A 55,916-nucleotide genomic window follows, 5' to 3' on the forward strand; every position below is an offset into this window, starting at 1 on the left:
ACCGCAAGGTCTGGGCCGCGATCAACCTGCGCAAGGGCCCCAACGTGGTCGGCCCGTTCGGCCTGCTGCAGAGCTTTGCCGACGGTCTCAAGGTGTTCCTGCAGGAAACGATCATTCCTTCGGCGTCCAACAAGGGCATCTTCATCATCGCCCCGATCATCACCTTCACCGTGGCACTCGCCGCGTGGGCGGTGGTGCCGTTCGCCGATGGCTGGGTGCTGGCGGACATCAATGTCGGCCTGCTCTACATCCTCGCGATCAGCTCGCTGTCGGTTTACGGCGTGGTGATGGCGGGCTGGGCGAGTAACTCGAAATACCCGTTCTTCTCCGCCATGCGCGCTGCCGCGCAGATGATTTCCTACGAAGTCTCGATCGGCTTCATCCTGATCTGTGTCGTCCTGTGGGCCGGCACGTTCAACCTGACCGCGATCGTCGAGGCGCAGCGTGGCCACGGCCTGGGTATCGTGAACGGCTTCTACTTCAACCTGCTGCTGTTCCCGATGTGGGTGGTGTTCTTCATCTCCAGTCTCGCCGAAACCCAGCGCGTGCCGTTCGACCTGACCGAGGCGGAGAGCGAGCTGGTCGCCGGCTACCAGACCGAATATTCCAGCATGGCCTTCGCGCTGTTCTGGCTGGGCGAGTACGCCAACATCCTGCTGATGTGCGCGCTGAACACGCTGCTGTTCTTCGGTGGCTGGCTGCCCCCGATCGACTGGGCGCCGCTGTACTACGTGCCCGGTTTCATCTGGTTCTTCCTGAAGACGCTGTTCTTCTTCTTCATGTTCAGCTGGGTGATGGCGACCGTGCCGCGCTACCGTTACGACCAGCTGATGCGGCTTGGCTGGAAGATCTTCCTGCCGATGAGCCTGATCTTCGTGTTCGTGATCAGCGGCTACCTTATGGCGACGGGGCATTACGGATGAGCATTGCCCTTTGTCTTGTCGCGCTGGCGGGCACCACGTTCCAGTGCAGTGCGGACACGGCCACTTTCTCCGTTTTCGCGCCGGACGAGGCGGAAACCGCAAACTACATGGGCAATGTGCTGACGCTGTATAGCGTGACCGGCGATGGCGAGATCTTGTCGTCGTCCGCGCGTATCTCCCAGGTTTTCGATGATATGCCCAACTCGCTCTACATCGAGATGAAGAGCGACGAAGCGACGATCGAATTCGAGATTTCCGAAGTCGACATGGCGGCGGCCACCGCTAGAGCAGCGGTTACCGGCGTGCTGCCTTCGGGCGAGGTGACGGCCGTTCCCGCCTCCTGCACCATCAGCACCATTGCTCGCGAGGATACAGACGCATGAGCATCGCCCAGACCATCAAGGCCTTCACCCTCTACGAGTTCGTGAAGGCCCACGCGCTGACCTTGAAGTATCTCTTCAAGCCGAAGGTCACGATCAACTACCCGTACGAGAAGAACCCGATCTCTCCGCGTTTCCGCGGCGAGCATGCGCTGCGCCGCTATCCCAACGGGGAAGAGCGCTGCATCGCGTGCAAGCTGTGCGAGGCGGTGTGCCCGGCGCAGGCGATCACCATCGAGTCGGAGCCGCGTGCCGACGGTTCGCGCCGCACCACGCGTTACGACATCGACATGACCAAGTGCATCTATTGCGGTTTCTGCCAGGAAGCGTGCCCGGTGGATGCCATCGTCGAGGGGCCGAACTTCGAATATTCGACGGAAACCCGCGAGGAATTGCTGTACGACAAGGCCAAATTGCTCGCCAATGGTGACAAATGGGAACGCGCCATCGCAGCCAACCTTGAAGCCGACGCGCCCTACCGCTAGGCGCGCCACAGACCACGTTCGGGGCATCCTTAAAAAGCCATGATCCAGGCCATCGCCTTCTACCTCTTCGCGTTTCTCGTGATCGCCAGCGCCGTGCTGACGATCATGAGCCGCAATCCTGTGCATTCGGTCCTGTGGCTGATCCTCGCCTTCTTCAACGCGGCGGGGCTGATGGTCCTGCTGGGTGCGGAATTCATCGCGATGCTGCTGGTCGTCGTATACGTCGGCGCGGTCGCGGTGCTGTTCCTGTTCGTCGTGATGATGCTGGACGTGGACATGGCGGAAATGCGCGCGGGCTTCATCAAGAACTTCCCGCTGGGCATCGCGATTGCGCTGGTGCTGCTGGCGGAGCTGGTGCTGGGCATCGGCGCGCTGAATGCAGGCGCGCTGGAGCTGGGTACGGCCAGCGGCGAGAATGCGCCGAGCATGGCCAACAGCAATATCGAGAATGTCGGTGCGCTGCTCTATTCCAAGTACATCTTCGTCTTCGAAGTGGCGGGCCTGATCCTGCTGGTGGCGATGATCGGCGCGATCGTGCTGACCCACCGCGATCTCAAGACCACGCGCGGCCACCAGAACATCACCAAGCAGGTACGCCGCAACCCGAAGGAAGCGACGCAGATGAAGCAGCCCACAGTGGGCGAGGGGGTCGAACTGTGATCGGGATCGAGCATTACATCATCGTCAGCGCGATCCTGTTCGTGCTCGGCGTGCTGGGCATCTTCCTCAACCGCAAGAACGTGATCGTCATCCTGATGGCGATCGAGCTGATCCTGCTGGCGGTGAACATCAACCTCGTCGCGTTCAGCGCCTTCCTCGGCGATCTGACCGGGCAGATCTTCGCAATGTTCGTGCTGGCCGTCGCTGCGGGCGAAGCGGCCGTGGGCCTTGCGATCCTTGTCATATTCTTCCGTGATCGCGGCACCATCGCGGTCGACGACGTGAACCGGATGAAGGGCTGAACCACCCGTGCAGTCTTCCATTCTCCTCATCGTTTTCCTGCCGCTCGCGGCTGCCATCATTGCGGGCCTGTTCGGCGGCGCAATCGGCAAGACGCCGGCCAAGGTGCTCACCACCGGGGCCCTGTTCGTCTCCTGCGCGCTCAGCTGGCCGATCTTTCTCGGCTTCCTGGGCGGCACGGCGGAGGCGCAGGTCGTCACCGTGCTGCAGTGGATCACTTCCGGTGATCTGGCGTTCGACTGGGCTCTGCGGATCGATACGCTGACGGCGGTGATGCTGGTCGTCATCACCAGCGTCTCCGCGCTCGTGCACCTGTACTCGTGGGGGTACATGAACGAAGACCCGGACCAGCAGCGCTTCTTCGCCTATCTCAGCCTGTTCACCTTCGCCATGCTGATGCTGGTGACGGCGGATAACCTGGTACAGATGTTCTTCGGTTGGGAAGGCGTGGGCCTCGCCAGCTACCTGCTGATCGGTTTCTGGTACAAGAAGCCCAGCGCCAACGCCGCCGCGATCAAGGCCTTCGTGGTCAACCGTGTGGGCGACCTCGGCTTCATGCTCGGCATCTTCGGCACCTTCCTGGTGTTCGGCACCGTGTCGATCCCCGAAATCCTCGACATGGCGCCGGCGATGAGCGGCAGCTCCATCACCTTCATGGGCATGCGCCTGATGACGATGGATATCCTGTGTATCCTCCTGTTCATCGGCGCGATGGGCAAATCCGCGCAGCTGGGCCTGCACACCTGGCTGCCCGACGCGATGGAGGGCCCGACGCCCGTCTCCGCGCTGATCCACGCCGCCACGATGGTGACGGCAGGCGTGTTCATGGTCTGCCGCCTGTCGCCCATGTTCGAAACCGCGCCCGTCGCGCTCACGTTCGTGACCGTCATCGGCGGTATGACCGCGCTGTTCGCGGCGACCATCGGCACCACGCAATGGGACATCAAGCGGGTGATCGCCTATTCCACCTGCTCGCAGCTGGGCTACATGTTCTTCGCCGCGGGCGTGGGTGCTTATGGCGTTGCCATGTTCCACCTCTTCACGCATGCGTTCTTCAAGGCGCTGCTGTTCCTTGGTGCCGGCGCGGTCATCCACGCGATGCATCACGAGCAGGACATGCGCTATTACGGTGCGCTGCGGAAGCATATCCCGATCACCTTCTGGGCGATGATGGCGGGTACTCTCGCGATTACCGGCGTGGGCGTGCTGGGCGTGTTCGGCTTCGCAGGCTTCTATTCGAAGGATGCGATCCTGGAGGCCGCCTTCGCGCGCGGTACCAGCGCGGCCACCTTCGCCTTCTGGGCGGGTGCCGTCGCGGCGCTGCTGACGAGCTTCTACAGCTGGCGGCTCATGTTCCTGACCTTCTGGGGCAAGCCGCGCTGGGCGGACAGCGAGCATATCCAACACGCCGTCCATCACGGGCACGACGAGCCGGACGAGCATAACCCGGCCGCGCAGGAGGATTCCGGCGAGGCGGTTGCGCACCACGTGCCTTCCACGCACGAAGACGACGGTACCGCCGGCTATCATCCGCACGAGGCGCCCTGGGTCATGCTGGTGCCGCTGATCGTGCTGAGCATCGGCGCGGTGTTTGCCGGCTTCGTCTACTACGAGCCCTTCGTGGACTCGGAAGAGTTCTGGGGTGGTTCGATCTTCTTCAACTACGATCTGGTCCACGCGATCCACGGCGTGCCGCTGTGGGTGAAGCTGACCGCTACCGGGGCCATGCTGCTTGGCCTGCTGACCGCATGGTACGCCTATATCCGCAATCCGAAGGTCCCGCAGGAGGCGGCGCACCAGCTCGGCCCGATCTACCGTTTCTTCCTCAACAAGTGGTACTTCGACGAGCTGTACAACTTCCTTTTCGTGAAGCCCGCCTTCTGGTTCGGCCGCGTGTTCTGGAAGCAGCTGGACATCGGCGTGATCGATCGCTTCGGGCCTGACGGCGCGGCATGGGTGGTCAAGCAGGGTGCAGCTGGGGCCAAGCGCTTCCAGTCCGGCATGCTGAACACCTATGCGCTGATCATGCTGCTCGGCGTGGTCGCGGCCATTACCTGGGTGCTGCTGTGATGGAGGGCCTTCCCATTCTCTCGCTGATGCTGCTCGTTCCGCTGGTCGGCGCGGTGCTGTGCATGATGTCGAACGCCACGAACGCGCGCTGGATCGCGTTGATCGCCACGCTGATCGACCTGGTGCTGGGTATCGCCCTGTGGATGAACTTCGATATCGGCGGCGCCCAGTGGCAGTTTACCGAGCGTGCGGACCTGTTCGCGGGCTTCCAGTATGCTCTTGGGATCGACGGGATCGCGCTGATGCTCATCATGCTCAGCGTCTTCCTGATGCCGATCTGCATCCTTGCCAGCTGGACCAGCGTGACCAAGCGCGTGGGCGAATACATGGCCGCGTTCCTGGTCATGGAACTGCTGATGATCGGCGTGTTCGCCGCGCAGGATATCCTGCTGTTCTACATCTTCTTCGAAGCCGGCCTGATCCCGATGTATCTGATCATCGGTATCTGGGGCGGCAGCGACCGGATCTACGCCAGCTTCAAGTTCTTCCTCTACACGCTGCTCGGCTCGGTCGTGATGCTGATCGCGATGCTGTGGATGATCGGCGAGGCGGGCACCAGCTCGATCCCCGTGCTGCTGCAGTACGATTTCGCGCCGGAAGCGCAGACATGGCTGTGGCTGGCCTTCTTCGCCAGCTTCGCGGTGAAGATGCCCATGTGGCCGGTCCACACCTGGCTGCCCGCCGCCCACGTGCAGGCGCCGACCGCCGGTTCGGTGATCCTGGCGGGCGTTCTGCTGAAGCTGGGCGGCTATGGCTTCATCCGCTTCAGCCTGCCCATGTTCCCCGAGGCATCTGCCCAGTTCGTCTGGCTGGTCTTCGGCCTCAGCATGGCTGCGGTGGTCATCACCAGCCTGATCGCGCTGGTCCAGCAGGACATGAAGAAGCTGATCGCCTACTCTTCGGTCGCGCATATGGCGATCGTGACGGCCGGCCTGTTCGCCTTCAACTTCCAGGGTCTCGAAGGCGCGATGGTGATGATGCTGAGCCACGGGCTCGTCTCGGGCGCGCTGTTCCTGTGCGTGGGCGTGATCTACGACCGGCTGCACACGCGTGAGATCGCCCGCTACGGCGGCCTGGCCACCAACATGCCGCGCTACGCGCTGTTCTTCCTGCTGTTCACCATGGCGAGCATCGGTCTGCCCGGCACCAGCGGCTTCGTGGCCGAGTTCATCAGCCTTGCAGGCGTGTACCAGATTTCCAGCACCACCACCTTCGTGCTGACCACGGGCATCATTCTGGGCGCGGGTTACATGCTGTACCTTTACCGCCGCGTGGTCTTCGGCGAACAGAAGAACGCGGACGCCGCCGCGATGCCCGATCTGAATGCGCGCGAATGGCTGATGCTGACGCCCGTCGCTGCAGCCGTGCTGTGGATGGGCGTCTATCCCGAAAGCTTCCTTGCCCCCATGCGCAGTGACATCGCCGCAGTAGAGGCGCGTATCGCGCGCGCCGCGCCGCAGGGCGATGCCATGCCGGTTGCGGGCGAGCCGCGCGAGCATGCCGCCAATTACGTCGCGGGCGATCATGGTGGCGGTGAAGGCGAACACGGCGGTTCCGCCGGGACCGAGAGCGAACATTGATGGACTACGCGAATTCCTTTGGCCACATCGTGCCCGAACTGGTGCTGACCGGTGCGGCGCTGGCGCTGCTGCTGGTTTCCGCCTTCGCGGGCGACAAGGCGAGCCGTCTCGTCTCGATCCTGGCGGCGGTCGCGCTGGGCGGGGCTGGCGCATTTGCTGCCTCGACCCTCGCCGAGGGTTCGAGCGGTGCAGCCGCAGTGGCCTTCGGCGGCCTCCTGAGCGCCGATGCCTTCGCGGGCTTTGCCAAGCTGCTGATGTATATCGCGGCGATCGGGTGCCTGATGATCGCACCCGGTTTCTTCGACCATCGCAAGGCGATGAAGCCCGAATACCCCGTGCTGGTCCTGTTCGCGACGGTGGGCATGAGCATCATGGTCTCCGCGACAGACCTGATCACGCTGTATATCGGCCTAGAACTCAACAGCCTCGCCGCGTACGTCCTCGCCAGCTTCTTGCGCAACGACAGCCGTTCGGCCGAAGCAGGCCTCAAGTATTTCGTGCTCGGCGCGCTTGCCAGCGGCATCCTGCTTTACGGGATGAGCCTGACCTACGGCTTCACCGGGACCACCAGCTTCGACGGAATCCGCATCGCGCAGGAAACCGGCCTCTCGACCGGGGCGCTGTTCGGCCTGATCTTCGTGCTGGCAGGCCTTGCCTTCAAGATCAGCGCCGTGCCGTTCCACATGTGGACGCCCGACGTGTACGAGGGTGCGCCCACGCCGGTGACGACCTTCTTCGCCACCGCGCCAAAGGTGGCGGCCATCGTGCTGACCGCGCGCGTCGCGCTCGATGCCTTCGGTTCGCAGCCCGATGCATGGCGGCAGGTGGTGATCTTCGCCGCGCTAGCCTCCATCGTGGTCGGCGCGCTTGGCGCGATCGGTCAGAACAACCTCAAGCGCCTGCTGGCCTATTCGTCGATCAACAATGTCGGCTTCATCCTGGTCGGCCTGGCCGCGGCCAGTGCCGAAGGCGCGAGCGCGATGCTCTTCTACCTCGCGATCTACGTCGTGATGTCGCTCGGCAGCTTTGCCGCGGTGCTGATGCTGCGCAACGGGGACGGCGACAACCTCGAGACTTTCGAGGATATTGCCGGTCTCTCCAGCACGCGTCCGGGCATTGCCTGGTGCCTTGCAGCTCTGATGTTCAGCCTTGCGGGCATCCCGCCGCTGATGGGCTTCTTCGCCAAGCTGGCGGTGTTCTGGGCGGTTGTGAACGCCGGGCTGATCCCCCTGGCGGTGATCGGCATGGCGGCGAGCGTCATCGGCGCGTTCTATTACCTCAAGTTCGTGAAGGTGATGTTCTTCGACGAGCCTGTCGGGCGCGCGACCAAGGCGGGGAGCGCCGCACAATGGGCGATCCTGGTGGTATGCACCGTGCTGATCTCCCCGCTGGGCTGGTTCCTGACCGGCGCGCTGGAGACCATGACCAATACCGCCGCGGCAGGCCTGTTCGCAGGCGTGTGACCCGGGCTGCCACGGCTCGACCTTGATCCGCACAGTCCCCGAGACCGGCTCTACCAATGCCGACCTGCTGCACGCGCTGCGCGCTGGCGAGCCGGTGGCCGAAGGCGACTGGCTGGTGGCCGACCGGCAGAGCGCCGGGCGGGGCAGGCATGGGCGTGGATGGTACGACGGATACGGCAACTTCATGGGTTCGACCATCGTTCGCATCCATCCCGGCCAGCCGCCCGCGCACACGCTGTCCCTGCTTACCGCGGTCGCGCTTTTCGATACGATCCATACGCTGGTGCCCGCGCTGCATCGTCTGGTGCTCAAGTGGCCCAACGATCTGCTGATCGGCGATGCGAAGCTGTCGGGCATCCTGCTGGAAGCCGAGCGCGATGCCGTGGTGGTCGGCGTTGGCGTCAATCTCGTGTCTGCCCCGCAACTGCCCGACCGCAAAAGTGCGGCGCTGACCGAGTTCGGACCTGCGCCCAATCGTGATGCCTTTGCGGAGAGCCTCGCCGCGCATTTCGCAACCGAGCTTGAACGCTGGCGGACCTACGGGCTCGAACCGCTGGTCCGCAGCTGGAACGCGGCCAGCATGCCGAGCGGAACGCCGATCAGCGTGCACGAGCCCGACGGGGGGAGGGTAAGCGGCAAGTTCGACGGGCTCGAGCCCGACGGATCGATGCGACTGCGCTTGGCCGACGGGTCCACGCGTGTCATTCACGCCGGCGACGTAATGCTCGCCTGATTCCGGCGTTAGAGGAACCCAGCAATGCTTCTCGCGATCGATGTAGGAAACACCAATCTCGTCTTCGCACTCTTCGATGGCGAAGAATTGCGCGCGCGCTGGCGCATCTCCACCGATGGGCGCCGTACGGGCGACGAATATGCGGTGTGGCTGTTCCAGCTTCTCGGGATCGAGGGCGTGGCGCGGGAAGACATCACGCACATCATCTTCGGCTCGGTGGTCCCGCGCGCGGATCACAATCTGACCGTACTGTGCGAAAAATACTTCGGCATCACCCCGATCGTCGCGGGCCATGGCGAGGCCGGGTGGGGTTTCGAGATCGACGTCGATCTGCCCAGCACGCTGGGTGCGGACCGCGCGCTCAATTGCATCGCGGCGCACGAGATGATCGGCGGCGACATGATCGTGGTCGATTTCGGCACCGCGACCAAATTCGAGGTGGTCGACTATAATGGCGCCTACAAGGGCGGGATCATCGCGCCGGGCATCAACCTTTCGCTCGATGCGCTGGTCGGCCGGACGGCCAAGCTCCCCCGTATCGCCATCGAAGCGCCTGAAACCAAAAGCGTAATTGGCCGGAACACCGAAGACCAGATGCTGATTGGTGTCTTCTGGGGCTACGTCGCCATGATGGAAGGCCTGATCGCGCGGATGAAGAACGAAATCGGTCGTCCGACCAAGGTTGTCGCCACGGGCGGCCTCTCGGTCTTGTTCGACGACCATACCGGCATATTTGATGTCGTAGACACAGATCTGACGATCCGGGGCCTGCAACTGCTCGCCAGGCGGACGATCAGCAAAGGATAATATGAAAAAGAACTTCAAGCCGGAGAACGAACTCCTCTTCCTGGCGCTCGGCGGATCGGGCGAGATCGGGATGAACGTCAATCTCTACGGCTGCGACGGCAAGTGGCTGATGGTCGATCTCGGCATGACCTTCGGCGCGAACGAATACCCGGGTATCGAACTGGTCTTCGCCGATCTGGAATTCATCGAGGATCGCGCCAAGGATCTGCTCGGCATCGTGCTGACCCACGCGCACGAAGATCATATCGGTGCCATTCCCTATTTCGCAGCCGATCTGGGCGTGCCGCTTTACGCGACGCCCTTCACGGCCGAACTCGTCAGGCGCAAGTTGCAGGAGGCCCAGCTCGAAAAGGAGGTGCCACTGCACATCGTGCGCGAAGGCGACGATGACATGCAGATCGGGCCCTTCGGCATCCGCTACCTGCCGCTCGCCCACTCGATCGCGGAAGGCAATGCGCTGCTGATCGACACGCCCTATGGCAAGGTCTTCCATACCGGCGACTGGAAGCTGGACGAGGACCCTATCATCGGCGAGCCGACCACCGAGGAAGAGCTGCGCGCCATTGGCGACGAGGGCGTGCTGGCGCTGGTGTGCGACAGCACCAACGTCTTCAATCCCGAACCGAGCGGATCGGAAGGCGCCGTCTTCAAGGGCCTGCTGGAGGAAGTGCAGAACTGGCCGGACAGGCGCGTGGTCGTATCGACTTTCGCCTCCAACGTGGCCCGCCTGCACACGCTTGGCGAAATTGCCAGAGAGACGGGCCGCGAAATCGTGATCGCAGGCCGTTCGCTTGAGCGCATGCTCGAGGTCAGCCAGGAAAATGGCTACCTCACCGACTTTCCCGAGCGGGTCGATTGGGACACCGCGATGAACCTGCCGCGCGGCAAGGTGCTGATCATCGCCACCGGCGGGCAGGGCGAACCGCGCGCGGCACTGAGCCGGATGGCGGACAAGAACCACCCGCTCGAACTGTCGCGCGGCGATGTGGTGCTGTTCTCAAGCCGTCAGATTCCCGGCAATGAACTTTCCATCGGCAAGGTGATGAACCAGCTTGCCGAACGCGGGATCGAGATGGTGACGGACCGGCAGAGCATGATTCACGTCTCCGGCCATCCGGGGCGGCCCGAACTCCAGGCGCTCTACGAATGGCTGCAGCCCGAAGTGCTGGTGCCGGTGCATGGCGAGCTGCGCCACATGCAGGAGCAGGCACGCCTCGGGCTGGCGGAGGGCATTCCGCATGCGATCTTCCAGAAGAACGGCGATATCGTGAGCCTGGCCCCGGGCGAGCCCGGCAAGATCGGGCGGGTGCCGACCGGGCGCCTCGTACTGGATGGCGATCTCATCATTCCCGCAGACGGCGGCGCGATTACCGAAAGGCGGCGCCTTGCGCGCGATGGCGTGCTGATCGTGGCGGTGACAGGGCAGGAAGAGGTGACGATCCGCGCGCTCGGCCTGCCGCTGGACGAGGATTTCCCCGATTTCGAGGCCGAGGCCACGCGCGACATCCAGTCTGCCTTGCGCGGCCTGCGCGGGCGCGATGCGAAGGACCCCAAGGCCCGGCACGAAGCTGCACGCCTTGCCGCGCGCCGCGCTGCCAACCGCTGGTCGGGCAAGCGTCCGCAGGTCCAGGTCATCATGCCGGAGGCGTGAGATGAGTGGCTGGTCGATCCTCGCGATCTACATCCTGGTATGGATCTTCGTCGCCTTCGTGCTGCTGCCGTTCGGGGTGCGCACGGACGAGGAAATGGGCGTCGATCTGGTGCCGGGTCAGGCCGAGAGCGCGCCGGCCAATTTCCGGCCGGGCAGGCTGGCTCTGCGCGCTGCGGCGATTGCGGCCGTGCTGACGGCGATCTGGGTGCTCAACTGGGAGAACGGATGGGTCACGCGCGAGACATTCGACTTCCTGCTTCCGCCCGGCCAGCGCGGCTGATCCACCCGAAGGCGCGTCAGCTGGTCCGCAGCCGGTCGAGCGCCTGCGCCATCGCCACGTAGAGCTTTCCGACTTCGGAGCCCAGCAGCGTTACCGCCAGCGCATTGCCGTCTCGCGTGGACAGCAGCGTGCGCAGCATAGCCTCGAAATCGTGGATGTAGCGGTTGACGTGGGCGCGGAAATCATCGTCCTCGTCGTACAGCTCCGCGATCTCGCGCGCCTGCCGATTGTCGAGCAGACGGACCGCGCGACGGGTGAAGATGCCCCGATCCCCGCGCAGGTAGCTGGCCCATGCCGTGTCCGCGACTTCGCTCGACAGCGACTTGGTGATGTCGATGGCGTTGGAATTGAGGCTTTCGGTTATCAGCGCCACGCGCCGCGCGAAATCATGGTCGACCTGCTCTTCCGCCCGCTCGCGCGCGACGGACACGCGCGTCTCGAGGTTGCCGGCGAGTTCGTTCACCAGCGCGAGCTGATCGCGCAGCTGGCGGGCCGCCTCGCGCGCGGCTTCGGCGGATCGCTCGGTCGCCTGGCGCAGTTCGCCCAAGGCTTCGTCGGCCTGCGCCCGCATGGCATCTCCGACGCTCTCCGCGGCGTTCTCGCCGATCTGCGCGCCGAGTTCGCGGCCTTCGCCGCTGGCAAAGCTCTCCAGCAGCGCGTGCGCCTTTTCCGTCGAGCGTTCCAGCTGGCCGATCGCGCCGGTGACGTGCGTGGCAGTGGCCTCGGCAACGGCGCCCGCTTCCTCGTCGAGCAGGGCGAGGGCGGTGCGAAGCGCGGCGATATTCTCGCTCATGGTGTCGCGGGTTCTTGAGAGCCTGTCGTCGATCCGGTCGGCATCGGAGAGTATCTCCTGGCCCTTCTCGCGTGCGTCGATGACGTAGGCAGAGAGATGCTCGCTCTTCTGCGCGCCTTCGTCGATCGTGCGGCGCAGTTTCTCGCCGTTTTCCCGGAGGGTTTCGAGCCGTGCCTCGGCTGCTTCCATCGCCTGGGGCAGGACCTCGCGGCTATGCTTCGCACCTGCCTGGATGATCTCGAGCAGGCGCACACCCGCCTCGGTCGCGTCGTCGAGCGTTTCGCGCAAGGCTGCGAGATCGTCCGTACCGCTTTCCAGCCGTTCCTCGAGGGTTCGGGTCGAATCGAGAAGTGTGTCTCTGGCCCCGGATGCCTGCTGCGCGATTTCTTCGATCCGCGCGCTGGCACTGGCCATGCGATCTGCGGTTTCCTCGGCTGCTTCGGCAATCTCGCGGCTGATCGCCTGATGGCTTTCGCGCCGTTGCGTCACTGCCGCGTCGATTGCGGCGAGCCGGTTTTCGAGCGAGTTCATGGCCCGGCTCTCGACCTCTTCCAGCCGGGCGCGGCGGGCCTCGACCCATCCGACGAAATCCCTGTCGCGTGTGCGCATGGATTCGTCGATCCGCTCGGCTTCGTCGCGCAGACTGGCAAGCCGGTCCTGCGCCGATCCCATCGCCTGTTCGTCGATCGACTGGACGTGTGCGATTGCTTCGGTCAGCTGCTCGCGCAGCGTGTCGATCCGCTGTCGCGCTACCGCCAGCGCCTCATCCTCGCGTTCGTCCATCTCGCTGCGGAAGCTGTCGCTCCGCTCGCGCAGCGCGGCGAAGCGGGCATCGGCCATTGCTTCGAGTTCGGAAACGCGATCGCCCAGCGTGGTCAGCGTGCGGTCTACCTGGCTGTGGAAATGGAGCGCGTGCCGTTCCCCCGCTTCGCCGAATTCGTTGAGCTTCTCCAGCCCTTCGCGCAGGCGATGGAGCGCGCCCTGCGCCTTCTCGCCCGCCGAACCTACCGCATTGGCCGCATCGCGCGATGCGTTGGAGATGACTGGCAGATCGTCGCGCAGCTTGGCCATGTTGGCGAGCGCAGTTTCCGATACGCGGGCGATCCGTTCCACTTCTTCGCCGTTCTCGGCCACCAGCAGCTCGATCCGGTCGGCGTTCTCGGACAGGCGCGAGGCGGCCACGCGTCCATGCGTTTCCAGCTCGCGCGTCTGGCGGGTGAGGAAATCGCGCGCGAGGCCAAGCTCGCGGTTGACGGTGGAAAGCCGCGCTTCGAATTCACCGAGATCGGCTGCGGCGGCGCGTGCGGTCGCACGGAAATGCGCGCTCTGTCTGGCGGCGCGCTGGCTCGCCATATGCCATGCGAACAGGATCAGGAGCGCAGGCACCGCCCATGCGGTGATGGCCTCGCTCCATTCGGCAAGGTCCAGCGCGATGAAGCGCTGCGGCCCGTTCGCCAGCACGAAAAACCCGGTCCAGCCCAGCAGGGCGAGCGCGGCAATGGCCGTCGCAAGGGGGGCGGCAACCAGGGGCATCCGCTCCGGCACGGACGAATCCGCCGATGCTGCCAGCCCGTCCGCCGGCGCGGATTGCGTACCCTGTGCAGGTTGGGGCGAGCCAGCGTCGCGCCCTGCCTCATCAACGGCTCTGATCGAAGTACCCCCGTCCATGAACACGATCTATCACGTTTCCCCTGGCGTTAAACCCCGCGTTAACTGCCCGGCGCCTAGAAAAACGCTTATGGCTTTCGAAAATGCTGCCTTCACTGCGACGCTCGCCGCTGCCGCCGGCGACGACCCTGCGCTGCTCAGCGAGCTGCGCGGCGCATTTCGCGAAAGTCTTGCCTATCAGGTGGACCTGCTCAAGCGCGCGCGTTGCGACGGCAACTGGCTTGTCGCGGCGCAGCGGATCAAGGGCCTTGCTGCGAGCTTCCACGCCGACGAGCTGATCACGCTTGCCCAGCAGGCGGTAGAAGCTGCGCCGGGCGATCCCGTCGCCCTGCGTGGGCTGGACGGGTTTCTGGCCGACTTCGACAGCGTCCCGACCGACTGACCGCCACATCCCGCCGCAAATCAGCGCGCCAAACTGGCGCGCTCCATGCGCGATTCACATTTCTCATGCGATACACAGCCTGTCCCTGTCAGGGACTGCACGCGCCATGCTGCTGTGCTAAGCAGATATGCGGCAATCGATCAGGGATAATCGCCCCTTAACGATAGCGGGCTAAGCAAGGACGGTGACTGACAGCCAGATGACCAGCGTGCCGGAATCACTGCCGGAAACGATGCACGCCGACCAAGCGGTCGACGCGGCTCTGCGCGCCGAGCTGGCGCGCGGGGATATGGCGCTGTCCACGCTCACGCCGGTCCTCACCCATTTTCTCAACACGCAGGATCGCTCGCTGTTCAGCGATTCGATCATTGCGCGGGTGCGCGGCATGCTGCGCAGCGCGTCTTACAGATTGTTGCGCGTCGAAGCGGACGAGATCGGCGCGAACGATGTGTTCGCCTATGCCGAGGCGCGGGCCGATGCCCTGGGGGAAGAGCTTGCGCGGCACGCGGCATTCCTGGGCCATTGCCACGCGCTGGCGATCGAATGGCAGCTGGCGGACCGCCTGCGCGGACGCAACGGGATCGATCCTATTCTCTCCCCGCTGCTGCAATCGCTGATCGTGTCCGAGGATGCGGAACTGGCGGACGCTGCGATGGGTACGCTGGCGGCCCAGGCGCGCTTCATCGAACAGCAGAAGCGCATGGAAATGCCGCTTGCCGAACTGCCCGAAGACCAGTTCGCGAATTTCATCTCGGTCTGGCGCCGCCAGCGCGACGACCTGAGCGAAGACTTGGCCACCACGGTCGAAACGCGCATCCGCCAGATGCGTGCGGAAAACGAGGCGCGGCTTTCTCTGCTCGATCGCACGGTCGCCAGGCTGGACAAGCGCGCCGATGTCGCGCTGTCGCTGACCCATGCGGGGGCGGCGGTGTTTCTCACGGCGCTGGCGCACGGGGCAGGGCAGGAACGCGATATCGTGGTCGTGTCCACCAATGATCGCCAGCTGGTGCGTTTCGGCCTGTCGCTGCGCGCGGCGGGACTGAACCCGGCTGAGACGCGCGCGCAGCTGCGGTGCCTCCACCCCGATGCCACCATGCCCGCGATGATCGAGAAGGTAGCCACTTCCGACGCGCGGGCTCTCCTTGAATCCTCGCCTTTCGGGCATGCCGAGTAAGGGCAGATGGAAGCAGAACAGACATATATCGCGCGCGCGCGCACCGATGCGAAAGATCGCCTTGTTGCGGCGGACGAGCCTCTGGCGGCACTGCAACGCCGTTGTGGCGGCGAGATTCCCGGCACCATCGCGATTCCCGAACTGCGCGAACAGGTGCGCAAGGCGCGTCGCACCAACCTGCGGCTCGGGCGTACGATCCATGCTTATGACGGGACGGACCGGATCAAGGCATGGATGGAGATCGTGCCGGCGGACGAGGGTGAGGGCCCGGGGGGCGGAGATTCTGGCTGCACCATCGGTATCGTCACCTGGCAGGCGAGCCCGCCGCCCGTAGAGCGCGACGACGATGCCGCCGCGCGCCGCGATGCAATCGACGATGCGCTGGCCGAACTTCACGCACGGCTCGATCCCGATCAGAAGGTCCTCACCGTGCATACAGAGGCGGAGGATTTGCAGCCCCTGCTCAAGCGGATGAGCGAGAACCTGGGCCAGGTGTGGACCGATTTCGTCTCCATCGAGGGCAGCCAGCACGCGCAGCCTTTGCACTGGCGGCTGCTCGACCAGGCGCGCGTTTCCATCGAGGGGAGCCCGCGCAACTGGACCGCGCGGCTCATTCCGCTGGGCGCGCCCAATCCGGGATCGCAGGGCTTCGAACTCTACCTGGTCGCAAACCGGGCATGGGTGCGGCGCGAAAAGCGGCGCGACCGCCGGGCCGAGGACAATGGCGCTTCCATCGGGCGCGATCTTACACCGATCCTGCGCCAGCCGATTGCGCGGATCGTGGCCAATGCGGAAACGATCCGCTCTCGCCTCGCCGGGCCCTTGGGCGACGAATACAGCGATTATGCGCGCGACATCGTGAATGCCGGGCAGCACCTGCTATCGCTGGTGGACGATCTGACCGATCTGGAAGTGGTCGAGGCCGACGGCTTCCGCGCCGCGCCGGACGAGATCGACCTTGCCGACGTGGCGCAGCGCGCGGCGGGCATCCTAGCGGTGCGGGCGCAGGAAAAGAGCATCGACATCGCAGTTCCGCCCGCGGGTGCGAGCCAGCCCGCCACGGCCGAATTCCGCCGTGTGCTGCAGGTGCTGCTCAATCTGGTGGGCAACGCGATCCGCTATTCACCCGAAGGTTCGACCATCACGATCTGGCTCTCGCAGAGCAATGGTCGCGCAAGCGTTGCGGTTAGCGATGAAGGTCCCGGGCTCGATGCCCAGTCGCAGCGCATGGTGTTCGACAAGTTCGAACGCCTCGGCCGCAGCGGTGGCGGCGGCTCCGGCCTCGGGCTCTATATTTCGAAGCGGCTCGCGCAGGCGATGGGCGGCGACCTGAGCGTGGAGAGCACGCCGGGCCATGGCGCCACCTTCACGCTTACGGTGCCGAGTGGCGAAGCCGCGACCCAGCGCGACTTCGCCTGATTCTCGGTGCTGAGTTAGCCGATCAACGCTGGCCGACGGGCACGTAGTCGCGCTGCGACGGGCCGGTGTAGAGCTGGCGCGGACGGCCAATGACCTGAGCGGGATCGGAGATCATCTCGTTCCACTGCGCAACCCAGCCCACGGTGCGGGCGAGGGCGAACAGCGCGGTGAACATGGTGGTCGGGAAGCCGATCGCCGAAAGGATGATGCCCGAGTAGAAATCGACGTTCGGGAACAGCTTCTTCTCGATGAAATAGGGATCGTTCAGCGCCATTTCCTCGAGCCGGAGCGCGGTTTCGAAAACCGGATCGTCGACCTTGAGCGCGTTGAACACCTCGCGCACGGTTTCCTGCATCACGGTCGCGCGCGGGTCGTAGTTCTTGTACACGCGGTGGCCGAAACCCATCAGGCGGAACGGATCGTCCTTGTCCTTCGCGCGCTCGATATAGTGCGGAATCTTGTCCGGCGTGCCGATCTCGCGCAGCATGTTCAGCGCGGCTTCGTTGGCGCCGCCGTGGGCCGGACCCCACAGGCAGGCGATGCCCGCCGCGATGCAGGCGAAGGGGTTTGCGCCCGACGAACCGGCGAGGCGCACGGTGCTGGTCGAGGCATTCTGTTCGTGGTCGGCGTGGAGGATGAAGATGCGGTCCATCGCCTTTTCGACCTCGGGGATCACCTCGTATTCCTCGGCCGGAACGCCGAAGGTCATGCGCAGGAAATTGCCCGTGTAGCTGAGCGAGTTGTCAGGCTGCAGGAAGGGCTGGCCGAGCGAGTACTTGTAGGCCCAGGCCGCGATGGTCGGCATCTTGGCGATCAGGCGATGGCTCGAAATCTTCCGGTGTTCGGGATCCGAGATGTCGGTGCTGTCGTGGTAGAAGGCCGACAGGGCGCCCACCACGCCGCACATGATCGCCATCGGGTGCGCGTCGCGACGGAAGCCCTGATAGAACTGGCGCAGCTGATCGTGCAGCATGGTGTGCCGCGTGATCGTGTAGGTGAATTCGTCCAGTTCGCCCTGAGAGGGAAGCTCGTTGTTGAGCAGCAGGTAGGAGACTTCCATGAAGCTGGACTGTTCGGCGAGCTGACCGATGGGGTAGCCGCGGTGCAGCAGCACGCCTTCCTCGCCGTCGATGAAGGTCAGCGCGCTTTCGCAGCTGGCCGTCGACTTGAAGCCAGGGTCGTAGGTGAACTTGCCGGTCGTTCCGTAGAACTTGCGGATATCCATGACCTCGGGCCCGCACGTCCCCTCAAGGATCGGGAAGTCCTGCGTATTTCCGCCAATATCCAGCTTCGCTGTCGTATCCGACATGGGGGTCTCCTTAGTCTTGAGTATCTGTTGCCGGAGCTGCCTGCGCATCGATCCGCGCAAGCGACTCCTCTTTGCCGAGAAGGGCAAGAACGTCGAAAATCCCGGGACTTTGCGTAGACCCGGTGAGGGCTGCCCGAAGGGGCTGGGCAATCTTCCCGAGGCCTAGCTCGAGCCGTTCTGCAAGGGCCTTGGTAGTGGCTTCCAGTGCCTCGGTTGTCCAGTCGTTTTCGGCAGCCAGAGCCTTGTGAACCTCGGCCAGGCGCGCCCTTGCTTCATCATCCAGCAGGGCCGCCGCCTTTTCCGTCAGGTCGAGCGGGCGCTGCATGAACAAAAAGCGCGCATTGTCGGCGAGTTCGTTGGTGTCCTTCGCGCGGGTCTTGAGCACGGGCATGGCGCGCGTGAGCAGATCGCGGTCGATCTGAGCGTCGACACTGCCTGCCAGTTCTTCCGCAACCAGACCGGCCAGACGCGCATCGTCCGCCTCCCGGATGTAGTGGCCGTTGAGGTTCTGCAGCTTCTTGATGTCGAAGCGGGCGGGGCTGCGGCCCACACCATCCAGATCGAACAGCTCGATCGCTTCTGCCTGCGTGATTTCCTCGCGGTCGCCGTGGCCCCAGCCAAGGCGAAGCAGGTAGTTGAACAGGGCTTCGGGGAGGATCCCCAGTTCTTCGCGATAGGCTTCCACGCCCACCGCGCCGTGGCGCTTGGAAAGCTTGGCCCCGTCGCTTCCGTGGATCAGCGGCACGTGGGCATAGACCGGATCGGGCCAGTTGCCCTCGATCTGATGCATCGCGCGATAGATCGGCAGCTGGCGGAAGGCATTGTTGAGATGATCGTCGCCACGGATCACATGGGTCACGCCCATGTCGTGGTCGTCCACCACCACTGCCAGCATGTACGTCGGCGTGCCGTCCGCGCGCAGCAGGATGTAATCGTCGATCTCTTCGTTCTTCACCGTAACGCGGCCCTGCACGGCGTCTTCGATGATGGTCTCGCCATCCTTGGGCACCTTCAGGCGAACGGTGAAGGGCTTGCCTTCCTGGTCCGGACCGGGCTCGCGGTCGCGCCAGCGGCCATCATATCGCATCGGCTGCTTGTTGGCGCGCTGTTCGGCCCGCATCGCCTCGAGATCTTCGGGGGTGGCGTAGCAGCGATAGGCGTGGCCGTTTTCGAGCAGGATATTCGCGACTTGCGCGTGTCGCTCTGCCTGCTGCGTCTGGAAAACCGTCTCGCCATCGAAATCGAGACCCAGCCAGTCCAGCCCTTCGATGATCTTGTCGATCGCGTCCTGCGTGGAGCGCTTCTTGTCCGTATCCTCGATCCGCAGCAGCACCTTGCCGCCGTGGTGGCGCGCATAAAGCCAGTTGAACAGCGCGGTGCGCGCTCCGCCCAGATGCAGGTAGCCGGTCGGAGATGGAGCGAAGCGGGTAATGATCGTGCCGGTTTCGCTTGCCATCTAAGCGCGCTTCCTTTCCATTTCAGAGCATGGCCCCGCAGCCCATGTCCCACGATCCGTCAGCTGACGTAACGACCGGCCGCGGCAGTCGATCCGAGGTGACGGACAGCCGGGCGGCGCGCATGGGGCATGGTGCAGCGCAGCAGCGGCTTTGGCAGGTGGCCGGGCGCGTGTCCACCCCGGTTGAGAGGCTGACGCACCTCCTCGATGCGCAGCTTGGCAGAGCGGGACTGGAGCGGGGGCCCTGGGTGGTCGTTGCGGTGATCGCCGGGGTCGCGGCATGGTTCACCCTGCCGACGATGGTCACATGGCTGGCAGCCGCAGGTGTCGCGCTCGCGCTGGGGCTGTTCGGGCTGCTGCTCCTGCGGAGGGGGCGCGCACCCGATCTCGCGCTCGCGCTGCTGGCCATCGGGCTTGGCATCGCCTTCGGCATCGCCCTGATCTGGGCGCGTTCGGCCACGGTTGGGGCTCCGGCGATCGAGTACCCGCAGGTGCGCGCGATGCAGGCGCGGATCCTCGAGCGCGAGGAACAGCCCGCGCGCGAACGCGTCCGGCTTGTGCTCGCTGCGCGCGATGCAGAAGGTGCAGAGGCGATCAGGCTGCGCGTGAACGTACCGCTGGATAAGGCCACGCCGGCAATGCAGAGGGGCGCGGTCATCCGTCTGACCGCACGACTGATGCCGCCCGCTCCGCCGCTGGTGCCTGGTGGCTACGATTTCGCGCGCACCGCCTGGTTTCAGGGGCTGGCCGCGACTGGATCGGCCATGGGCGAGATAGAAGTCGTTGAGCCCGCGCCGCCGGGCTGGGGCGGGATCGCGAAGGTCCAGCGCGACCTCTCCGGGCACGTGCGCAGCCAGCTTGCCGGATCGGCCGGCAGCATCGCCGCAGCTTTCGCCAGCGGGGACCGTGGCGCCATTGCCGAGGCGGACGAAGACGCGATGCGCGACGCTGGGCTCACGCACCTGCTTTCGATCAGCGGCCTGCACGTGAGCGCGGTGATCGCTGCTGCGTACTTCCTTGCGCTCAAGCTGCTTGCCCTGTGGCCATGGCTCGCCCTCCGGGTGCGCCTGCCGGTGTTAGCGGCGGCGGTAGGTGCTCTGGCGGGGGTGGGATACACATTGCTGACCGGCGCCGAGGTGCCCACGGTACGCAGCTGTGCGGCCGCCGTACTGGTGCTGGTCGCGCTGGCTCTGGGCCGAGAGCCGCTTACCTTCCGCCTGCTGGCGGTGGCGGCGGGCTTCGTCCTGCTGTTGTGGCCCGAGAGTGTCGCCGGGCCGAGCTTCCAGATGAGCTTTGCCGCCGTCCTGGCCATCGTCGCCCTGCATAACAGCGCCCCGGTGCGCGCCTTCCTCGCCCCGCGAGAGGAGGGCTGGTGGATGCGCCCGCTGCGCGGTGGTGCGATGCTGCTGGTGACGGGCCTCGTCATCGAGATTGCGCTGATGCCGATCGTGCTGTTCCACTTCCACCGGGCCGGGTTCTACGGGGCGCTGGCCAACATGGTCGGCATACCGCTCGTCACCTTTGTCTCCATGCCGTTGATCGCGCTGGCACTCGCACTGGACCTGGTTGGTGCAGGAGCGCCCGTTTGGTGGCTGGTGGGCAAGTCGCTCGACCTGCTGCTGGGCATTGCGCACTTCACCGCGAGCAGGCCGGGGGCCGTAAAGCTGGCGCCGCACATGGGCAGCCTGCCTTTCTTCCTCTTCGTTGGCGGCGGGCTGTGGCTGGCGCTGTGGAGTGGGCGGGGCCGGATGCTGGGCCTGGCACCTGCGGTAATTGCCACCATCATAACGCTGGCAACACCGCGCCCCGACGTGCTGGTTTCGCGCGACGGGCGTCATGTCGGCATCATCGAGGATGGCGAGCTGCTGACCCTGCGCGACAGCCGGTCATCCTATGCCAGCGACACGCTGGCGGAACTCGGCGCACTCGACGGGCCACCGGTTCCGCTTGACCAGTGGCCTGGCGCGCGATGCAGCGCCGAGTTCTGCGTCGCCACGATCCACAGAGGCGGGGTGCCCTACCACCTCCTGCTGGCCCGGGGGCACGACTACGTGACCGAGCGCGATCTGGCGGCAGCCTGCGCCCGGGCAGACATCGTGGTCGCCGACCGATGGTTTCCCTATAGTTGCCGGCCCCGCTGGCTCAAGGCCGACAGGCGGATGCTGTCACAGACCGGCGGGCTGGCGATCCGCCTGGAGAGCCGCGACGTCCGGACGGTCGCGCAGGGGCAGGGCGCGCATGGCTGGTGGCACGGGGCCGGAGGTGTCGAACGCGCCGGCCGCGAACCTTAGTGATAGCGGCGCAACAGCCCCGCCAGCTTGCCCTGAACCTGCACGGCGCGGCTTTCGTAGATCTGCGGCTCGTAACTTGCATTCGCGGGATCGAGCCGGATGCGCCCGCCATCGCGCCACAGATATTTGAGCGTCGCTTCCTCGTTCTCTACCAGCGCGACCACGATATCGCCGTCGCGCGCGGTGTCGGAACGCCGGATGAGCGCGTAATCCCCATCGAAAATGCCCGCCTCGATCATCGAGTCGCCGGAGACTTCGAGCGCGAAATGCTCGCCCGGGCCGAGCAGGGCGGCAGGCACCGGGAGGCTCTGATGATCTTCCAGCGCTTCGATCGGCGCACCCGCCGCGATCCGCCCGTGCAGCGGAATGTCGATCACGTCGTTCGCCGCTTCGGGCATCTGCGCGGGAACGTTGGTCGTCCGGGCACCCAGATCGTTCGCGGGCTTCGGCATCGAACCGGCAATGGAACTTTCGGGCATCTTGAGCACTTCGAGTGCGCGCGCGCGATTGGGAAGACGACGGATGAAGCCGCGCTCTTCCAGAGCCGAAATCAGCCGGTGGACACCCGACTTGCTCTTGAGATCGAGCGCTTCCTTCATTTCCTCGAAAGAAGGCGAGATGCCGGTTTCTTCCAAACGCTCATGAATGAACCGGAGCAATTCATGCTGCTTCGCGGTCAACATCGGCCAGTCTCCGTATTTACCTGTTCGCGTGCGATGCGAACGAATGCGGAACAATTAGGCAACCCAAAATTGCAAGTCAAGCATATCCGCCATTTGCGAGCGGATAACATGGAACAAACGCACCCGGTTCGGATGCAACGGCATTCGCCGGACGGTCGATCAATACTTGGGCATCGGCGAGTGGACGCAGCGCCGAGCTATCCTGCACGGTCGCAGGCGTCACGCCCTGCGCGGTCCAGGATGCCCGCAGAAACTCGCGCCTTTTGCCGCCAGGGGGCAGGGCGGTGGCGAGCGGCATCGGGATCGGGCGCGTGAAGGACCGGGAGGCGCCTGCCAGCTTGCGAATGGCCGGAGCCATGAAGAGGAACCCGGTCACGAAGCTCGATACCGGATTGCCGGGGAGCCCCAGAACCACGCTGTGCCCGCGCCGTGCGACCAGCAGCGGCTTGCCCGGCTTGATCGCCACACGCCAGAAATCGAGCGAGAAGCCCGCCGCCTCCAACGCAGGCTTCACGAGATCATGCGGGCCGACCGAAGCGCCACCCGAGATCACGATCAGCGATGCGTGTGCAGCATCTTCGATGGCCCGGACCAGCGCGTCGGCATCATCGGGCACCGGGCCGGTTGCCGTGGCCTCGCCGCCGGCTTCGCGGGCCATCTGCGCCAGCATGGCGCCGTTTACCGCCGGTATCTTCGGGGCAGGGCAATCCTGCGGATCGGCGCAAAGCTCATCCCCGGATTCGATGATGGCCACGTGCGGCCTTTCATACACGACGATCTCGGGCAGGCCGCCCGCTCGGGCGAGCGCGATCTGCGCCGGGCCCATCCAGGTGCCCACCGTCAGCAGCGTGTCGCTTGCCTCGAGATCGAGACCGGCGCGGCGGATGAACCGGGCGGTTGGCGGTGCGCTGGAGGTCAGGCGGGATCCATCGACCTCCGCGTCTTCCTGCACCAGCACCGCATCCGCCCCCAGCGGCATCTGCGCACCGGTGGAAATGCGCACGGCGTCTCCCTTGCCAAGAACCTTGTCGTGCGGAGTACCTGCGCGCGATTCCCCCTTGATCCGCCACGGCCCTTCGCCGCAGGTCGCGTAGCCATCCATGGCGGACAGATCGACCGGGGGCTGGCTGCGCCGCGCGATGGCCGGTTCGGCGAGGAAGCGCCCGGCGCTGCCGTTGACCGGAATGGTGGTCGAATTGCCGGGGCCGAGCATGGCCAGCAGCCGCGCCTGCGCTTCTTCGAGGTCCAGCGGTGCGCTCATCCCGTCCGCTCGCTCGCATGCCAGTCGCCGGACTTGCCACCCGTCTTGGACAGCAGTCGCACTTCTTCGACGACCATGCCCTTATCCAGCGCCTTCGCCATGTCGTAGATGGTCAGCAGCGCGATGTTGCAGGCGACCATGGCTTCCATCTCCACGCCGGTCTTGCCGGTCAGCGAAGCGGTGGCGGTGACACGCACGCCCTGTTCCTCGACCGTGCACTCCACGCTCACGCTGTCGAGCGCGAGCGGGTGGCACAGCGGGATCAGCGCGCCCGTCTGTTTTGCGGCCATGATCCCGGCAATGCGGGCTGCGGCGAGCACATCGCCCTTGGGAACGGTGCCATCGCGGATGGCGGATAGCGCTTCCGGCTTCATCGCAATGCGCCCCGTGGCGGTGGCCGAACGCGCGGTTTGCGCCTTGGACCCCACATCGACCATGCGGGCCGCGCCCTGTTCGTCCAGGTGCGTGAGACCGCTCATCGGCTCGCTCCTGCAGAACGGCTGACACACCTGACACACTGTCCAGGGGCAAAAAAGCCGCCTGCCTGCATGGTGCGCAAAGGCGGGGCGAGATCATTCGGGGTGCACAGGGGGCGGGCCATGCGCCGACCATGCCATGCAAGGCGCTTGTAGGACAGACTCAGCGCTTCAGAAGATCGCGGGTCGCCGCCTCGATGTCCGTCTGCCGCATCAGGCTTTCCCCGACGAGGAACCCATGCGCGCCTGCCGCTTCCAGCCGGGCGCAGTCGGCCGCGCTGCCGATACCGCTTTCGGATATGATGAAGGCGCCCTCGGGCGCGAGCGGGATCAGCGCTTCGGTAGTGGCGATGTCGGTTTCGAAGCTGCGCAGGTCGCGGTTGTTGATGCCGATCAGGCGCGACTTGAGCTTGTGTGCCCGCTCCATCTCCGCCGCATCGTGGACTTCGACCAGTACGTCCATGTCGAGTTCGAGCGCCGCGGCTTCGATCTCTGCTGCCTGCTGGTCGGTAAGTGCGGCGACAATGACGAGGACGGCATCCGCTCCCATCGCGCGGGCTTCGCCGCACTGCCACGGATCGACCATGAAATCCTTGCGCAGGGCAGGGAGGGTGCAGGCCTCTCGCGCAGCAATCAGATAGTCTGCATGGCCCTGAAAATAGGGCGCGTCGGTGAGGACGGAAAGACAGCTAGCCCCGGCAGCGGCGTAGGCCTTCGCATGTTCGGCGGGCTGAAAATCCTCGCGGATCAATCCCTTGGAGGGCGAAGCTTTCTTGATTTCCGCGATCAGCGCGCGGCGCCCATCCGCGTGCGTCTTGCGCAGCGCAGCCTCGAACCCGCGCGGCGGGGCCTGCGCGGTGATCCGGGGGATCAGCGCGCCAACCTCGGTTTGAGCCTGGCGCTCGGCGACCTCGTCGCGCTTGGTGGCGCAGATTTCTTCGAGTTTGTTCAACAGTCTAACCTCAATGTCCGTCCACCCTGAGCCTGTCGAAGGGGCGCACTTTTCCTTTTCACGCCACACAAGAAGAAGGACGGTCCTTCGACAGGCTCAGGACGAGCGGTGCTTGTCGAAAATCACCTCGCCATCGCAATCCAGCGCTCGAGCAGCTGCTGTGCCCCGCCGCTGTCGATGGCCTCTGCGGCGCGCGCGGCTCCGTCTTTCCAGTCCTCGGTCTCCCCCGCCGCGATCAGCGCGGCGGCGGAGTTGAACAGCACTGCATCGCGGTAGGGGCCGGGCGTGCCCTGCAGCAGCGCGCTCAAGGCCTTGGCATTATGGGCCGGATCGCCGCCCCGGATCGCCTCGACCGGCGCGTGTTCGAGCCCCGCCATGCCTGCATCGACGCGCCGCATGACGAAGTTGTCACCGGTCACGTCCGCCATCTCGTTGCCCGCAGCGAGGCTCAATTCGTCGAGCCCTTCATCACCCGAAACGATCAGCGTCCGCTCGGACCCCAGACGCGAAGCGGCCTCGCCGTAGATCGGCACGTAGCCGGGGCGCGCGATGCCGATCAGCTGGCGCTTCACGCCGACCGGGTTCGACAGCGGGCCCATCAGGTTGAAGATCGTCCGGCGGCCCAGCTGCTTGCGGATCGGCTGGATGCGCCGCATCGCGGGGTGGTGATTGGGCGCGAAGAGGAAGCAGATGCCGATCTCGTTCAGCGTCTTTTCCGCCGTGCGTCCGGCAGCTTCCATGTCAAGGCCCAGCACCTCCAGCGTGTCCGCCACGCCCGAGAGCGAGGAGATCGCCCGGTTGCCATGCCGCGCCACGGGCACCCCGCAGGCCGCGACCACCAGGCCCACGGCGGTCGAGACGTTGAGCGTATGGTGTCCGTCGCCGCCCGTGCCGCACACGTCGATCGCATTGTCGGGCCCGTCGACCGGGATGTAGCGCGCCCTGAGCGCCCGCGCCGCGCCCGCAATCTCGTCGGCGGTTTCGCTGCGTTCGGTCATCGCGAGCAGGAAGCGGGCGATCTCCTGATCGGTGGCTTCCCCGTCGAGAATCCAGCCAAAGACCTCTTCGGCCTCGGCCTCGTTCATGTGCGGAACGGCGAGCGGGAGCGATTTCATGCCGCCTGCCTTTCGCGCGCTTCGATCCCGCAGATTTCGAGGAAATTGGCGAGCAGATCGTGCCCGTGCTGGGTCGCGATGCTTTCCGGATGGAACTGGACGCCGTGGATCGGCAGTTCGGCGTGGCGGAAGCCCATCACGCTGGTGCCGTCGAGCCCGGGCGTCTCGCTGGTCGCATTGACCACCAGCACCTCGGGAATGTCCTCGACCACCAGCGAGTGATAGCGGGTGGCATCGAAGGGGCTGGGGAGCCCGGCGAATACGCCGCTGCCGTCATGCGTTACCGCGCTGGTCTTGCCGTGCATCAGCCCGCCCTGCACGACGCGCCCGCCGAAATGCTGCCCGATCGCCTGATGGCCAAGGCACACGCCCAGCAGCGGCAGCTGCGCATCGGCGCAGGCGGCCACGGTGTCGAGCGTAATCCCTGCCTCGTTGGGCGTGCGCGGGCCGGGCGACAGGAGAATACCCTTCGCCCCGCTCGCCACCGCCTCGCGCGCGGTCAGCGCGTCGTTGCGCTCCACGCGCACCTCGGCCCCCAGCTCCATCAGGTAATGGACCAGGTTGAAGGTGAAGCTGTCGTAATTGTCGATGACGAGGATCATGTCCGGTCCCTAAACCTTCTTCACACCCGCACCGTCCAACTGGCTTCTTAACGCGTCGATTTGCTCGCGACTTACCTGGGATTTCGGTACAAAGTGGGCGTAAGTGCTTGTCCGGTAGAGTAATATGAAACGCTCGTTCTCTGCCCACTTAACCCATCGGTTCCATGCGAGTGCCAACGTCGACGTGCAATCAGCAATTTTCAATTCGGTGTCGTCAAATGAGAACTCGACGCTTTCTCCGTCGAGCATGAGCTGGGCGTACGCCTTTCGGACGCTCCGAGGCACACACCAGAGCCAGTAAAGGGAGGTCAGGAAAAGGCATCCGACTGCAATCGCGATTCCGACCAATGCGGAGGTAACGAAAGAGAAAATCGAGTGCTCATCGACGCCAAATTCTATGATGGCGGTCATGAGGATCGCCACCAAGGCAATGTACCGAATTGCCCCCTTCCACATCCATCGCTTGCGAACAGTGAACCAGCTCGCAGCTAGCATCTCGGCGTAGTTGTATTGGAACGTGAACTTGCGCTCGCTCATGCGCCCGCCAACTTGTCCGTAGCCCTCACCAGACCGTCGATAATGCCGGTCTCGCTGGCGGAGTGGCCCGCATCGTGGACGATCCACAGCTCGACCTCGGGCCAGGCCTTCTTCAGCTCCCATGCGGAGGTCGGCGGGGTGCAGATGTCGTGGCGGCCCTGCACGATGATGCCGGGGATGCCCTGCAATTTGCCGACGTCGCGCAGCAGCTGGTTCTCTTCCAGCCAGAATTTCTCGCGGAAAAAGCGGGCGGAGATGCGGGCCATGGGCAGGGCCTTCGCCGCATCGGCGTAATCCTCGACCAGTTCGGGCTTGGGCAGCAGCGTGGCGACCTGGCCTTCCCACACGGACCATGCGCGCGCCGCCTCCAGCCGCGTTGCGTCGTCGTCGGCGGTGAGCTTGCGATAGAACGCATCGATCAGCTCATCACGCTCGTTCTCGGGAATGACCGAGACGAAATCGTCCCACGCCTCGGCCATGATCTCGCTCGCGCCGTAGCTGTACAGCCAGTCGAGCTCCTTCTGGCGGGCGAGGAACACGCCGCGCAGCACCAGCTCGGTGGTCCGCTCGGGGTAGGCCTGCGCGTAGGCGAGCGAGAGCGTGGCGCCCCAGCTGCCGCCGAATACCTGCCATGCCTCGTGCCCGCACATCTGGCGCAGCCGCTCGATATCCTCGACGATCCGCCAGGTGTCGTTGTATTCCAGCTCCGCGAAAGGCGTGGACTTGCCGCAGCCACGCTGGTCGAACAGCAGGACGTCGTACTTTTCCGGGTTCCACTGGCGGCGATGCGCCGGACCCATGCCGCCGCCCGGCCCCCCGTGCAGGAACACCGCAGGCTTCGCGCCCGGCGTGCCGACCCGCTCGTAATAGAGCGAGTGCCCTTCGCCGACATCGAACATGCCGGTCTCGTAAGGTTCGATTTCGGGGTAGAGGGTGCGTTCGTATTCCATGTTCATTCCTTGGCTTCGACGACCACCAGCGGGCCGAGGTCGGCGCGTGTGTCCATCCGTCCGCGTGCAGGGTCCCACAGGCTGGATACGCTGCCGTCGAGATAGAGCGCGTTGGGCGTTCCCGCCACGTCGCGGAAGAAGCGCGCGAACTGGCCGAAGCTGACCGGGCGGGCGGTGATCGCGAAATGCGCCTTGCCGTCCTTGTCCACGCCCACCCCGTTGCGGATGCGCTTCGACGGGCCGTCTTCCGAAATCCTGGGATGGATCGAACCGTCGATCACCAGCATCGGGCCGCTCTGCGTGCCGAAATCGGGCCGGTCGCCCACGGTGCTGTAGAAGTCTTCGGTCGTCTTGATCCGCCACGTGCCGCCGGTGCCGTAGAACACGCCGTTGGGCTTGAGATGGAAATTTCCCGAGCCTTCGTTGCGGTTGAGTTCCTGCAGACGCTCGCGGTCCTCGACGTAATAGCCGATCGGCTTGCCTTCGCCATCGTACATTCCGGCATTCATCGCAAAGGCCACACGCGGGGCATCCTCGCCCCTTGCGGCGGATAGCTTCGCCAGGCTGCGATAAGGCGGGGAGCCGAGCACCATGCGCACGCGATGCTCCGCCGGGTCGGCGACGCAATGGGTGAACACCACGTCTTCGAACCGGACGGGCTCGCACGCCGAATCCTCGGGGTTGGCGGTTTCGCTGGGCGTTGGGGTCGGGCTGGGGGAGGGCGCGGCCTTTTTCTCCCCCGCACTTGCGATCTCGACGCCCTTTTCGCCGCTTATATCGGTGCGGATCACCGGTTCGCCGGGCTGCGACTGGTCGCAGGCCGCCAGCGAGACGAGGCAGAGCGCGAGGAGAGAGGCAGAACGAAAGCTCATTGGCCGAACCCCGCTTCGCCTGCCACCCGCACGGCTTCGCGCGCGGCGGCCAGCAGAGCGCCCGCCTTGGCCTCGCACTCGCGTTGTTCGGAGGCCGGATCGCTGTCCGCGACGATGCCGGCCCCGGCGGTAACGTGCAGCGTGCCGTCCTTCACCAGGCCGGTGCGCAACACGATGCACGAATCGAAGCTGCCATCGGGCGCGAAATAGCCCACGCCGCCAGCGTAGGGGCCGCGCTTCTCGCTCTCCAGTTCGGCGATGATCTCGCACGCGCGCAGTTTGGGCGCGCCGCTGACCGTGCCTGCGGGAAAACCTGCGAACAGCGCGTCGAGCGCGTCCTTGCCCTTGGCGAGCCTGCCGGTGACGTTGCTGACGATGTGCATGACGTGGCTATAGCGCTCCACCATGAAGCTGTCCGTCACTTCCACGCTTCCTGCCTGCGCAACCCGCCCCACATCGTTGCGCCCCAGATCGAGCAGCATCAGATGCTCGGCACGCTCCTTGGGATCGGCTAGCAGTTCGCGCTCGGCAGCGCGGTCGGCTTCGGGGGTGGCCCCGCGTGGCCGCGTGCCTGCGATGGGGCGGACGGTGACTTCCTCGTTCCGCAGCCGCACCAGGATCTCCGGGCTCGATCCCACGATCCCGACATCGGGCAGATCGAGGAGGTAGAGGAAGGGCGAGGGGTTCACTCTGCGCAGCGCGCGATAGAGCGCCATCGCGGAATGCGGGAAGGGTGTGGTGAACCGTTGGGCGAGGACGACCTGAAAGATGTCGCCTGCCACGATGTAGTCCTGCGCTCGCGCCACGCGCGCGGCGTAATCCTCGGGCGCCACGGTGGGCTGCAGATCCATGTCGTCAGGGTCGGGCGCGGGCGCTGCCTCGTCGTCCCGGCCGTGCGGCAAGGGCTGCGAGAGGCGGCGCAGCGCTTCTTCGATACGCTCGCCCGCAGTGTCGATCGCCTGCTCGGGCTGCGTCTCGGAAGGCCAGACCGGCGCGATGAGGAAGACCTCGTCGGTCAGCGCGTCGAATACCAGCAGCAGGCCGGGGCGGGTGAACACCATGTCCGGCAGGTCGAGCGGGTCCTCGCTTGCGCGGGGCAGCCGTTCGACCAGCGCGATGGTCTCGTAGCCGAAATAGCCGACCAGCAGGGCAAGGGCGGGCGGCAACCCTTCGGGCGTGGGCATCGCGCTTTCGGCAAGCACCGCGCGCAGCGCGGAAAGAGCGTCACCATCGGTTTGCACGAAGGCTTGCCGATCCGTGCGCCAGTCGCGGTTGATCTGCGCGCCATCGCCTTCGGCGCGGAGCACCAGATCGGGGTCCAGGCCCAGCAGGCTGTAACGCGCGCGCGCTTCCCCGCCCTCGACCGATTCGAGCAGGAAGTCGCCGCGCTTGTCTTCCATCAGCGCGAGGGCCGCGCCCACCGGGGTCAGCGTATCGGCGATGGCCCGTTGCCAGACCAGCGCGGGAAGCCCCTGCGACAGCCGTTCGCGTGCTGCGTCGCGATTGCGCAGCACGCCTAGTTCGTCGCGCCGGTCATCTCGCGCCGCAGCGATGCGACCGCATCGTCGTTGCGCTCGACCTTCACGTCGCTGCGGATCGCGACGCGCAGCTGGTCGCCATATTCGCGGCTGAGAACTTCGCCATAGCCCGAGCGGGCCTCTGCGATCAGGGGATCGTCATTCTCGATATCGCCCTGGGTGATCTCGTCCAGCGAGACGATGAAGAAACCGCCATCGTTGGGCACGGCAAGGCGCTTGGCAGTGCCTTCGGTCATGGCGAAGAACAGGGCGAGCGGCGGGTTGGGGCGCTGCTGCTGCATCAGTTCCTCGCGCGTGATCGAGAGCGGTTGGGGCGGCGGCAGGCGCGTTTCCTCCGCGCGGACGGCGGCGGCCAGTGTGCTGCCTTCGTCGACGCGCTTCAGAATGCGTTCGGCCGCGGCCTTTGCCGCCTTCGCACCCTCGGCAAGCTTCCAGCGGGCCACGGCGTCCTCGCGGATTTCAGACAGCGGGGGCGCGGCCGAGCGCGTGATCGATGCCGCTTCGAACAGGACGAAGGTCTCGCCCGTCTCGACCTCGGCGATCTGGGGCTGGCCTTCTTCCATCTGGAACGCGGTGGCCACCAGCGGCTGAACAAGCTCCGGTGCGGTTTCGCCCTGTTCGCCGAAAACGGCGCCGGACGCGGTAAGCGGACGGGTCGTTTCGACCTCCAGATCGAGCGCCTCGGCCACTTCGCGGAAGGATTCGCCGCTGCTCACCCGCTGCTCGATTTCGGACGCGAGTTCGTTCAGCGCACGGCGCTGCTTCTCGTTGCGCAGGGCCTCCGCGATCTCGGGCCGTGCTTCCTGCAGCGAACGCGCGGGAATTGCTGTGACATCGTCGATCCGCACGACGTGGAAGCCCAGCGGGCTGCGCGCGATCTCGGCCACATCGCCCTCGTCCGCACCGAATACGGCATTTGCGACGGCGGCATTCGCGCTCTGGGCGTAATCTTCCTTCACGATCGGGCCGATCTCGCTGGCTTCGAGCCCGGCTTCGGACGCCACCGCGTCGATCGAGGCGCCGCCCTGGATGCGCTCCCGGAAGCTCTCCGCCGCCTGGCGCGTCGGTACGATCACCTGGGTGAAGGTGCGTTCTTCGCTCGCACGGTAGAGTTCGGCGTTCTGTTCGTAGCGCTGGCGGATTTCGGCGTCGGTTGGCTGGGTCCGTTCGTCCAGCGCATCGGCGCCGAACGTGGCGTAACGGATGCGGCGGCGTTCGGGCCGGATGAAATCCGAACGGTTTTCGCGGTAGAATGTCTCCAGCTGTTCGTCGCTCGGCTCGTTCTCCGGCACGAACAGTTCGGAGGGCAGGATCGCGACCGAACCATCACGGCTCTCACGCAGCTGCGCGGCGTAGCGGCGCACGATGCTGTCGGGGAACTTGGCGCCGAAAACAGCGGGAATCAGAACCTGCCGCGCAATCAGCCCATCGCTGAGGTCCTCGCGCACGATCTGGTCGGTCAGTCCCTGGCTGCGCAGCGCCTGCTGGTACAGGTCCTGGCTGAAATTGCCGTCCGCGCCCCGGAATGCGGGCAGCTGCATGATCTCGCTGTTGATAAGGTTCTCGCCCGCGCGCAGGCCCACCAGGCGCCCGAATTCGGAGACCGCGACGCGGTCCAGCAGCGTGTCGAGCACCTGGGTCAGACCGCCATCCTCGATGAACTGTTCCATCGACAGCGTCGGCTCGTTCGCCTGCACCTGGCGCAGCGCATTGTCGGTCGACTGGCGCAGATCCGCGGTGGTGACTTCCTCGTCGCCCACGACTGCCACGTTGTTGGTGCCCGAAAGGCCGCCGAAGGTGCCGGTGGTGGAAACGTCGGCACTGGCGAAGGCGAGCGCGATCAGGACCAGAAAGCCGATCGTCAGCGCGAGGCCCAGCTTCGACTGGAAGAAGGAACGAAAGAAGTTTATCATCAGCGGGCTAGCCTTGGCCTGGGGGGCATTACTTAGGGCAGGGGTGGCGCACGCAAGGGCGCAATCCCATGCGTCTCAGCGGCGATCCTTAGTTCGCTCGGCGGATCGCCGCAAGGCGTACCACGAGGGGACGGCAAAGGGGTCACAAGGGGTTTTGACTGTGCCTCGGACCTCGGCTACCGCCCCCGGTCTGCGCTCGGGCGACAGGCCCGTGCGATCAATCATTTCTACAATAGCAGGACACTCAGGGAAATGGCGCAACGCCCTTTCATCGTAGGCAACTGGAAGATGCACGGCACGCGTGCAATGCTCTCCGAAGCGCGCGCGATCGACCGCGCGGCGCAGCGGCTCATGCAGGTCGAAATCGCTCTGGCTCCGCCGTTCACGCTGATCCACCCCGTGCGGCGCGAGGCCGAGCAGATCGGCGTGGGCGCGCAGGATTGCCATCCGGCGGATGGCGGCGCCTTCACGGGTGACATTTCCGCCGCGATGGTCGCCGATGCGGGCGCGGGCTTCGTGATTCTCGGCCACAGCGAACGGCGCGAGACCCATGGCGAGAAGGACAAGCTGATCGCGGAGAAGGGCAAGGCTGCCCTGGATGCCGGGCTCAAGCTGATCCTGTGCTGCGGCGAGAATCAGGAAAAGCGCGATTCGGGCAAGGCGACCGACCATGTGCTCAGGCAGATCAAGGCCTCGCTCCCCGCGGACATCGAAGATCCGGTCGAGCGGCTGACGATCGCCTATGAACCCATCTGGGCCATCGGAAGCGGCAAGGCGGCGAGCGTGGAAGACATCGTCGAGATGCACACCGCGATTCGCGCCTTCCTGGTGAAGACCTTCGGCGAAGAAGACGGCGCGGGCATCCGGATCATCTACGGCGGTTCGGTCAATGCCGAGAACGCGGCGGAGATCATCGCGGGCGACGAGGTCGGCGGTGCGCTGGTCGGCGGGGCAAGCCTGTCTGCCGAAAGCTTCATGAATATCGTTCTGGCGGTGCAGGAAGTCATCGCCAACAGGGACTGACCACCGGCGTCCCTGCTTGCGCAGGGGCCCGCCAGTTACTAGCTCTCCCCCCGATCCGTACTTGCGAAAGCCGTTTTGCCGATGTTTCTATTTCTCACCGTTCTCCAGGCCCTGGTCGCAGCAGCGCTGGTCGGAGTGATCCTCATGCAGCGCTCCGAAGGCGGTGGGCTGGGCATTGGCGGCGGCGGTTCGCCGGGCGGCATGATGAGCGCGCGCGGCGCGGCCGATTTCCTGACCCGGGCCACGCGCTGGCTCGCGGTCGCCTTCGTCGTCCTGTCGATCATCCTCGCCGCGATGGCGGTGGATATCTCGGGCGGTTCGGCCATCGAATCGACGCTCGACCGGAATGTGACGAGTTCGCCCGCTCCTGCCGATCCGCTGGCGGAAAACGGGCCGCTCGACAGCGAGGGGCTGGACGGTGATCCGCCGGTCGAATCGGTGCCTGACGCCGATGCCGATCCGCTCGAAGGCGCGACCGAGTAAAATTCGACCCAGATTTCGGGGATTGAGGCGAGCCGCGCTTCGCAGCGGCTTGCCTTTGCCCATCAACGCGACGTAAGGGCCAAATCCCATGGCGCGGTATATTTTCATCACCGGCGGCGTGGTCTCCTCGCTCGGCAAAGGTCTCATGGCGGCATCGCTTGGCGCGTTGCTGCAGGCGCGTGGCTACAAGGTCCGCATCCGCAAGTTCGATCCGTATCTGAACGTCGATCCGGGAACCATGAGCCCGTATCAGCACGGCGAGGTCTTCGTGACCGACGACGGGGCGGAGACCGACCTCGATCTGGGCCATTATGAGCGCTTTACCGGCGTTTCCGCGCACCAGGGCGACAACATCACCTCTGGCCGGGTCTATCAGGACATCATCGCCAAGGAGCGCCGCGGCGATTACCTGGGCGCGACGGTGCAGGTCGTCCCGCACGTCACCGACGCTATCAAGCAGTTCGCGCTGGCCGACCAGGGCGATCATGATTTCATCCTGTGCGAAATCGGCGGCACGGTGGGCGACATCGAATCGCTGCCCTTCATGGAAGCGATTCGCCAGCTCAGGAACGAGCTGGAGCCGATGCAGACGCTCAGCGTGCATGTGACGCTGGTGCCCTACATCGCTGCCGCCGGAGAGCTGAAGACCAAGCCCACGCAGCACTCGGTCCGCGAACTCGCCGCGCTGGGCATCAAGCCCGACGTCCTGCTGTGCCGGTCCGAGCATTTCCTGCCCGAGGCCGAGCGGCGCAAGATCGCCAATTTCTGCAACGTGCGTCCCGAGGCCGTGATTCCCGCTCTCGATGCGGCATCGATCTACGCGGTGCCGCTGCAGTACCACGAGGAAGGGCTGGACCGCGAAGTGCTGCGCGGCTTCGGCATTACCGACGCGCCCGAGCCCAATCTGGCCCCGTGGCGCGAAGTGACCGACCGCTTCTTCCACCCCGAAGGCGAAGTCACCATCGGCGTGGTCGGCAAGTATGTCGGCCTGAAGGACGCCTACAAGTCGCTCAACGAAGCGCTGGTGCATGGCGGCATGGCGAACCGCGCGCGGGTCCATCTCAAGTGGATCGACGCGGAAATCTTCGAACGCGATCCGTCCGAAATCGTCGGCGAACTGGAGCCGCTGCACGGCATCCTCGTACCCGGCGGTTTCGGGGAGCGGGGCAGCGAGGGCAAGATCGCCAGCGTACGCTTCGCGCGTGAGCGCAAGGTGCCGTTCTTCGGCATCTGCCTTGGCATGCAGATGGCCTGCATCGAAAGCGCGCGGGCAGCCGGGGTCGAAACTGCCTCTTCAACCGAATTCGGCGAAACGGACGAGCCGGTGGTGGGCATCATCACCGAATGGATGACCAAGGAAGGTCTGGAAACCCGCGCCGCCGACGGAGATCTGGGCGGCACTATGCGGCTCGGCGCTTACGAGGCGAAGCTGGCCGAAGGCAGCCGGATCAGCGCGATCTACGGCAACGCGAGCGAGATTTCGGAACGCCACCGCCATCGTTACGAAGTGAACGGTGCCTACCGCGAAAGGCTGGAGAATGACGGGCTGGTGTTTTCCGGCATGTCGCCAGACGGCCTGCTGCCCGAAATCGTGGAACGGCCCGATCACCCCTGGTTCGTCGGCGTGCAGTTCCACCCGGAATTGAAATCGCGGCCGTTCGATCCCCATCCGCTATTCGCGGATTTCGTGGCCGCAGCCCTCAGGCAATCACGCCTCGTCTAAAGCATTGGGGTGTAATCCCAATCTGCATTAGGCGCGTGCCAAGTCAAACCCCCTTTATCTTTATCGTGATTTACGCCATAGCCTCGCCCTCGCGTTGTTGGGGGCAGCGTGTGTTTTTTGGGGGATCCCAATTTACCAGCTTGTCCCGGGTTTGATCGTCTTCTGCGACCCGGACGGGCAGACCCGGCCAAGGCGGCCTATGCCGTGGGGCGGCTCCTGTGGGGTCGCCCCAAACTCAAGTAAAACCTGCCGAAAATAAGAAATGCCCGCCCCCACGAATGGTGAGGACGGGCATCGTTTCAGCTGCGTGCCTTGGGGGGCAATGTCGCTCGCGCTCAGGCGGCGTCGCGATCCGAATCTTCGCTCTCGGATGAATCCACGATGCTGAGCGAGGACTGCTGGCCGTTGATGGCGATCTTCTTCGGTTTCATCGCCTCGGGCACTTCGCGCAACAGGTCGATCACCAGCAGGCCGTCGGCAAGGTTCGCGTTCGAAACGCGCACGTGATCGGCCAGTTCGAAGCGACGTTCGAACCCGCGATTGGCGATACCGACATGCAGCATCTCGCCCTGTTCGGCGTTCTCTTCCTGCTTGCGGCCGGTGACCGTCAGCAGGTTCTGCTGCGCGGTGATGTCGATATCGGCCGGGCGGAAGCCTGCCAGCGCCAGCGTGATGCGAAATTCATCGTCGCCGCGCTTCTCGATATTGAAAGGGGGGTAGTTGTCGCCGGAGTTGCGGACCGAGCTTTCCAGCAGGTCGAACAGGTGGTCGAAACCGACCGTGCTGCGGCGATAGGGAGTGAAATCGATACGTTCCATTGAAACAAATCCTCCATTGAGCGATTCTGTCAGTTACATGGTGTCCGGATCGACCCGTTATGGCATCGCCGGACAGATCGAATGTAGGGTGCGCCAGAAGCGGTGCAAGAGCCTGCATGCAGCACGAAAAAAAGGAATGAGCAGTGGCAGCCAAGGTCGATATCTACACGAAGTTCGGTTGCGGATACTGCTTCCGTGCCAAATCGCTGCTCGACGAGAAGGGCGTGGACTACAACGAGTACGACATCACGATGGGCGGGGAGAAGCGTGACGAGATGCAGGAACGTGCACCCAATGCGCGTACCGTGCCGCAGATATTCATCGGCGAAACGCATGTCGGCGGATCGGATGAGCTTGCCGCGCTGGAACGTGCGGGCAAGCTTGATGCAATGCTCGAAGGCTGACGCGCGCGGTTCATGACGAAAATTGCCGTCTTCCAGATGACTTCGGGCATCGACCCGGAGGTCAACGCCAACGCCTTGATCGCGGCGATGGCCGACGCGCGCGCGGGCGGGGCGGACATGCTGTTCGCGCCCGAGATGGCGCTACTGCTGGATCGCGACCGCAAGCGTGCGGGAAACACTATCGAAAGTGCGGATTATTCCGCGCTGGTAGAGAGGATTTGCGCGGCTGCGAAAGAACACGCGGTCTGGGTGACGTTCGGCCTGCCGGTAAGGCTGGATGGCGGCAAGCTTGCCAATCGCTCGCTCCTGATCGCGCCGTCGGGCGAAATCGCAGGCCAGTACGACAAGCTACACATGTTCGATGTCGACCTCGACAGTGGCGAGAGCTGGCGCGAATCGAATGCCTACCAGCCGGGTGATGCGCTGTCCGTCACCGACGACACGCCTGCCGGACGGCTCGGCCTGACGATCTGCTACGACATCCGCTTTCCTGCGCTGTTCGATGCGCTGGGCCGGGCGAAATGCGACATGATCGCGATTCCCGCCGCCTTCACCGTGCCCACCGGAACGGCGCACTGGCACACGCTGGTGCGCGCCCGCGCGATCGAGGCGAGCGCCTTCGTGGTCGCCGCGGCGCAGGTGGGTGAGCATGCGGATGGGCGCAAGACCTATGGCCACTCGCTGGTGGTGGACCCGTGGGGCGAAGTGCTGCTCGACATGGGCAGCGACGAGGCGGGCGTCGGCTTTGCCGATATCGAGGCGGAACGCATCGCACAGGTGCGCAAGCAGGTGCCCAGCCTTGCCAATCGCCGCGCGATTCCCGATCTGGACGCGCGATGATCGTATTCGACCTTTCCTGCGAGGATGGCCACCGCTTCGAGGCCTGGTTCCGCTCGTCCTCGGCTTTCGAGGATCAGAGCGCGAAGGGGCTGCTGATGTGCCCGCACTGCGGATCGGGCGCGGTCACCAAGGCGCCCATGGCGCCCGCCGTGCCCGCCAAGGGCAATGCACGCCCCGCTGTCCCGGCGAAGACGGAGCCGGAGCCGGAGGCGACCAGCCAGGGCGGAGCGCTACCCCCCGCGGTGCGCGAAGCGATGCAGAAGCTCGCCAGGCTTCAGGCCGATACGATCAAGCAGAGCACCTGGGTCGGCAGCCGGTTCGCCGAGGAAAGCCGCGCGATGCATTATGGCGAGAAGGACGCGGCGCTGATCCACGGGAAGGCCGATGCGAAAGAAGCGCGCGAACTGCTTGAAGAAGGCATCACCGTCGCGCCGCTGCTGATCCCCTTCACGCCGCCCGACGAGACGAACTAGACCGCCTTTTGACAGATCGAACCTTTTGGCTAGGTTGCCGCACGGGTCAGGTTATCGAGGGGATATCTATGAAATTCGGGCTTCTTGTCGCTTCCGTGGCTGCGATCGCCAGCATGTCCATCATCACACCTGCCAGGGCTTCCGCCGATCCTCTGATCGGCGAGATCATGATGGTCGGCTATCAATGGTGCCCGCGCGGATGGGAGGAAGCGAACGGTCAACTTCTCCCGATTAGTGAGAACGGCGCGCTCTTCTCGCTGTACGGGACCACTTACGGCGGCGATGGGCGGAGCACATTCGCATTGCCCGACCTGCGAGGGCGCGCACCGGTTCACGTCGGCCCGGGCAATCGCCTGGGGGAAGAGGGCTCGGTCGGCGGCGATGGCAGCGAACTCGGCACCCGAACCCTGCGTTTCTGCGTAGCGACGCGAGGCATCTACCCCTCGCGCAATTGAGCGGGATTGCGGGCGCGCGTGGGGGTGGCTAATGCTCCAGCCCGGCGCGCCCGTAGCTCAGGTGGATAGAGCATCGGATTCCTAATCCGGGGGCCACAGGTTCGAGTCCTGTCGGGCGCACCACGCAATTTTCGAGGGGGGACGGGCCGATGACTCACAAGTGGACGAGGGCGCTCTCCTGGCTCGCCCTGCTGCTGGCGCTGGGCGCGACGATCGTCGCGTTTACCGGGATGACGCTCGCGCGGGTCGATCGGATCGGCAAGCTGGAGGGCTTCGGCTATCTCGCCAGCTCCGCCCCATTCGCCGCCGCTGCGCTGGTAATCGGCCTGATTGCGATCATTCTGAACTGGCGCAAGGGATGGCCCGCGCGGCGTGCCGCACTGCTCGGCTTCCTGATTGCGCTGGGTTTCGTCGGATCGCTTGCGGTGCGCGTCCTGATGAGTTCGGACGCGCCGATGATCCACGATGCAACCACCGATCTGGCGGATGTGCCGCAATTCGAGGCGATCACGCTGCCGGACGACAATCTGCGGGGGCTCGATAACGAGGCGAAGTGGGTCGCGCTGCACGAGGAAGGCTACCCCGATCTGCGCAGCGTGGTGCTAGATCGGCCGGTCGCGCAGACAATCCTGGATGCCGAGACGCTGGCAGAAGAGCGCGGGTGGACAATCCGCGCGGTCGAACCAGAGGAAGGGCGGCTCGAGGCGACAGCCTATGCCTCTTACATCAGGTTCGAGGACGAGGTGGTGATCCGCGTTCGTCCGGACGGGGCGGGGCGCAGTCTGGTCGACATGCGCTCCACCAGCCGGGTCGGCATCGGCGACCTTGGCGTGAATGCGCAGCGGATCCACGATTTCCTCGAGGATCTCGCCGCGGTCAGATAAGCGCCTAGCCTTCCACGCTTTCGCCCGGGTCGCGGCCCATGGGCACGCGTTCCTTGAAGGTGTGGGTGATGTAGGGGAAGGGGATTTCGATCCCGGCTTCGTCCAGCCCGCGCTTGATTGCGCGCACGACCTTGTCCGTGCTCTCCCACCCGTTGCGGGGTGTGGAGCCCGCATGCCAGCGGACGAGGAAATCGACCGAGCTGGAATTGAAGGTGGTCGCAAACACATCGATCCCCTTGTCGATCTCTATGCCTTCCACGCCTTCGACCGCCTTGCGGATGATCTGCGCCGCGTGGTCCAGATCGGTGTCGTAGGATACGCCGGCGACCACTTCATGGCGGCGAAGGTTCTCGTCGGTCAGGATTTCAACCGGGTTCTTGAAGATCATGGAGTTGGGGACGATCGTCAGCTCGCCCGACAGCTTGCGCACATGGGTTTCGCGCAAGGTGATGTGCTCGACCTTGCCCTTGATGCCTTCGCACTCGATCACGTCGCCGATGCGCATCTTCTCGCGCAGCATGATCAGCACGCCCGCCATGAAGTTCTCGAAGATGTCCTGAAAGGCGAAGCCGATGGCGACCGCGCCGATGCCGAGCCCGGCGATCAGGCTGGCGGGCGTCATCCCGGGCATGACCACGATCAGTGCGATCATCAGCCCGATGATCCAGATGCCCAGCTTCACGACGGTATCGATCAGATTCAGCAAGGAAGGGCGCATGTCGGTCTTGCCGATGGCGCGGCTGACCCCGCGCACCGCGAGGCGGGCCACAATCCACGTAACCAGCAGGATGACGATGGCGATGGCGAAATTGGGGAGGGCACGGATGAAGCCCTCCGCCATGTCGACCAGCTGGTCCTGCAAGGTGCCCAGCGTATTGACGGTTTGGTCGTAGGTTTCGCCCGCAGGCGTGGTATTCGGTACGCTCATGAAACTCCCCGTTTTGCGCCATTAACGGCGCAAAAGTGCTGGGGGTTCCGGACTGCCCGAAAGGCGGTAGCCGAAAAGGCGGCTTATTCGCCTTTGGCCTTTGCGTGCTCTTCTCGCGCGATTTCGTGCAGCCATGCGGCGTGCTGCGGAGCCTTTTTGGTCTCGCTCCATTCGTCGAGCATCGGCATGGCAACGCGCTTCAGTTCCGCATATTGCTCATCCGTGCCGATATCGGCGGCGAGCTCCACGCGGTGGCCATTGGGGTCGAAAAAGTAGATCGACTTGAAGATGCCGTGGTGCGTGGGGCCGAGCACATCGATGCCGAGGCCTTCGATATGTTCTTTCGCTGCCACCAGCGCATCCTCGTCCGCGACCTTGAACGCCAGGTGCTGGACCCATTGCGGCGTATTCTCGTCGCGGCCCATGTCCTTCTGGTTGGGCAGTTCGAAGAAGGCGAGGATGTTGCCGTTACCTGCGTCGAGGAAGACGTGCATGTACGGATCGTACTCGCCCGTGGAGGGTACGTGATCCTCCGAAAAGGCGCTGGTATATTCCATGCCCAGCACCTTCTCGTACCACTCGACGGTCTCTTTCGCATCCTTGCAGCGATAGGCGGCGTGGTGGACGCCGCCCAGCTTCACCGGGTGGGTCGCATCGTTCATTCGGCCGGCTCCGACACGGTCTTCGCGTCTTCAACGTTCAGAACGCCGCGGCGCACCTGATCGCGCTCCATGCTTTCGAACAGCGCCTTGAAGTTGCCTTCGCCAAAGCCTTCGTCACCCTTGCGCTGGATGAATTCGAAGAACACCGGGCCGACCTGCGCTTCCGCGAAAATCTGCAGCAGCAGACGCGGCTGGCCGCCTTCGGTCGTCCCGTCGAGCAGGATGCCGCGCGCCTTGAGTTCGTCGACCGGCTGGCCGTGATCGGGCAGGCGTTCGGGCAGCATTTCGTAATAGGTTTCGGGCGGCGCCGTCATGAACGGCACGCCGAATTCCTTGAGCTTGTCCCACGCGGTGATCAGATCGTCGCAGATCAGGGCGATGTGCTGGATGCCTTCACCGTTGAATTCGCGCAGGAACTCCTCGATCTGGCCGCCGCCGCCCTTGGCTTCCTCGTTCAGCGGAATGCGGATCTTGCCGTCGGGCGCGGTCAGCGCCTTGGAGGTGAGGCCGGTATATTCGCCCTTGATGTCGAAGAAGCGGATTTCCTGGAAGTTGAACAGCTTCTCGTACCAGTCGGCCCAGTAGGCCATGCGCCCGCCGTAGACGTTGTGCGTGAGGTGGTCGATCCGCTGGAAGCCCGCGCCCTCGGGGTACTTTTCCACGCCATCGAGATATTCGAAGTCGATGTCGTAGATCGAAAGATCGTCCGCGCCTTCATCGGCATAGCGGTCGATGATGTAGATCAGCGCGCCGCCAATGCCCTTGATGGCAGGGATGGAGAGTTCCATCGGTCCGGTCTGCGTGTCGACGGGTTCGGCGCCGGCGTCCATCAGCCTTGCCCACGCCTCGGCCGCATCCTTCACGCGGAAGCCCATGCCGCAGGCGCTGGGGCCATGTTCGCGCGCGAAGTACCACGCCGCGCTCATCGGTTCGTAATTGGTGACGAGGTTGATGTTGCCCTGCCGCCAGAGCTGCACGTCCTTGGAACGGTGGTTTGCGACATGCGTGAAGCCCATGGCCTGGAACACCGGTTCCAGGGTGCCCTTTTCCGGGGCGCAGAATTCGACGAACTCGAACCCGTCGAGACCAATCGGATTTTCGAAAAGGTCGGCCATGGCGGCATCCTCCATATCAGTGCGATGTTACGTGACGGGCCGCGGCAGCTGCTGGTTGGGGGAAGCGCGCCCGGGTTGGGGCCGAGCTAGGTCTGCCGCGCCAGCCTGTCAATCTTGGTAACGGGTGCGCGGGGCGGCAGGTTCCGTAACGGCAAGCCGTGAGCAAAAAACTGCGGCGACACCATGCAATGGGGCTTGTTTCGCGGACTCTCTTGTGATTCAAGGGAGTTATGAACCTGCCCAGGCAAGCAATCGCGAAACAACATCGCGCAGCGCGGCGCGAAAGGCTGACGCAGGGGCTCGCTCTTGCCGCATTGCTGTTGATGGGTGGCCTCGCGATTGCCGGGCCGAGTGGTGTTTTCGCCTGGAGCGATGCGTCCAAGGCTCTGGCCCAGCGCGAGGCGCGGATCGCGCAGCTGCAGGAGCAGCGCGAGGACCTGCGCCAGCGTGTCGATGCGCTCGATCCGGACAATGCCGATCCGGACATGGTGGTGGAGATGATGCGGCGTAACCTCAACGTCGTGCACCCCGACGAAGTCATTCTTCCCAAGCCCCAGCCACAGCCACGCTAGACCCGCCTGGTTCCGGCCTGGTCCCGGGTGGCCCGTCGGCGGTGTTGACTGGCCTCCTAACCATTGCAAGCTGGCTGACGTTACGTCATGGGCGGGGGCGAAACTGATCGCCACCCCGCGAAGGAGCAAGACTTGGCCAAGAAACCCGCCGCGAAGAAGGCCCCGAAAGCCGATAATCCGGCTGCAATCGACGATCCCGATTTCGACCTGAACTCGCTTCAGGAGGCGTTCGAGAAGAACAAGACCTTCGATGCCAGCGAAGAGCAGATGCTCAAGTTCTACGAGCAGATGCTGCTGATCCGCCGCTTCGAAGAGCGCGCAGGCCAGCTCTACGGCCTCGGCCTCATCGGTGGGTTCTGCCACCTCTATATCGGGCAGGAAGCGGTCGCCATCGGCCTGCAGACCGCGCTGGACGGTGACAGGGACTCCGTCATTACCGGCTACCGCGACCATGGCCACATGCTGGCCTACGGGCTCGATCCCAAGGTGATCATGGCCGAACTGACCGGGCGCCAGGCCGGCATTTCCAAGGGCAAGGGCGGCTCGATGCACATGTTCAGCACAGAGCATAAGTTCTACGGCGGACACGGCATCGTCGGGGCGCAGGTGCCGCTGGGTGCGGGCCTCGCCTTCGCGCACAAGTACAACGAGGACGGCGGCATGACGCTCGCCTATTTCGGCGACGGTGCGGCGAACCAGGGCCAGGTGTACGAAGCGTTCAACATGGCCGCATTGTGGAACCTGCCGATCTGCTTCGTGGTGGAAGACAACCAGTACGCGATGGGCACCGCGACAAAGCGCTCGAGCGCGGAAACCCGTTTCTATCGCCGTGGGACCAGCTTCCGCATCCCCGGCATGGAAGTGAACGGGATGGATGTGCTCGAAGTGCGCCAGGCTGCCGAAGTGGCGTTCAAGCACGTGCGCGAAGGCAACGGCCCGGTGCTGATGGAGTGCAACACCTATCGCTATCGCGGGCACTCGATGTCCGACCCCGCGAAGTACCGCACCCGCGAGGAAGTGCAGGACCAGAAGGACCACCACGACCCGATCGAGCGGATCAAGAAACAGCTGATCGAGAAGGGCAAGAGCGAGGACGAGTTGAAGGATATCGACAAGGGCATCCGCGCGCAGGTTTCGGACGCCGCCGACTTTGCGGAGAATTCGCCCGAGCCCGACGCCAGCGAACTCTACACCGATGTTCTGGTGGAGGAGTATTGAGCGATGGCGACCGAACTGAAGATGCCCGCCCTCTCCCCCACGATGGAAGAGGGCACGCTGGCCAAGTGGCTCAAGTCCGAAGGTGAGAAGATCGAAATCGGCGATATCATCGCCGAGATCGAGACCGACAAGGCGACGATGGAATTCGAAGCGGTCGACGAAGGCACGCTGGCGAAGATCCTGGTCGAAGAAGGCACCGAAGGCGTGGCTGTCGGCGCGGTTATCGCGATGATGGCCGACGAAGGCGAGGATGTGGGCGATGTCGAAGCGCCCGCGGACGCCGGGTCCGGAGACGTCGATGACGTGCCGGGCGAGGGCAAGGACGTCGGGCGCGAGCCGTCCGAAGCCGAAGTCACCGACGATACGCCCGAGAAACCGACCCGCTCGCCCGCCAGCGATCCGTCGATCCCCGAAGGCACCGCAATGGTCTCGACTAGCGTGCGCGAAGCCTTGCGCGATGCCATGGCCGAGGAAATGCGGCGCGACGAACGGGTGTTCGTGATGGGTGAGGAAGTCGCCGAATATCAGGGCGCCTACAAGGTCACCCAGGGCCTGCTGGACGAATTCGGCGCGAAGCGCGTGGTCGATACGCCTATCACCGAATACGGCTTTGCCGGGCTGGGCACGGGCGCGGCGATGGGCGGCCTGCGCCCGATCGTGGAGTTCATGACGTTCAACTTTGCGATGCAGGCGATCGACCACATCGTGAACTCGGCGGCCAAGACCAATTACATGAGCGGTGGCCAGATGCGCTGCCCGGTGGTGTTCCGCGGACCCAACGGCGCGGCCAGCCGCGTAGCCGCACAGCACAGCCAGAACTACGGCCCGTGGTACGCTAGCGTCCCCGGCCTGATCGTGATCGCGCCCTATGATGCGGCGGACGCCAAGGGCCTGATGAAGGCCGCGATCCGCAGCGAGGACCCCGTCGTCTTCCTGGAGAACGAACTTGTCTACGGCCGCAGCTTCGACGTGCCCGATATGGATGATTATGTCCTTCCCATCGGCAAGGCGCGGATCGTGCGCGAGGGCAGCGATGTCACCATCGTCAGCTACTCGATCGCGGTCGGCCTGGCGCTGGAAGCGGCAGAAGAGCTGGCCGGGCAGGGTATCGAGGCCGAGGTGATCGACCTGCGCACACTGCGTCCTCTCGACCGCGAGACCGTGCTCGAAAGCCTGAAGAAGACCAACCGCATGGTGGTTGCCGAAGAGGGTTGGGCGACCTGCTCCATCTCCAGCGAGATCGTGGCGATCTGCATGGAGGAAGGCTTCGACTATCTCGATGCGCCGGTCACGCGCGTGACCAATGCCGATGTTCCGCTGCCCTATGCGGCGAACCTCGAGGCGATGGCGCTGATCGACACGCCTTCCATCGTGAAGGCGGTGAAGAAGGTCTGCTACGTCGAAGACTAGACCTTTGCCCGGGGGACGCTGGCAATGCGTTCCCCGGCCTTCCATCGGTTACATGTGCCCCTCGGGGCTGCATCAGTGGCAGTGATAGCCATCCCAATGCGTCGTATGGCAGACGCCGGGCGCAGCGTTGTCCCGATAGGGATTGGTCGGCGTCGGACTTGGTGTCGGTGATGGTGCGGGGGCCGTGCATTCGGCGGGGGTTACGCCGCTGACGGGGAAGAGCCCGTTGTTCGCGCCGCTGGTATCGCGCCGTTCGCGGACCATCATCGATGCGGTTTCGGTGATCTCGATACCAGGCACCAGCGATGCCGAAACCAGCGGCTCGTACTGGTAGTAAACCTGCACGAACATGGTCACGCCATCGGGCTGGACCTGTGCCTGCCGGCCTGTGGGGCCCATTCCGTCCAGGTTTTCGGTCTGGTCATCATAGGGCGAATCGTAGGGAATATCGCCCTGGCAGCGTTGCCAGCGAATGCGCGCCTTGTTGTTGGGGTTGGCGCCCGCCATCGGCTCCAGACTGGAGACGATCACATAGCCTCTTTCATAGAGATCCAGCTCGCCAGCCTGCAGCTGTGCGCCGTCCATCAGGTCGTAGATGTCCGATTCGTAGACCTTCTTCGCCTCTCGCGGCCCACCGACCCCGACGCGTGCGGCGTTATCCGCCAGATGCAGTGCCAGCTGGCTGATGCGCATGCGCACGGTGATGTAGTTGGTCAGTTCCGCACCGGTCAGCGCCAGCGTGAGCACCAGCGGCAGCGACAGTGCGAATTCGACCAGCGCGAGCCCGGTCCGGTCATGGGCGATCTGGCGCAAAACCGCCGTCCTGCGGGCAATCGCGGCGATCATGTGCAGTTCCTCCACACCGGCGCGTCGTAACTGTCCTGTCCGTTGTAGGGCTGGTTGCGCAGAATGGTCGACGCGGTGACCGTATTCTTCTCGCTGCCGCCGATCATCGACCAGAAGGGGAAGAGGGCATCATATTTGATGATGACGGTATAATAGACTGCGTCCTTGGCGCCGCCTTGGCCTTCATTGCCGCCATCCTCGTCCCACTGGTTGTTGCCGTTGGCATCCTCGTAGGCTTCGCCGCCATTGCAGCGACCGTTGGAATCGGTGTCGTTGAAGGTTTCCGGCTTGGCGGCCTTGGCTTCGGCGAAGCTGCGGTAGAAGCGCCGTTTGGTATCGACTTGGGCATCATTGACCAGATCGCGTACCTGGGCCTTCACCTCGGCATCCAGCGCATCCTGCACACTCTCGACCGAACTGGTCTCCAGCGAGGAATCGCGCCCGGCCTTCTGCATGATGCCCTCGGTAACGGTACGCAGGTAAAGCGAATGCGCCACGTCGAACGCGCCCATCAGCATCAGGCACATGACCGGCGCGACGATGGCGAACTCGATCAGCGTTGCGCCGTCCCGGTCCTTGCGCAGACGAGAGAGGAGAGCGGGCAGCCTCAACGCGTCAGCCTCAATTGCGAGATATCGTCGGCGATTTGCTTGAAGGTCTGCTGCAGCTGTGCCGAATCGGCGGCGTGGAAATAGTATGTGTTGCCCGTTGCGCAGCCCTGCAGGCGGTTCTTGGTGTCGCCGTTCGTGCCGTCGCCGAAAGAGACCACCCACAATGTGATGCCCCGCGGGGTCATGTTCTTGATCTCGTTGCACAGCGCATTGAAGCGCGCGTTGACCTGGTTGTCGTATGCATCCCGGCCGTTGCTGGTGGTGGTACGCTGATCGTACCAGCCAATTCCGTAGGCCGTGTAGTCGTAATTGTTCGCAACCGTATCGCCGTCGGTCATGAAGATCAGGTGGCGATCGATTTCGCCACCCCTGGGCGTCAGCTCGTTCTCCGACTGGAAGATGCCGCTCGAGGACAGCAGTCGCGCACCCCACAGCAGACCAATATCGTGATAGGTGTTTCCGTTGGGCGTAAGGCTGTCGACGTAGGACTCGAAACTGCTCGCGGAGGTCCATTCCTGCAGCTTCGTCGCCTCGGTCGGGCAGTAGTCCGACGGCTGGCCGTAATCCTCGTTTGTGTTGCTGATGGGTGACCGGCTGAAATAGCGGGTATCCGTCGCGCTTCTTGAACCGCGTGTATAGATCAGGTCCGGCAGGGCAGGGGCCCAGCGCGTGGCATCGCTGGTCGGCATCAGATCGATCTGGAGATCGTACGCGTCCGAGGGGATCGGCCAGTAGTTGTTGCGGCTCACGGTCTGCCGTTCCTCGATGCAGCCGGGCCAGTCGACCGTGCGGGTGTAGCTGCCGTTGATCGTCACCTCGGCACTGGTGCGGGTACCTGTCTTGAACCCGCTGACATCCACGGGAAAACGATCGTAGGAATAGGTGACCGGCGAGCCGGTCAGCTCGCGGCGGTTATATTTGCACCAGTTGCCGAAGAACCAGGTTCGATCGATTTCCACATTCTGGACCGTGGCCGAGTTGCCCTGACCACAGCTTTCCCAGCCGGTGGTGTACCACGCACCCCAGCTGTTGCCCCCGCCGCTTTGTATGCGGGTCTGGTAATACTGCGTATCCTTGAAAAAGGACGCGGGCAGCAGGCGGCCAACATTCACATTCGTGTTGTAGGGCACGAAGCCGAAGCGGATCTGCACATCGCTGCTGGTGCCGCCGCTGGGAACGCCGGTCGCGCAATTGGCGGTCGTATCGCGCCGGGCGACGATTTCGTAGAAGCATTTGACCGAGGTTTTCAGGCCGTCGATCTTGCGCGTCGAGTCACCCGGAATGTTCGAATTCATCGATCCGGTGACGTCCAGCACGAACATGATGTCCGTATTCGGCAGCCGCATTTCCGCATCGCAGGTGACCGAAAGCGTGTCCCGCGAAAAGCCGAAGATGCGCATCAGGCTCATGGGCACGACGGCGGATGCCGTGCCGGTCACCCTGCCGGCGTTTTCCGTGAAAGTGCGGCTGATGTCCTCCGACCCGTAGGCCTGGGGTGCAATATTTGCATCGAAGAAGCGCTCTGCGGCGACGCGCGGGGCGAAGCTTGCCTGGCTCCACTGGCCGCTGCCCATCGCCTTGCGACCTGCCAGAGCGCCCGCATCGCAAGCATGCTGCAGGCGGGTCTTCACGATATACATGCGGCTGATGTCCACCGCGCCGCCGATAATCCCGATCAGCGGGATCATCGCCGCAGCGGCCATCGCGAGCGTGTTGCCGCGAACGTCGCGGCGCAGGCGGGTCAGAAAGTTCATGTTCGCCCTTCGCTCTTCATCGGTAGCCTGAATTCTTGTCCGTCTCCCGCCTCGGTTAACCATGGAGCGGGCCCATATCGGCGCATCCCATAGACGGGTGGCGGTAAGCAGTGTTTGACCGATCAGGGTTGAAGCGAGGTTAAGACGCGCGCATCTGACGCAGCGTGGCAGCATCGCACCCTTCCGACTTGGCGCCGGGTTCGCACGATCCCGCGCTGGCTCTCGCGCTGGCTTACGCCCCGCGCGATGCGCGCCCGGTATTCCAGGATCTGTTCGCACTGGACCGGCGGCTGGCCGACGCGGTGCGTCAGGCGAGCGAGCCGATCATTGCGCAACTCAAGCTGGCGTGGTGGCGCGATCGCTTTGCGCAGTCCCCGGCAGAATGGCCCAAGGGCGAGCCGCTGCTGGCGCGGCTGGCGGCTTGGGATGCCGATATTTCGCGGCTGGGCGGGCTGGTCGACGGGTGGGAGCAGCTCGCTGCGGCTGAGGAACTGACGCGCGATGTCGCCATCGCTTTCGCAGGTGAGCGCGCGCGCAGCTGGGCCGTCGCAGCATCGGCGCTGCATGTTGCGGAGGCCGATGCGGTCGTTGCCGCCGGGATGCGCTGGGCGCTCGCAGACCTGGCACAGCATTGTGCGAGCGAGGCCGAGAGCGCGCTGGTTCGTGCGGTTGCAGCCGATCTGGGTCACGCGAGTGCAGAAAGTCCAAGCCTGCCGAGAAATCTCAGGCCTTTCGCGATCCTGGGTGTCCTCGGTGGTCGCGCCCTCGCACGGGAGCGCCCCATGCTCTCGAAAGGTGGCGACTTCCTCGCCGCCGTGCGGACGGGTATGCTAGGGCGCTGAACGGGTTTCCGGGGGGACGCGCGGATGAAGGGGCAGGGGCTGGATCGTCTGGTGCTGGGCGCGGTGCTAGGCCTCGCGCTGGCCGGGGTCGGCATTTTCTGGTGGCAGGGCAGGGCACAGGTGGAAGAAGCCGCGCCGCCCCCGCTTCCCGAACCGACCGAAACCACCGCCGAAGACGAATTGCCCCAGGCCGACCCTGCCGATCTGACGGGCCCGGCGCCGCCGCAGGCCACGGAACTCACCCGGGAACAGCGGCGCTTCTTCCGCTACGACCGGAACCGCGACCTCAAGATCACCCGTAACGAGATGCTCTCGACCCGAACCAGGGCGTTCCGCAAGCTCGACAAGGATGGCAACAACCTGCTCACGTTCGAGGAATGGGCGGTGACGACGGTCGACAAGTTCGAAGGCGCCGATGCGGATGGCGACCGCACGCTGACGCAGGCGGAATTCGCCACCACCGCACCCAAGCGCAAGAAAAAGCCGCGCTGCGCCTGCTAGGCGGGCACACGCTCCCGGCTGGCGAGCCATTCGCCCAGATCCGCCTTGGCGCGGGAGGTATAGGCCTCCTTGCGCTGTTTCTTCTTCACCTCGTGCAGCGGCGGGAACAGCCCGAAATTGACGTTCATGGGCTGGAAGGTCTCGGCCTCGGCATCGCCGGTCACGTGGCTCAGCAGCGCGCCCAGCGCAGTGGTGCGGGGGGGAGGGGACCAGTCCTCGCCGCGATGTTCGGCCGCCACCATCAACCCGGCCATGAGGCCGACGGCCGAGCTTTCGACATAGCCCTCGCACCCGGTGATCTGCCCGGCGAAGCGGACATGCGGCGCGCTCTTCAGGCGTAGCTGCCGATCGAGCACCAGCGGCGAGTTGATGAAGGTGTTGCGGTGCAGACCGCCCAGCCGCGCGAATTCGGCGTTTTCGAGCCCCGGAATGGTCCGGAACAGGTCCACCTGCGCCCCGTATTTCAGCTTCGTCTGGAAGCCGACCATGTTCCACAGCGTGCCCAGCTTGTTGTCCTGCCGCAACTGCACCACGGCGTAGGGCCAGCGGCCCTGCGGGTGTTCCTCGGTCGTGTCGTAAGGGTTGTCGAGCCCGACGCCCTTCATCGGGCCGTAGCGCAAGGTTTCCACCCCGCGTTCCGCCATGACCTCGATCGGCATGCAGCCGTCGAAATAGGGGGTGTCCGCCTCCCATTCCTTGAACTCGGTCTTCTCGCCGTCGACCAGCGCCTGGACGAATGTTTCGTACTGCTCCTTCGTCATGGGGCAGTTGATGTAGTCGCCATCCTCGTTGCTGGCCTCGGTCCGCTTGTTCCAGCGGCTCTGAATCCAGCACTTGCTCATGTCGATGCTGTCGCGGTGCACGATGGGGGCGATGGCATCGAAGAAGGCCAGCCGATCCTCGCCGGTGGCCTGCACGATACTCTCGGCCAGGGTCCGCGCGGTCAGCGGGCCTGTGGCGACGATGGTGAGCCCGGCGTCGGGCAGCGTGTCGACCCGTTCGCGCACGATCTCGACATTGGGATGATTGGAGAGCGTGCGCTCCACCTCGGCCGAGAATACGTCCCTGTCCACCGCCATCGCACTGCCGGCGGGGACGCGGGCCTTCTCGCCCGCCCGCATCACGATGGAATCGAGCCGCCGCATTTCGTCGTGCAGCAGGCCGACCGCGTTCTTGTCGCTATCGTCTGAGCGGAAGGAATTGGAGCAGACGAGTTCGGCGAGGCCGTCGGTCTGGTGCGCGGGGGTCATCTCGCCACCCTTGTCTTCGGATGCGCCGCGCATCTCGGACAGGCGCACCTTCAGCCCGGCCTGCGCCAGCTGCCATGCGGCCTCGCTCCCGGCGAGCCCGCCGCCGATGATATGAACGTCATGTGCCATGCTCGCGCACCTAGGCGCTGGGGCGCCTCTCCGCAATCGGCACCGGCGTGGGGCAGGACAGGCAAGCCTGCTTCGGCAGCATCTCTTGCACCGGGCCGCGGGAACGAGATCGCGTTCCGGGGCATCTATCGGAACATGCAGCGAAAAATGGTGGCAAACCACCGCTTTACACCGCATCGCTGTTGCGCGAAAATCAACCATAACGCGAACCCGAGAGGAGTCCTACGATCCCCCGCCGCGCTCTCGTCCAGCATCGCCCGTGGCTCGTCTTGAGCATAGCGTGCGCCGTTGCACTTCCTTTCCTGGAAGGCACCGCGTGGGAAGGGCTTGCGTCCATCCTCGTCAAGACGGGCGCGGTCGGCTTTCTCGCGCTCTATGCAGCGCAGCGCACCCGGGGCTTGCGCGCGGGACTGTTCGTCGTGGCGCTTGCGCTGGGCGCTACTGGCGATGCCCTGATAGAACTTTCCTTCGTGGCGGGCGGCGCCGCCTTCGCCGCGAGCCATGTCGCCGCGATCCTCTTCTACCGCAGATATCTTCGTCCGGAGATGAGCACCGTCACGTCCTGGGCGGCGGTCCTCCTGTTCCTGACGGTCCCGATCGCAAGCTGGCTGCTGAGCCGGGATTGGGCCGTCGCGTTATACGCCATTACGCTTGGCGGCATGGCGGTGGCCGCGTGGGTCAGCCTCTTCCCCCGCTGGAGGGTGGGGCTGGGCGCGCTGCTCTTCGTTCTGTCGGACTGGCTGATCTTCAGCCGGCTGGGTCCGGTCGATCTGGCGCCGCTTCCCGATCTTCTGATCTGGCCGACCTACTATGTCGGCCAGATGCTCATCGCGACCGGCGTGGTGCAGACGTTGCGCCGGTTCAGGCGGTAGCTCCGCTTCTTTCGGGTCGATCCGACGACTTGGTCAGATATCGGTCGGCGGCGGATCGTCCCGGTCGAGCGTGGTGTGCGGCGTGGTTGTCTGGTCCTCGCGCGCCATGCGTTCGTCCATGATCGCAGCTTCGGCATCGTTTTCCGGATCTGCGTCCTCGTCGATCCGCGCGGCGCCCACGATCTGTTCGCCCTTGGCGACATCGAACACCTTCACGCCCGAAGATCCGCGGCCGTAGATCGACCAGCCCTTGTGGTTCTCGAACCCGTCGGGGATCAGATGGCGGAAATCGATCGGCAGGCGGATCAGCTTGGCCTGATCCGTCACCAGCATCAGCTGCATGCCGTGGCGCACCGGGAAGCTGGCGACCACCGGCCCGTTACGGCTGGCATTGCTAGGCTCGCCGATATTGGTGATGCCCTGGCCGCCGCGCCCGATGGTGCGGTATTCGTAGGCCGAGGAGATCTTGCCGTAGCCATTGGCGGTAAGGGTCAGGATGAACTCCTCGTTCTCCTCCATCGCCGCTGCAATATCCGGGTCGAGCGTGTGGGCGGTGTCGTTGTTCTTCCACACTGCGCCGCGCAGATATGCCTCGCGCGTTTCCATGTCGTGGCTGAGCGGGTGGAGCACGGCGAGGCTGACGACCTTGTCGCCTTCCTTCAGCTTCATGCCGCGCACGCCGATGCCGGTGCGGCTCTTGGTCTCGCGTGCGTCGGTGGCGGCGAAGCGGATCGCCTTGCCCGCGTCGGAGGCGAGGAAGATTTCCTGGTCCTCGTTCAGCAGGCGCACGCCGATCAGCCGGTCGCCGCTGCCTTCGACGAAGCCCATCGCATACTTCCCGTTCGACGGGATGTTGGTGAAGGAATCCATCGAGTTGCGGCGGACCATGCCCTGTTCGGTCGCGAAGACGATGTTGAGCTTGCTCCACTCGTCCTCGTCCTGCGGCAGGGGCAGCACGTTGGTCACGCGCTCGTCCTCGCCCAGCGGCAGCAGATTGACCATCGGGCGACCCTTGGTGGTCGGGCTGCCTTCGGGCAGTTTCCATACCTTCAGGCGATAGACGCGGCCCGTATTGGTGAAGAACAGCACAGGATTGTGGGTGCTGGTGACGAACATCTCGACCACCGCATCCTCGTCCTTGGTGGCCATCGAGCTGCGGCCTTTGCCGCCGCGCGCCTGCGCACGGAAGGCCTGCAGGGGCGTGCGCTTGATGTAACCGCCGTGGGTGACGGTGACGACCATGTCCTCCTGCTCGATCAGGTCTTCGTCTTCGAGACCATCCCATGCAGGCGCGATTTCGGAGATGCGCGGCGTCGCATATTGCTCGCGGATTGCCTCCAGCTCTTCGCGCATGACCTGGTAGAGCTTGCGCCGGTCGGCCAGGATCGAGAGATATTCCTCGATCTTGAGCGACAGTTCCTTCAGTTCGTCGCCGATTTCGTCGCGGCCGAGCGCGGTCAGGCGATGGAGCCGCAGGTCGAGGATCGCTTTTACCTGCCGTTCGGACAGGCGATAGGTGCCGCCTTCCTGTTCGGAAGACAGGTCGATCGCTTCGACCAGTTCGATATACTGCGCGATGTCGCCGATCGGCCATTCCTTGCGGAGCAGCTTGGCACGGGCTTCGGCGGGGTTGGGCGATCCGCGGATGATCGCCACCACCTCGTCGAGGTTGGAGACGGCGACCACCAGGCCGAGCAAGATGTGCGCCCGGTCGCGTGCCTTGTTCAGTTCGAACTTGGTGCGCCGCGTGATGACCTGTTCACGGAACTGGATGAAGGCCTGGATGATGTCGCGCAAGGACAGGACTTCGGGCCGTCCGCCACGGATCGCGAGCATGTTGGCGGGGAAGCTCGCCTGCGCCGGACTATAGCGCCACAGCTGATTGAGCACGACCTCGGGCGAGGCGTCGCGCTTGAGGTCCACGACCACGCGCACGCCTTCGCGGCTCGATTCATCGCGGATATCGGAAATGCCTTCGATCCGCTTGTCCTTGGCGGCCTCGGCGATCTTCTCGACCAGCATGTTCTTGCCGACCTGGAAGGGAATCGAGGTGAGCACGATGCTCTGCCGATCGTTGCGTCCGGTTTCGATCTCGTGCCGCGCACGCATCATGATCGACCCGCGCCCGGTCAGGTAGGCGGAACGAGCGCCCGACTGGCCGAGGATTAGCGGCGCGGTGGGGAAATCGGGGCCCGGAATGTACTCGATCAGTTCTTCCGACGTGATGCCGGGATTGGCCATGTAAGCCATGCAGCCGTCGATCACTTCGCCCAGGTTATGCGGCGGAACATTGGTGGCCATGCCCACCGCGATCCCGCCTGCACCGTTAACCAGCAGGTTGGGGAAGCCGGCGGGCAGGACGGTCGGCTCTTCGCGCGAACCGTCGTAGTTCTCCGCGAAGTCGACGGTATCCTTGTCGAGATCGTCGAGCAGCGCGTTGGCGACCTTTTCCAGCCGCGCCTCGGTATAACGCATCGAGGCGGGCGGATCGGGGTCCATCGAGCCGAAATTGCCCTGGCCGTCGATCAGCGGCACCCGCATCGACCAGCTCTGGGTCATGCGCGCGAGCGCGTCGTAGATCGCGCTGTCGCCGTGCGGGTGGTAGTTACCCATCACGTCGCCGACGATCTTGGCGCTCTTGCGGTAAGGCCGCCCGGCGACGAAGCCGCCTTCCTGGCTGGCGAAGAGAATCCGGCGATGAACGGGCTTCAGGCCGTCGCGCACATCGGGCAGCGCGCGGCTGACGATCACGCTCATCGCGTAATCGAGGTAGCTCGTCTTCATCTCATCGACGATGTCGATGCGGTCATACTCGCCCATGGGGCTGGGCGGGGGCAGGGTGTCGGTTTCGTCGCTCAAGGAATATCCGCTCGGTTAGCTATTTCGGCTGCGTCTTCCGCGCAATGAAGGCAGGTTAGGGGAAAGCTGTGGGGGGTGCCAGCAAGACCAACCTCCCATCCTTCCCCATGTGCCGTTTGTCCACATTTTTGGCCGCGAGAGCCGCGATTTAGGCTTGATGAGTCATTCAAGCACCATTCAACCGGGTCCCTGCACGATCTGGACGTTCACGCGGCACTTCATCATAGGCCGCGCGTTATTCAGATAAGTTGGAATATCCGGTCGCGTCCCCCGACGCGATTCAGAATAGGAGAGATTAATGCCGTTGTTCACAAACCGCCCCCGCAAGGCTTCGAGGCTCGCAATCGCGGCCGCGCTGATGAGCGTGGGTGCGCTTGGTGTTACCGCCTACGAGACGCCCGCATTTGCGCAGAAGGCGCCGAAGTACTCCAAGGACTTCATCAAAGCCTTTGCGCCCATCAACGAAGATCTCGGCAAGGAAAATCCGGATTACGCGTCGCTGCGCGATCGCATGACCGCCC

Annotated in this window: 54 protein-coding genes and 1 tRNA gene (2 of these 55 running past the window's edge); 32 read left to right on the forward strand and 23 right to left on the reverse strand. The window is 64.6% G+C overall.

The window, feature by feature from the left end:
• The 12 genes in view from nuoH to ADAD_RS0110115 are tightly spaced (at most 39 nt apart) and all read left to right on the forward strand, a layout consistent with a single transcriptional unit that may run on beyond the window.
• On the forward strand, positions 1-923 hold the 3' portion of the coding sequence (nuoH, locus tag ADAD_RS0110060; protein ID WP_010413357.1) for an NADH-quinone oxidoreductase subunit NuoH. It extends 124 nt beyond the left edge of the window; only the last 923 of its 1,047 coding nucleotides appear in the window; its start codon lies beyond the left edge, outside the window; the stop codon is at positions 921-923.
• Entirely contained in the window at positions 920-1,306 is a 387-nt protein-coding gene (locus ADAD_RS0110065; protein ID WP_010413360.1) for a hypothetical protein, read from the forward strand. Before nuoH ends, ADAD_RS0110065 begins: the two co-directional genes overlap by 4 nt.
• A complete protein-coding gene (gene nuoI, locus ADAD_RS0110070; RefSeq protein ID WP_010237569.1) occupies positions 1,303-1,788 on the forward strand; it encodes an NADH-quinone oxidoreductase subunit NuoI in 486 nt (161 codons plus the stop codon). Before ADAD_RS0110065 ends, nuoI begins: the two co-directional genes overlap by 4 nt.
• Positions 1,789-1,827: 39 nt before the next feature.
• Entirely contained in the window at positions 1,828-2,448 is a 621-nt protein-coding gene (locus tag ADAD_RS0110075) for an NADH-quinone oxidoreductase subunit J (protein WP_010413361.1), read from the forward strand.
• Entirely contained in the window at positions 2,445-2,750 is a 306-nt protein-coding gene (nuoK, locus tag ADAD_RS0110080; RefSeq protein WP_010413363.1) for an NADH-quinone oxidoreductase subunit NuoK, read from the forward strand. Before ADAD_RS0110075 ends, nuoK begins: the two co-directional genes overlap by 4 nt.
• A gap of 7 nt (positions 2,751-2,757) precedes the next feature.
• Complete coding sequence (gene nuoL, locus ADAD_RS0110085) at positions 2,758-4,818, forward strand: NADH-quinone oxidoreductase subunit L (RefSeq protein ID WP_010413365.1); 2,061 nt, start codon at positions 2,758-2,760, stop codon at positions 4,816-4,818.
• Positions 4,818-6,398 carry an NADH-quinone oxidoreductase subunit M gene (locus tag ADAD_RS0110090; RefSeq protein WP_010413367.1) on the forward strand — a complete coding sequence of 527 codons (1,581 nt, stop codon included), beginning with the start codon at positions 4,818-4,820 and terminating at the stop codon, positions 6,396-6,398. Before nuoL ends, ADAD_RS0110090 begins: the two co-directional genes overlap by 1 nt.
• Entirely contained in the window at positions 6,398-7,861 is a 1,464-nt protein-coding gene (gene nuoN, locus ADAD_RS0110095) for an NADH-quinone oxidoreductase subunit NuoN (protein ID WP_010413369.1), read from the forward strand. The genes ADAD_RS0110090 and nuoN overlap by 1 nt, the downstream gene beginning before the upstream one ends.
• A gap of 22 nt (positions 7,862-7,883) precedes the next feature.
• Positions 7,884-8,594: a biotin--[acetyl-CoA-carboxylase] ligase gene (locus tag ADAD_RS0110100; RefSeq protein WP_010413370.1), complete on the forward strand. Its 711-nt coding sequence runs from the start codon at positions 7,884-7,886 to the stop codon at positions 8,592-8,594.
• 24 nt (positions 8,595-8,618) lie between these two features.
• Positions 8,619-9,401 carry a type III pantothenate kinase gene (locus tag ADAD_RS0110105; protein ID WP_010413373.1) on the forward strand — a complete coding sequence of 261 codons (783 nt, stop codon included), beginning with the start codon at positions 8,619-8,621 and terminating at the stop codon, positions 9,399-9,401.
• Between the two features lies 1 nt (position 9,402).
• On the forward strand, positions 9,403-11,052 hold the full coding sequence (locus tag ADAD_RS0110110) for a ribonuclease J (RefSeq protein ID WP_010413375.1): 1,650 nt from the start codon (positions 9,403-9,405) through the stop codon (positions 11,050-11,052).
• 1 nt (position 11,053) lies between these two features.
• Entirely contained in the window at positions 11,054-11,332 is a 279-nt protein-coding gene (locus tag ADAD_RS0110115) for a DUF1467 family protein (protein ID WP_010413377.1), read from the forward strand.
• 16 nt (positions 11,333-11,348) lie between these two features.
• On the opposite strand, the gene ADAD_RS0110120 is transcribed toward ADAD_RS0110115, so the two are convergent.
• Positions 11,349-13,658 (reverse strand): hypothetical protein, encoded by a 2,310-nt coding sequence (locus ADAD_RS0110120; protein WP_010413379.1) that lies wholly within the window; start codon positions 13,656-13,658, stop codon positions 11,349-11,351.
• Positions 13,659-13,863: 205 nt separating this feature from the next.
• Here ADAD_RS0110120 and ADAD_RS0110125 point away from each other — a divergent pair, with 205 nt between their 5' ends.
• The 3 genes from ADAD_RS0110125 to ADAD_RS15835 all read left to right on the forward strand — a co-directional run bounded on the left by ADAD_RS0110125 (position 13,864) and on the right by ADAD_RS15835 (position 16,768).
• Positions 13,864-14,175 carry a hypothetical protein gene (locus ADAD_RS0110125; RefSeq protein ID WP_010413381.1) on the forward strand — a complete coding sequence of 104 codons (312 nt, stop codon included), beginning with the start codon at positions 13,864-13,866 and terminating at the stop codon, positions 14,173-14,175.
• Positions 14,176-14,359: 184 nt separating this feature from the next.
• Positions 14,360-15,349 (forward strand): hypothetical protein, encoded by a 990-nt coding sequence (locus ADAD_RS0110130; RefSeq protein WP_237700810.1) that lies wholly within the window; start codon positions 14,360-14,362, stop codon positions 15,347-15,349.
• 6 nt (positions 15,350-15,355) lie between these two features.
• Entirely contained in the window at positions 15,356-16,768 is a 1,413-nt protein-coding gene (locus ADAD_RS15835) for a sensor histidine kinase (protein WP_010413385.1), read from the forward strand.
• A 22-nt stretch (positions 16,769-16,790) separates the two neighbouring features.
• On the opposite strand, the gene ADAD_RS0110140 is transcribed toward ADAD_RS15835, so the two are convergent.
• Both ADAD_RS0110140 and gltX read right to left on the reverse strand, forming a co-directional pair.
• On the reverse strand, positions 16,791-18,077 hold the full coding sequence (locus ADAD_RS0110140; protein WP_010413386.1) for a citrate synthase: 1,287 nt from the start codon (positions 18,075-18,077) through the stop codon (positions 16,791-16,793).
• Between the two features lie 10 nt (positions 18,078-18,087).
• Complete coding sequence (gene gltX / locus ADAD_RS0110145; RefSeq protein WP_010413387.1) at positions 18,088-19,533, reverse strand: glutamate--tRNA ligase; 1,446 nt, start codon at positions 19,531-19,533, stop codon at positions 18,088-18,090.
• Between the two features lie 29 nt (positions 19,534-19,562).
• Between gltX and ADAD_RS0110150 the strand changes: the two genes are divergently transcribed.
• Complete coding sequence (locus ADAD_RS0110150) at positions 19,563-21,824, forward strand: ComEC/Rec2 family competence protein (RefSeq protein WP_029140058.1); 2,262 nt, start codon at positions 19,563-19,565, stop codon at positions 21,822-21,824.
• Here ADAD_RS0110150 and lexA read toward each other — a convergent pair.
• The 11 genes from lexA to ADAD_RS0110205 all read right to left on the reverse strand — a co-directional run bounded on the left by lexA (position 21,821) and on the right by ADAD_RS0110205 (position 32,723).
• Positions 21,821-22,507: a transcriptional repressor LexA gene (lexA, locus tag ADAD_RS0110155; RefSeq protein ID WP_010413391.1), complete on the reverse strand. Its 687-nt coding sequence runs from the start codon at positions 22,505-22,507 to the stop codon at positions 21,821-21,823. The two genes, ADAD_RS0110150 and lexA, sit on opposite strands and share 4 nt — an antisense overlap.
• A gap of 76 nt (positions 22,508-22,583) precedes the next feature.
• Entirely contained in the window at positions 22,584-23,768 is a 1,185-nt protein-coding gene (locus tag ADAD_RS0110160; protein ID WP_010413393.1) for a molybdopterin molybdotransferase MoeA, read from the reverse strand.
• Positions 23,765-24,247, reverse strand: coding sequence for a cyclic pyranopterin monophosphate synthase MoaC (moaC, locus tag ADAD_RS0110165; protein ID WP_010413394.1), 483 nt, complete (start codon positions 24,245-24,247; stop codon positions 23,765-23,767). The genes ADAD_RS0110160 and moaC overlap by 4 nt, the downstream gene beginning before the upstream one ends.
• A 160-nt stretch (positions 24,248-24,407) precedes the next feature.
• Positions 24,408-25,199, reverse strand: coding sequence for an indole-3-glycerol phosphate synthase TrpC (gene trpC, locus ADAD_RS0110170; protein ID WP_029140059.1), 792 nt, complete (start codon positions 25,197-25,199; stop codon positions 24,408-24,410).
• Positions 25,200-25,318: 119 nt separating this feature from the next.
• Positions 25,319-26,311, reverse strand: coding sequence for an anthranilate phosphoribosyltransferase (trpD, locus tag ADAD_RS0110175; RefSeq protein ID WP_010413399.1), 993 nt, complete (start codon positions 26,309-26,311; stop codon positions 25,319-25,321).
• Complete coding sequence (locus ADAD_RS0110180) at positions 26,308-26,913, reverse strand: anthranilate synthase component II (RefSeq protein ID WP_010413400.1); 606 nt, start codon at positions 26,911-26,913, stop codon at positions 26,308-26,310. Before ADAD_RS0110180 ends, trpD begins: the two co-directional genes overlap by 4 nt.
• Positions 26,914-26,922: 9 nt before the next feature.
• Entirely contained in the window at positions 26,923-27,450 is a 528-nt protein-coding gene (locus tag ADAD_RS0110185; protein WP_010413402.1) for a YcxB family protein, read from the reverse strand.
• Positions 27,447-28,406 (reverse strand): prolyl aminopeptidase, encoded by a 960-nt coding sequence (pip, locus tag ADAD_RS0110190; protein WP_010413404.1) that lies wholly within the window; start codon positions 28,404-28,406, stop codon positions 27,447-27,449. The genes ADAD_RS0110185 and pip overlap by 4 nt, the downstream gene beginning before the upstream one ends.
• Positions 28,403-29,272: a phosphodiester glycosidase family protein gene (locus ADAD_RS0110195; RefSeq protein WP_010413407.1), complete on the reverse strand. Its 870-nt coding sequence runs from the start codon at positions 29,270-29,272 to the stop codon at positions 28,403-28,405. The genes pip and ADAD_RS0110195 overlap by 4 nt, the downstream gene beginning before the upstream one ends.
• Positions 29,269-30,786: an anthranilate synthase component I gene (gene trpE / locus ADAD_RS0110200; protein WP_010413409.1), complete on the reverse strand. Its 1,518-nt coding sequence runs from the start codon at positions 30,784-30,786 to the stop codon at positions 29,269-29,271. The genes ADAD_RS0110195 and trpE overlap by 4 nt, the downstream gene beginning before the upstream one ends.
• A 2-nt stretch (positions 30,787-30,788) precedes the next feature.
• Entirely contained in the window at positions 30,789-32,723 is a 1,935-nt protein-coding gene (locus tag ADAD_RS0110205) for a peptidylprolyl isomerase (protein ID WP_010413411.1), read from the reverse strand.
• Positions 32,724-32,975: 252 nt separating this feature from the next.
• On the opposite strand from ADAD_RS0110205, the gene tpiA reads away from it, so the two are divergent.
• The 3 genes from tpiA to ADAD_RS0110220 all read left to right on the forward strand — a co-directional run bounded on the left by tpiA (position 32,976) and on the right by ADAD_RS0110220 (position 35,952).
• Positions 32,976-33,746 carry a triose-phosphate isomerase gene (gene tpiA, locus ADAD_RS0110210; protein ID WP_010413412.1) on the forward strand — a complete coding sequence of 257 codons (771 nt, stop codon included), beginning with the start codon at positions 32,976-32,978 and terminating at the stop codon, positions 33,744-33,746.
• Between the two features lie 81 nt (positions 33,747-33,827).
• Positions 33,828-34,229 carry a preprotein translocase subunit SecG gene (gene secG / locus ADAD_RS0110215; RefSeq protein WP_010413414.1) on the forward strand — a complete coding sequence of 134 codons (402 nt, stop codon included), beginning with the start codon at positions 33,828-33,830 and terminating at the stop codon, positions 34,227-34,229.
• Positions 34,230-34,317: 88 nt separating this feature from the next.
• On the forward strand, positions 34,318-35,952 hold the full coding sequence (locus tag ADAD_RS0110220; protein ID WP_010413416.1) for a CTP synthase: 1,635 nt from the start codon (positions 34,318-34,320) through the stop codon (positions 35,950-35,952).
• 335 nt (positions 35,953-36,287) lie between these two features.
• Here ADAD_RS0110220 and ADAD_RS0110225 read toward each other — a convergent pair whose 3' ends face one another.
• Positions 36,288-36,770 carry an Hsp20 family protein gene (locus ADAD_RS0110225; protein ID WP_010413418.1) on the reverse strand — a complete coding sequence of 161 codons (483 nt, stop codon included), beginning with the start codon at positions 36,768-36,770 and terminating at the stop codon, positions 36,288-36,290.
• A gap of 143 nt (positions 36,771-36,913) precedes the next feature.
• Here ADAD_RS0110225 and grxC point away from each other — a divergent pair, with 143 nt between their 5' ends.
• The 6 genes from grxC to ADAD_RS0110255 all read left to right on the forward strand — a co-directional run bounded on the left by grxC (position 36,914) and on the right by ADAD_RS0110255 (position 39,826).
• The gene (gene grxC, locus ADAD_RS0110230; protein ID WP_010413421.1) at positions 36,914-37,174 is read left to right on the forward strand and encodes a glutaredoxin 3; all 261 of its coding nucleotides are present in this window, start codon (positions 36,914-36,916) and stop codon (positions 37,172-37,174) included.
• Positions 37,175-37,186: 12 nt separating this feature from the next.
• Positions 37,187-38,014, forward strand: coding sequence for a carbon-nitrogen hydrolase family protein (locus tag ADAD_RS0110235; RefSeq protein ID WP_029140060.1), 828 nt, complete (start codon positions 37,187-37,189; stop codon positions 38,012-38,014).
• Positions 38,011-38,487 (forward strand): DUF1178 family protein, encoded by a 477-nt coding sequence (locus ADAD_RS0110240; protein WP_010413423.1) that lies wholly within the window; start codon positions 38,011-38,013, stop codon positions 38,485-38,487. Before ADAD_RS0110235 ends, ADAD_RS0110240 begins: the two co-directional genes overlap by 4 nt.
• Before the next feature lie 68 nt (positions 38,488-38,555).
• Complete coding sequence (locus tag ADAD_RS0110245; RefSeq protein ID WP_010413424.1) at positions 38,556-38,942, forward strand: phage tail protein; 387 nt, start codon at positions 38,556-38,558, stop codon at positions 38,940-38,942.
• Between the two features lie 46 nt (positions 38,943-38,988).
• Positions 38,989-39,065: transfer RNA gene (locus tag ADAD_RS0110250), tRNA-Arg, on the forward strand.
• A 26-nt stretch (positions 39,066-39,091) separates the two neighbouring features.
• Positions 39,092-39,826: a DUF1499 domain-containing protein gene (locus tag ADAD_RS0110255; RefSeq protein ID WP_010413426.1), complete on the forward strand. Its 735-nt coding sequence runs from the start codon at positions 39,092-39,094 to the stop codon at positions 39,824-39,826.
• A 4-nt stretch (positions 39,827-39,830) separates the two neighbouring features.
• Here ADAD_RS0110255 and ADAD_RS0110260 read toward each other — a convergent pair whose 3' ends face one another.
• The 3 genes from ADAD_RS0110260 to hppD form a co-directional block, all read right to left on the reverse strand.
• On the reverse strand, positions 39,831-40,754 hold the full coding sequence (locus tag ADAD_RS0110260; RefSeq protein ID WP_010413428.1) for a mechanosensitive ion channel family protein: 924 nt from the start codon (positions 40,752-40,754) through the stop codon (positions 39,831-39,833).
• Positions 40,755-40,837: 83 nt separating this feature from the next.
• A complete protein-coding gene (locus tag ADAD_RS0110265) occupies positions 40,838-41,416 on the reverse strand; it encodes a VOC family protein (protein WP_010413430.1) in 579 nt (192 codons plus the stop codon).
• Positions 41,413-42,531: a 4-hydroxyphenylpyruvate dioxygenase gene (gene hppD / locus ADAD_RS0110270; RefSeq protein WP_029140061.1), complete on the reverse strand. Its 1,119-nt coding sequence runs from the start codon at positions 42,529-42,531 to the stop codon at positions 41,413-41,415. The genes ADAD_RS0110265 and hppD overlap by 4 nt, the downstream gene beginning before the upstream one ends.
• A 230-nt stretch (positions 42,532-42,761) precedes the next feature.
• On the opposite strand from hppD, the gene ADAD_RS0110275 reads away from it, so the two are divergent.
• From ADAD_RS0110275 to ADAD_RS0110285, 3 genes are all read left to right on the forward strand, one after another.
• Positions 42,762-43,103, forward strand: coding sequence for an FtsB family cell division protein (locus ADAD_RS0110275; protein WP_010413433.1), 342 nt, complete (start codon positions 42,762-42,764; stop codon positions 43,101-43,103).
• A gap of 132 nt (positions 43,104-43,235) precedes the next feature.
• On the forward strand, positions 43,236-44,321 hold the full coding sequence (gene pdhA, locus ADAD_RS0110280) for a pyruvate dehydrogenase (acetyl-transferring) E1 component subunit alpha (RefSeq protein ID WP_029140062.1): 1,086 nt from the start codon (positions 43,236-43,238) through the stop codon (positions 44,319-44,321).
• A gap of 3 nt (positions 44,322-44,324) precedes the next feature.
• Positions 44,325-45,731 (forward strand): pyruvate dehydrogenase complex E1 component subunit beta, encoded by a 1,407-nt coding sequence (locus tag ADAD_RS0110285; protein WP_010413437.1) that lies wholly within the window; start codon positions 44,325-44,327, stop codon positions 45,729-45,731.
• A 72-nt stretch (positions 45,732-45,803) separates the two neighbouring features.
• On the opposite strand, the gene ADAD_RS15840 is transcribed toward ADAD_RS0110285, so the two are convergent.
• The 3 genes from ADAD_RS15840 to ADAD_RS0110300 are packed head-to-tail and all read right to left on the reverse strand — an operon-like array spanning position 45,804 to position 48,942.
• Positions 45,804-46,577 carry a TadE/TadG family type IV pilus assembly protein gene (locus tag ADAD_RS15840; RefSeq protein ID WP_010413439.1) on the reverse strand — a complete coding sequence of 258 codons (774 nt, stop codon included), beginning with the start codon at positions 46,575-46,577 and terminating at the stop codon, positions 45,804-45,806.
• Entirely contained in the window at positions 46,574-47,188 is a 615-nt protein-coding gene (locus tag ADAD_RS17000; RefSeq protein WP_010413440.1) for a TadE/TadG family type IV pilus assembly protein, read from the reverse strand. The genes ADAD_RS15840 and ADAD_RS17000 overlap by 4 nt, the downstream gene beginning before the upstream one ends.
• Positions 47,185-48,942: a pilus assembly protein gene (locus ADAD_RS0110300; RefSeq protein WP_010413441.1), complete on the reverse strand. Its 1,758-nt coding sequence runs from the start codon at positions 48,940-48,942 to the stop codon at positions 47,185-47,187. The genes ADAD_RS17000 and ADAD_RS0110300 overlap by 4 nt, the downstream gene beginning before the upstream one ends.
• A 164-nt stretch (positions 48,943-49,106) precedes the next feature.
• Here ADAD_RS0110300 and ADAD_RS0110305 point away from each other — a divergent pair, with 164 nt between their 5' ends.
• Entirely contained in the window at positions 49,107-49,784 is a 678-nt protein-coding gene (locus ADAD_RS0110305) for a squalene/phytoene synthase family protein (protein WP_029140064.1), read from the forward strand.
• A gap of 24 nt (positions 49,785-49,808) precedes the next feature.
• Positions 49,809-50,285: an EF-hand domain-containing protein gene (locus tag ADAD_RS0110310; protein ID WP_010413444.1), complete on the forward strand. Its 477-nt coding sequence runs from the start codon at positions 49,809-49,811 to the stop codon at positions 50,283-50,285.
• Here the strand turns inward: ADAD_RS0110310 and trmFO are convergent.
• The gene (gene trmFO, locus ADAD_RS0110315; RefSeq protein WP_010413447.1) at positions 50,282-51,664 is read right to left on the reverse strand and encodes a methylenetetrahydrofolate--tRNA-(uracil(54)-C(5))-methyltransferase (FADH(2)-oxidizing) TrmFO; all 1,383 of its coding nucleotides are present in this window, start codon (positions 51,662-51,664) and stop codon (positions 50,282-50,284) included. The genes ADAD_RS0110310 and trmFO overlap by 4 nt on opposite strands.
• Before the next feature lie 269 nt (positions 51,665-51,933).
• Here trmFO and ADAD_RS0110320 point away from each other — a divergent pair, with 269 nt between their 5' ends.
• Positions 51,934-52,536 (forward strand): lysoplasmalogenase family protein, encoded by a 603-nt coding sequence (locus ADAD_RS0110320; protein WP_010413449.1) that lies wholly within the window; start codon positions 51,934-51,936, stop codon positions 52,534-52,536.
• A gap of 33 nt (positions 52,537-52,569) precedes the next feature.
• Here the strand turns inward: ADAD_RS0110320 and gyrA are convergent, their stop codons facing one another.
• A complete protein-coding gene (gene gyrA, locus ADAD_RS0110325) occupies positions 52,570-55,395 on the reverse strand; it encodes a DNA gyrase subunit A (RefSeq protein WP_010413451.1) in 2,826 nt (941 codons plus the stop codon).
• Between the two features lie 298 nt (positions 55,396-55,693).
• On the opposite strand from gyrA, the gene ADAD_RS0110330 reads away from it, so the two are divergent.
• A protein-coding gene (locus ADAD_RS0110330; protein ID WP_010413452.1) for a hypothetical protein crosses the window boundary here: on the forward strand, positions 55,694-55,916 show its 5' end (the start). Its footprint extends 1,046 nt past the window's final position; only the first 223 of its 1,269 coding nucleotides appear in the window; the start codon lies at positions 55,694-55,696; the stop codon falls past the right edge of the window.

Origin of the sequence: Citromicrobium sp. JLT1363 (genome assembly GCF_000186705.1) — a bacterium.
Classification (GTDB): Bacteria; Pseudomonadota; Alphaproteobacteria; order Sphingomonadales; family Sphingomonadaceae; genus Alteriqipengyuania.

What these genes read in the sequence shown, in the direction of transcription:
- ADAD_RS0110120 (WP_010413379.1), bottom strand. Translation starts at nt 13,658, where the DNA reads ATGCCCCTGGTTGCCGCCCCCCTTGCGACGGCCATTGCCGCGCTCGCC.
- tpiA (WP_010413412.1), top strand. Translation starts at nt 32,976, where the DNA reads ATGGCGCAACGCCCTTTCATCGTAGGCAACTGGAAGATGCACGGCACG.
- ADAD_RS0110220 (WP_010413416.1), top strand. Translation starts at nt 34,318, where the DNA reads ATGGCGCGGTATATTTTCATCACCGGCGGCGTGGTCTCCTCGCTCGGC.
- trmFO (WP_010413447.1), bottom strand. Translation starts at nt 51,664, where the DNA reads ATGGCACATGACGTTCATATCATCGGCGGCGGGCTCGCCGGGAGCGAG.
- ADAD_RS0110240 (WP_010413423.1), top strand. Translation starts at nt 38,011, where the DNA reads ATGATCGTATTCGACCTTTCCTGCGAGGATGGCCACCGCTTCGAGGCC.
- nuoI (WP_010237569.1), top strand. Translation starts at nt 1,303, where the DNA reads ATGAGCATCGCCCAGACCATCAAGGCCTTCACCCTCTACGAGTTCGTG.
- ADAD_RS0110065 (WP_010413360.1), top strand. Translation starts at nt 920, where the DNA reads ATGAGCATTGCCCTTTGTCTTGTCGCGCTGGCGGGCACCACGTTCCAG.
- ADAD_RS0110260 (WP_010413428.1), bottom strand. Translation starts at nt 40,754, where the DNA reads ATGAGCGTACCGAATACCACGCCTGCGGGCGAAACCTACGACCAAACC.
- ADAD_RS0110105 (WP_010413373.1), top strand. Translation starts at nt 8,619, where the DNA reads ATGCTTCTCGCGATCGATGTAGGAAACACCAATCTCGTCTTCGCACTC.
- ADAD_RS0110275 (WP_010413433.1), top strand. Translation starts at nt 42,762, where the DNA reads ATGAACCTGCCCAGGCAAGCAATCGCGAAACAACATCGCGCAGCGCGG.
- ADAD_RS0110140 (WP_010413386.1), bottom strand. Translation starts at nt 18,077, where the DNA reads ATGTCGGATACGACAGCGAAGCTGGATATTGGCGGAAATACGCAGGAC.
- ADAD_RS0110265 (WP_010413430.1), bottom strand. Translation starts at nt 41,416, where the DNA reads ATGAACGATGCGACCCACCCGGTGAAGCTGGGCGGCGTCCACCACGCC.
- ADAD_RS0110125 (WP_010413381.1), top strand. Translation starts at nt 13,864, where the DNA reads ATGGCTTTCGAAAATGCTGCCTTCACTGCGACGCTCGCCGCTGCCGCC.
- trpD (WP_010413399.1), bottom strand. Translation starts at nt 26,311, where the DNA reads ATGAAATCGCTCCCGCTCGCCGTTCCGCACATGAACGAGGCCGAGGCC.
- ADAD_RS0110300 (WP_010413441.1), bottom strand. Translation starts at nt 48,942, where the DNA reads ATGAACTTTCTGACCCGCCTGCGCCGCGACGTTCGCGGCAACACGCTC.
- ADAD_RS0110075 (WP_010413361.1), top strand. Translation starts at nt 1,828, where the DNA reads ATGATCCAGGCCATCGCCTTCTACCTCTTCGCGTTTCTCGTGATCGCC.
- ADAD_RS0110160 (WP_010413393.1), bottom strand. Translation starts at nt 23,768, where the DNA reads ATGAGCGCACCGCTGGACCTCGAAGAAGCGCAGGCGCGGCTGCTGGCC.
- ADAD_RS0110185 (WP_010413402.1), bottom strand. Translation starts at nt 27,450, where the DNA reads ATGAGCGAGCGCAAGTTCACGTTCCAATACAACTACGCCGAGATGCTA.
- ADAD_RS0110205 (WP_010413411.1), bottom strand. Translation starts at nt 32,723, where the DNA reads ATGATAAACTTCTTTCGTTCCTTCTTCCAGTCGAAGCTGGGCCTCGCG.
- ADAD_RS15835 (WP_010413385.1), top strand. Translation starts at nt 15,356, where the DNA reads ATGGAAGCAGAACAGACATATATCGCGCGCGCGCGCACCGATGCGAAA.
- ADAD_RS0110150 (WP_029140058.1), top strand. Translation starts at nt 19,563, where the DNA reads ATGGCCCCGCAGCCCATGTCCCACGATCCGTCAGCTGACGTAACGACC.
- ADAD_RS0110195 (WP_010413407.1), bottom strand. Translation starts at nt 29,272, where the DNA reads ATGAGCTTTCGTTCTGCCTCTCTCCTCGCGCTCTGCCTCGTCTCGCTG.
- ADAD_RS0110285 (WP_010413437.1), top strand. Translation starts at nt 44,325, where the DNA reads ATGGCGACCGAACTGAAGATGCCCGCCCTCTCCCCCACGATGGAAGAG.
- ADAD_RS0110310 (WP_010413444.1), top strand. Translation starts at nt 49,809, where the DNA reads ATGAAGGGGCAGGGGCTGGATCGTCTGGTGCTGGGCGCGGTGCTAGGC.
- ADAD_RS0110225 (WP_010413418.1), bottom strand. Translation starts at nt 36,770, where the DNA reads ATGGAACGTATCGATTTCACTCCCTATCGCCGCAGCACGGTCGGTTTC.
- moaC (WP_010413394.1), bottom strand. Translation starts at nt 24,247, where the DNA reads ATGAGCGGTCTCACGCACCTGGACGAACAGGGCGCGGCCCGCATGGTC.
- ADAD_RS0110115 (WP_010413377.1), top strand. Translation starts at nt 11,054, where the DNA reads ATGAGTGGCTGGTCGATCCTCGCGATCTACATCCTGGTATGGATCTTC.
- pip (WP_010413404.1), bottom strand. Translation starts at nt 28,406, where the DNA reads ATGAACATGGAATACGAACGCACCCTCTACCCCGAAATCGAACCTTAC.
- lexA (WP_010413391.1), bottom strand. Translation starts at nt 22,507, where the DNA reads ATGTTGACCGCGAAGCAGCATGAATTGCTCCGGTTCATTCATGAGCGT.
- ADAD_RS0110090 (WP_010413367.1), top strand. Translation starts at nt 4,818, where the DNA reads ATGGAGGGCCTTCCCATTCTCTCGCTGATGCTGCTCGTTCCGCTGGTC.
- ADAD_RS0110245 (WP_010413424.1), top strand. Translation starts at nt 38,556, where the DNA reads ATGAAATTCGGGCTTCTTGTCGCTTCCGTGGCTGCGATCGCCAGCATG.
- ADAD_RS0110235 (WP_029140060.1), top strand. Translation starts at nt 37,187, where the DNA reads ATGACGAAAATTGCCGTCTTCCAGATGACTTCGGGCATCGACCCGGAG.
- ADAD_RS15840 (WP_010413439.1), bottom strand. Translation starts at nt 46,577, where the DNA reads ATGATCGCCGCGATTGCCCGCAGGACGGCGGTTTTGCGCCAGATCGCC.
- ADAD_RS0110110 (WP_010413375.1), top strand. Translation starts at nt 9,403, where the DNA reads ATGAAAAAGAACTTCAAGCCGGAGAACGAACTCCTCTTCCTGGCGCTC.
- ADAD_RS0110255 (WP_010413426.1), top strand. Translation starts at nt 39,092, where the DNA reads ATGACTCACAAGTGGACGAGGGCGCTCTCCTGGCTCGCCCTGCTGCTG.
- secG (WP_010413414.1), top strand. Translation starts at nt 33,828, where the DNA reads ATGTTTCTATTTCTCACCGTTCTCCAGGCCCTGGTCGCAGCAGCGCTG.
- hppD (WP_029140061.1), bottom strand. Translation starts at nt 42,531, where the DNA reads ATGGCCGACCTTTTCGAAAATCCGATTGGTCTCGACGGGTTCGAGTTC.
- nuoN (WP_010413369.1), top strand. Translation starts at nt 6,398, where the DNA reads ATGGACTACGCGAATTCCTTTGGCCACATCGTGCCCGAACTGGTGCTG.
- gltX (WP_010413387.1), bottom strand. Translation starts at nt 19,533, where the DNA reads ATGGCAAGCGAAACCGGCACGATCATTACCCGCTTCGCTCCATCTCCG.
- ADAD_RS0110180 (WP_010413400.1), bottom strand. Translation starts at nt 26,913, where the DNA reads ATGATCCTCGTCATCGACAATTACGACAGCTTCACCTTCAACCTGGTC.